The organism is Pseudomonas sp. Sample_9 (assembly GCF_004307535.1).
Lineage (GTDB): Bacteria > Pseudomonadota > Gammaproteobacteria > Pseudomonadales > Pseudomonadaceae > Aquipseudomonas > Aquipseudomonas mercuritolerans.
This window is the reverse complement of the sequence record NZ_RAZO01000334.1, coordinates 1-57,671: the sequence shown is the minus strand read 5'-3', so window position 1 is coordinate 57,671 and position 57,671 is coordinate 1. Positions and strand designations below refer to the sequence as shown.

The following is a 57,671-nucleotide window of genomic DNA, read 5'->3' as shown; positions in this document are numbered from 1 at the left end:
CTCTCCAGTCGGTACGAGGCTTCAATGATCAGCGTTGCACCACCCACTTCTCTCCAGACGAAAAAAGGTCCTGCTTTCGCAAGACCTTTTCTCCATGTTGGTGCCGAGGGAGACTGGAGTCTTCCATATAAACCATGGCCTACAGCCAGATTATTCAGTTGGGGATACACGCGGGGATACAGCTTACTTGGGCCTATGGTTGCACAACCCTAGGTCAAGGCATAAACGAACGGCATATCCCCGGTGCTTTGCCAAGAACCTAGCTGGTGTGGCAAGGATTGCAGCAATGGTAGCAACCATTAATTTTCAGTTTGGGGTTTGCTCCACGAGCGGCGCTAACAGCGCCGGTGCAGGTAAGGTGATTTCCGAGTGATACCTGATTCTCCAGCTGCGGCATGAACCTGCAGCCAGTCGTCGTGTTGTGCACTTCGTAGTCGCCGTTCGCTTGAACATTTCTATTTACGATAAACGATTGCATTAGCTAGTCCTCGCTTCCGTGTGTCGGATCGGTAGTGACTCAACTTCTGATGAGCTGGTCGTGGTCAGCGATGACCAGCAGAGATGGAGGTTAGCCTTAGGATGGCAGAAAGCAATCAGTAGCCAGAAAATCGCCGGGGACCCTGGGACTATCTGAAGAACACGGGGTCGGAAACCCGCGGGACTTCGTTAGTGGAAGGTTTTCAAAGTTACTGAAATTTCAACGATTGAAATCGAAAGAATTCTGCTGAAAAGAGGCCATCGTTACAGCATCGGTAACGATGGCCTTTTGTGTTGATGATTATGGACACCTAGAGCCGTCAACCGAGTCAACCTGTCAACCAACATAAAAAAATCAGCCACTACCAAGATCGGGCGGATTTTAAGCCCCGTGTCATTCGGAAACGCGCAGGGTCCCCGGCGACCTCCCATTATCTGTGCAGCTGCACTGGTGAACTGGGTGTTCACCCGGTTCACCTGTTCACTAAGCTGGGCACCTGTCCGCTAACAAAGCCCCGCGGGTTTCCGACCCCGTGTCTTTCAGATCTGCTCAGGGGCCCCGGCGCCCTCTTGAGACTTCGGGTGTTCATACAAGTAAGCGGTGTGTTAACACCTCATCAGTTCAGATCCGCACACCTTTTCGCTGAAGCGGTTCGGGTTTTCGATGCCGTGATGACCTAAACCCTTTAGGGGGGGCCAGAATCATTAAGCCAGATCAATGCGGGAACTTCTTCGCTGGAGGAACTCGATCTCCGGGGGAGAGGGGTGGAATACACCTTTGATGTGGTGTAACTCGTGTTACTGGTGTAACAGTTGTGGTTAACCATCTGAAAACAAAGAGAATTTCAGCGTTACACGCATCTGAAACCCTTCGTGGTGAAGGTGTAGCACTGGCAAATCGTGTAACGCATTCATTCACCGTAGGCTCGGTGTTCCTAAATTTTAAGACTTCGGGTTCTTGAACTATGAGGAGCTCGGAAACGATTTTGATGTTGCGAAGGGCCTTGATACCCTCCCTCAGTCCATATTCGTACTTTAAATAAGCGTCGACTGAATTCACGTTCGTTGATCACGGCCATCCCTGTGCGTCTGTTAATCAGAGGCATCAAGCGGCGTTTGGGAGTGGAACAGAAAACATCATGCGACATCGTGTTCCAAAAAGCTGGCTATCTGCTATTGTCAGATAAGATTTTTTCAAAAACGGAATGAGAGGAAGAAATCATATCTGTGGCGGTGATGACAGCAATTGTGAAGCGGAGAGAGGTGTAGTTTCACAAAGCTTGTTTGTAGGTTGTTCTGGTAACGGCTGCGATAATCATAATAATTAAACAGAGAAGGATTGATATGAACGAAATTTTGCAAGAATGTTTGTCTCATCCGAATGGCGCTCAGTTCTATCGTGGTGACCTTCATATTCACTCCTTCCAGGCGTCCCATGACGTTACCGATATCGATATGAACCCTGTCGAAATCGTCGCAACTGCATTGCGCGAAAATCTGGCCCTCATTGCCGTTGCGGATCACAATGAAATTAGCAATGTCCATGCAACAATGGTTGCAGGTGCTGAAGCAGGTGTTCTGGTAATTCCTGCTGTTGAATTGTCAACACCTGAAGGCCATTTATTATGTTACTTCCCTACTTTGGAGGCACTACAGAAATTTCACGGTAGACTGAATCTCGCAGATCGGGGAACACCCAACAGCAGATGTAGCGACGCAATGCTAGCATGTTTAGATAGCGCAAAATCATTGGGAGGTTTCTGCATATTAGCTCACGTGGATGGCGGCAATGGACTTGAGTCTAATCGTCCTGGTGGTTCGCCTCACAAGGTTGATATTATTTGTCATTCTGCGTTGTTAGGAATAGAGCTAAAAAGCTCTGACTCAAAAATCTCTTATGCTTTGGGCGATCCTGAATCTGTCCGCGCTCAAATTGGAAGTCAGAGAATTGATAAGTTAGGGTTGGGCGCAAGGCAGTATCTCGCAAGAGTGCTGAATTCCGACTCGCATACATTGAATGTCCTAGGCAGAAACGCTGCTCAAGCCAGAAAATTAACTCGCTACAAGATGACGGAGCCGACCTTTCAGGGATTGCGCCACGCACTCGAAGAATGCGACTCTCGAGTTCGTTTGGAAGATGAAGTTCCCACTGCAACCCCATTTGTGCTGGGTGTTTCTATTAATGGTGGTTTTTTAACTGGTCAAACGATTCACTTCAGCAGCAATCTTAATTGCATAATTGGCGGTCGAGGCTCGGGGAAATCCACTGCCTTCGAAGCAGTTCGCTGCTTGACTGGCACTGAATCGGAAGCTGAAGTTGTTGATTCAGAAGTGTGGCCTCAGCAACTTCATCTATTTTGGCAAGATGAGGCTGGTCAGCGCCATTCATTTGCTCGACCGATAGGCGGTAGTCTTGAAAATTTAGATGATGAAGGGGAAGGGCCCTTAAGTTTCGATATCGACTGTTTCGGACAGGGTGAGGCCGGAAATGTTCGTGAGCAAAGCAGGACAGATCCTCTTGCACTGTTGAAGTATCTTGATAAATTTACCCGCGTACAAGACGCCTTGATTGAGGAAAAGGCTGCAATAAAAATGTTGTCTGATATAAGTGGAAATATCGTAAAAGCTGAATCGAATGTTGGGCAAATACCGCAAGTACAACGTTCATTGTTAGTCACGAGACAGCAGTTAGCAGCTTTTGAAGCGGCGCAGGGAAAAGACGTCATACGTTTGCAAAGAAGTTTGTCTGCTGAAAAGGCAAAAAGAGCTAGTGTCAATGAAAAAATGGCTGGGTTAAAAACATTAATATCGGGAGAATCTGCTAAAGAAATGGTCGAAGCTATTTGTGCTGTTGTTCGTGACGCAGAAATAATCGCTGGGGTAGATGAGGCCAAAACGATAGATGACCAATTAATTAGCTTTTCCACTGAAATGAATGCTGCTTTACAATCAATTTCTGTAGCCTACGAAAGCCTAAGTGAATTAGTTTCTACGTCATTACAAAGTTGGGCACTTAAGGAACGGCCAATACGCGATGAAATTGACATAAAGAGAAATGCCTTGGAAGCACAGGGGATTAAGCTGGATATGGCATATATCACTAAGCTTGCTACCGAGGAAAGCACCTTGCTGGCATCACTTGAAAAGTTGGAAAAGTGGGTGCCTTATCTTGAGAAAATGCAGGCTGAGTATGCCGTTGCTCTAAAAAATCGGTGGATTTGTCGTAGGGTAGTATCAAATTTACGACAGGCGTACGCAGTTAAGGCATCTAGGGCGCTGGACGAGGTATTGTCTGATCTGAAGGTGAAGCTTCAATATGCAGACGGTGGCTATTCTCAATCAGCAGTAGGAATTATTGCGAGCGCAATGGGGTGGCGTACCTCAAATCAATCAAAAGCCCGCGCCCTTATCGAAGGACTGACAATTCCGGTGTTGTTGGAAATAGTATCGAAGGGACAAGTTGCAAGGCTGACGAGTATTGAAGTTAGCCCTGGTATTAAAATGTTTTCTACTGGTGATGCGCAGGATGTCGTAGATAAGCTAAAAGAGCCGTCAGTAAGATACTCTCTTGAGCAATGCGATATTGATGATTTGCCAAAGCTGACAGTTTCTCGACAGATAGATAATGGTGCTGGCGCAAAATTCGTGCAGCGAGAGTTTGCACAGCTGTCGCTCGGACAGCAGCAGTCAGTGCTTTTAGCCCTAATACTTTCCTCAGATAGCACTCGTCCGTTAATTATTGATCAGCCAGAAGATAATTTGGATAGTGAATTCATTGTTCAAACCTTCGTTCCAGTTTTGCGAAGAGCCAAAGAACGTCGGCAAGTTATAATTGTAACTCATAATGCAAATATTGCAGTCTTAGGTGATGCTGAGCAATTGATTGTTTTAAAAAGCACTAGTGACAAAAGCACGGTAATATCTAGAGGTTCTATAGATGATTCTATAGCTCGTGAATCTGCATGTAAAATATTGGAAGGTGCTCGGGAGGCTTTTACAAGAAGAGCAAAAATATACGGTGTGACACTCTAAAGCATTTTGGAGTCGACAGGTTTTCGTGATGGTTTATCTTTAGATACCTTGTTACATAATTATATCTGACTTTTAAGGTGGTGGTATGCCAAGTTTTGTATGGGACAGAGATACGGATGATGCATGGAATGAGCCATATGAGTATGAGGGGCAAGAGCAGTTTCATCGAGAAGCCTGTCAGGTTCTATCATTAATGAAATCTCACTATGCAGAAAAGGACATGCAGTTTGGGCGAGATGAGCAGTCACTCGAAAAAGCGATCTGGCTCATACAAATTGATGCCCTAGAGGCGCTAGTGGATGCATTAAAACTCACAGAAGAAAAGAGGCACAGAATTGCCTCGCGCTTGTTTCGTGATGCGGTTGAAACAATGGATATTTCGGCGTATTTCCATTTGGCGGGTGATCGAGCTAAAAAGGATCTTGATAAATGGTATCGGAATGAAGTGATCCCGCATCGAGTTTTTAGAGATTTTATTAAAAAATACGAATGCGAAGATAAAGCTAAAAATTTAAGTAGCCTTTACAGCGATCTTAGCAGGTACACGCACCGAACATATGGTGCAATAACTAAGAGTTATTTACTCGGGAGAGATAATAAAATTGCCTATGATGGGTTTTCCGAAAGCGGATTTAGAGTGTTGCCGCATGTGATATCTCTGTCGTATGCAATAATCGCGGCATTAATTAAAAGATTTATTGTCATTGCTGAGTATACTCAGCAAATTGAAATAGAAAAAGTTAATGATATTTGGTCTGCATCGTTGGAAAAAGAAACTGTGCAACGACGATTTGGCTCCGGGCCAGAACAGTTGTTAAGAACTGCTCCCGTAGAATTTAATTTGGAATTTGATGGCGATGACTGAATTGCGCTCCTGTGTTAGGGGCAGCTTCAGTGTTTGCTATTGTACGTTTCCGTAGTGTGGTTGGCTTTACCAATTTTTAACGGTTGGACGGCTAACCAAAAATAGACTGTTCCCGCTCTTTTTCGACTGTTGAATGCCTGCAGATTACGTTCAAGCCTATTTACCTAACGTTGAGCAGTTATAAGATTGGTGATTTCATTCGTCTTCGATGTACTCTGTGATTTTAAGAAATGACTTGCCTAGATCGTTGAGGACCAATTGGAGCCTGTACGACTCTACTTCGCCTGCATTATCTGCATAGGGATAGATATCAGAGGGTGACGGGATATAGGGCTCAAAGCCATGATCCAAGTCAGTTGCGCGCATCAACCGATCGCGATCGTCCTCTTCGAATTCTTCGTTTTCGTCGTAAAAATCCTGGTCGATAATTACATTTGCCCAAGGGAATAGAATATTAGCCAAGGATTTGATGCTCCTTGCTGTATAGAATACATGCCACTCTCTGTAGGTTTGTTCGTCATTGTGTTCATCATAAACAAAAACTTCGATCGGTGATCTGCCTAGGCTTTTGTTGTACCAGTGTTCTAATCCAACGCTAACCTTTTTTCCAGATTCAATATGTTGCATAAGTGGGAGGTCTAAAGTTAAGGCTCTGAGTTTTTGCTGGGATGGAGTTCCTTCAAAAAATCTCTCGAGCTCATTTTTGCAGTCTCCGCCATATATGTTTGAATAGGGTATCAGGACTTTCCAATGCTTTGCGGTCTTGGTAATTGTTTTCTGAGTGATTACCTGCCAGAACGTTTGCTTTGTTTCGGGGATGTGGCCAATGAGTAACACTGGTAGGGAGTGACCAGTCCAATATTCTAAATGGGTGTTATTGCCGTAGTAAGTGTAACCGCTGTCTCCCCGGGTGAAGTGGCTTGCGCCGGTTTTTATCTGCAACGCTATTAGTTTGCCAGTTGGGTTTTGATTGTCATCTACAAACTCAATTTGAGCATCTACACCCATATCGAGTATTGGCTGCTCTCTGAAAATCCATCCAAGATCCTGCGCCGTGATGCCTTCGACTTGTGCGATGCCGATCCTTTCGGTAGGAGAGTAGCGCATGGTTGGTACCTTTACGTTCTATCCTCTCCAGCTGGAAGAGGTATTGGGTTTTGAGATTCAAATATACGCATGTGAACGTAAATCTATATCAGGCTAACCGGAAAATCATGTTTTATCATATATTTTTACAATGGCCATTTTTCACCAAGCGGCACCCTTAGCCGGTAGGTTTACACATCCTCCTGCCCAGGATTATTGAATGCCATTCGTGAGTCCAAAAAAAGGGCCCGTCATGGGCCCTTTTTTAGAGAGGTGTTTACTTCTTCAACCATCCCTCGACGACGTCGGAACCGTGTTTTGCTTTCCACTCTTTCAGCGCTTTGTGATTCCCACCTTTGGTTTCGATTACTTCGCCGGTATTTGGGTTTTTGTAGACCTTGAGTACGCGTGGCTTGCGTGTGCTGACGGCCGAAGCTGCTGATTGGTGCCGTACAGTGGTCTGGGGCTCCAGAATGTCGACGATGTGCCGCAGGCTAAACCCATACTGTTCGAGCAGCTTGCGCAGCTTCGTTTCGAACTCGATTTCTTTCTTCAGCCCATCATCACTTTTCAGTGCTTCCAGCGCTTGGAGTTGCTCGGCGAGGTGTTTTTCCAGCTGACGGTATTCTGCGAGTTTGGACATTGTCTTTCCCTTGTTCAGAGTGAGCGTGCGTAACTAATAAGATAAAATGAGCTGGTTATAAGTTCAGCACTATTTTCGACGGTTCAGTTGGCTTTCAATGTGCGTCATTTCCGATTTGATCGCGTTAATCGTCAGCGTTTGTATTGGACTGGATTTGCCCGGCCCTGCGTTGATGGTCTTCAGAAGGCCAATGAGGTGGGCCTTTCGAGTTTTGAGCGTGTCAGACCAACTGGCGCTGTTCTGTATCGGCTTGTTCATTACGTTCATCCTTACGTTGTTCCAGATTGCTCATGACTTCAGGTTGGTTCGGCGTCGCTAAGCCGTCGAGCTGGAACAAGTCCCGCGCGCGGTACTGGCGCGAGCGAGCTGATAGCTCTTCCCATGTCCACTTCCCAAAGTTCTCGCCTTGCTCTGGAACGGCAAGCTTCATAAGGCCAATCTGGTCACGGCCGAGCAGGTTGTAGTTCGCCCAAAGCTTTCCGCCAACCTCGAACAACGCTTTAGCGGCATCGTTCCATTGCTCTTCGAGTACCGTATGCGATAGCAACAGGGCGGTGCGCTCTATCTCTTTATGCTTTATCTGTGCTTCTGCGATGTATTTATCTACGGTAACCAGCTCCTGCTCCAAGGCTGTCATGATCAGGTGTTGCCGACGATTGTGTTCGGTGGCCACCGTGAGGTTCTTCGCAGCCTTTTGCGCATCAGTATTGGCTGTCTTCTCGCCTTCGATGTCGCCCCACGCGACAGCCTGCGCGTACGCCGTGGCGGCGTCCGTTTCGGCTTGGCGAGCTTTTCCCATGTCCTCTTCCGCCTGCTGCTGAATTTGCTCCAGGCGTGTGCTGAGGCTCTGACGTTTCTCCCTCAATTCATGCTCATCAGCTGTCCAGTTGTCCATCGCTTCGATGTAGCCAGCCATCAGGGAATCGCAGTTGGCGAGGTTTTCTCGGCGATTGATTCGCCGGTCCAACAGATCGGCATTGAGATTGCGCGAGTCGAATTTGCCTTTCAATTCGCTGTACTTTTCCCGCAGTTCGCGCTCGCGTTCCGGTTCGATGGCGTTGTCGCTTTCCAGTATCGTCTCGAGGGGCAGCATGTCGGCGTGCAGCTGTTTTGCCTCGCTGCGCAGTTGGTCGCGGCGGTCTTTCAGTTCTTGAATTTCGTTCATGGTCTGGTCTCTTTCAATTCGATTGTGGGTTGGTTGAGTGGCTGGCGAGGCCGGGAATAAGCCGGCGCTACCTCGATCAGCAGAGATGCCCTCAGGCAGCCCGAGCCTCGCTCTCATCCATTCCCGGAATCGTCTTAACGATGTAGCAACGCTGCGTGCCGAGACCGGGTAACCGGATCAGGCTCGACGCCTTACCGTCCTTCCCGGGTTCCAGAACACCGCGCTGCAGCAGTTCCTTGTTCACCGCGTTGATGTTCATGCCTCGGAAGATCTCCGAGCGCCATAGCTCTGGGAGCACGTAATAGGTGTTGGTGGTGTGCAGGGAGTCTCCGAGCCCGTGCTCCAGCGTCTTACGAAAACCGAGTCGGTCGATGGTGCGCGGCCCGTGCTCATCGATTTTTGCCGCCGTCGATTCCCAGCGCGTGAAGCGGCTTTCACCGAAGCGCTCGATGACCTGGCGCAGTCGCGCCAAGATCGCATCGCCCTCGAAGTTACCGGCGCCGCCACGCTCGTTCATCCATGCGTTGAGGCAAACGCGAGCAGCGGTGGTGGCGGTTCCGTCGGGCCAGCCGGTGATTCCCATCGCGGTGGCCAGCTCACCCGCTGCGGCGGCGAGACCGAAGCGAGCAGCGGCACGGTGCGCTTGTCCACTGGCCGACGCTGGTAACGACTGGGCGATAAAACCTTCCAGCGTGCGGCGCAGGATGGCGGACCATCCATGACGCTTACCGGGTTCACACAGCGCCGTAAGGAAGGCCGTGAGCGGCGTGCCGTAGTATTTCGCTACGCGAGCCTTGAGCGCGTCGGACAGTGCCGCTGCATCTTCAAAACCATTGAGCGTATCGAACATGCCGAGGCCTTTGCTCGCATCGGCAGGAACGGCAAGCATGCGTACCTCCATGCCCGCTTTCAGCTCCTTGTTCGCTTCGGCCATATGCTGGGCCAACGTCTTTTCACCGGTGGAGAGGAAAAGCAAACGCCACTCTTGTATCTGTCGGCCAGCTTGCCCTCGATCGTTGGCGCGTGCCTTGCCGGTGCCGTTGCCGAGCATGTACACCGTCTCGCCGATGATGCGCGGGTCGCACATGCCGATTTCATCCAAGACAAGCAGGCCGTCGGAATGCGCGGCGGCGATGGACTCCAGCGCGTTGTCGGTGGAGCGCCACGAACGCACCAGTCGCGGTCCGCCGTAGACCGAGGCCGCGACTTGCAAGTGTGTGGTCTTGCCGCCGGAGCTATCGCCATACAGGTGAAAGCCGCCTGATTCATGGCCGAGCATGTGCAGCAGCGGCCCTGCGAAGGCCACTCCAACGACAAATGCCAAACGATGGTTACCGACGCAAAGCGCGCCAATCTGCTCCTGCCACTGCTCAAGCGTGCCCGCTTCGCTGATAGGCGGAAGTTGCGAACCGGCCTCGTAGAAGTGCAGGTGTTCGCTGTGCGTACCGACCTGCTGTTCCGGCAGTAGAAAGGCTGTGTCATGCCAACCCAAGCGCGTGACCAGTCGAGCCCGTTGCGCGCTGTCGAAGCCGCCGAGATAACTCTGAAGGTCATTGCGTGCATTGCGGCCAGAGCGACTGCCTGCGAGGCGTAGCCCCATGTCCACTAGTGGTCCGAGCACATCTTTGCCGAAGTCACCGGTCATGGTGCGGGCCGGGATGTTCCAGCGTTTCTTGGCGCCGTCGGGATCGTCGAATTCAACCAACAAACCCCAGTTCTGACCTTTGTCGTCGCGAGTACGGGCGAGGATCTCCAGTGGTGAACACACTGGACGCGCCTCACCGTCGTCACCGGCATAAAACACACCTTCGGACGTCAGCCGAAAGCCGCCGGGCATCAGGTCGGTTTTCGATTTTGTCGGGCGCTTGGCTGCGGATTTCGTCTTCGCGTCCGTCTTTGCTTCAGTTTGCTCAGGGGCTGGTTTTTCCTCGACCAAACCAAACAGCTCGCCGCTGCTTTGCAGCTCGGCGAAATGCGCGGCTGTCCAATTTTTGGTGAGCGCATTTGCAGCGTCATCACCGTCATCCCATTGACCACCTTTGGCGAAAGCGGCGCGGCCACTTTTCAGCGTGGGCTTACGTTTGAAGGAGTCCAGAGCGATGAAACGAACCGAGGCGACGCCGATTTCGCGCAGCTTCTCGGCGACGGCCTCCATGCATGCTTTACCGCTGTTGTCGTTGTCAGGCCACAGCAGCACGTCTCGGCCTTTCAGCGGTGTCAGGTCGGCTTTGTGCCAAGAGTTGGAACCGTTCGGCCAGCAGGTGGCCACGTGGCTCGGCAGCAGTTCGGCGGCAGCGTCGGCAGCTTTTTCGCCTTCGCACAAAACTACCGGTGCATCACTACGTTGAGCCAGTTCATCAAGTCGCAACAGCGGACGTGGATCGGGCAGACCCTGCCAGCGCCATTGCTTGATTTGGCCATCGGCGCGCTCGCACCATGTAAGGGGTGCAAAAACCTTCTTCGGCTTGCCGCCCTCATCGGGCGCGAGGTCGAAGCGATAGAGCGCCATAAGCTGCTGACCTTGAGCGTCACGGTAGATCCACACCTTGGACGGTGCGCCGTGCTGCCGATGCTTGGCCGGGCACTTGTTCATGGCCTCCGCTGGTATCGGCTGAATGGCAATCCACTCAGGTGCCTTTGTTTTGGCAGGCGCGATCTTCGCCTGGGCGGCGCCGGGCGACACGTTGAGCAATTCTGCGAGTTGGTTGCAGGCCTCGATGTCGGTGCCGCCGTCCAGATAGCGCACCAGATCAATCAGGTCGCCACCTTTGTCGCCGGTGGCAAAGTCGGACCATGTGCCTTTGCTCAAACTGATCTTCAGCGAACCGGCGCGCTTGTCGCTGCGGGTTGGATTCGGTGCGGTGAATTCTTTGCCGCCATCGACGCGCTTGCCGTTGGGCAGCCAGTGCGACAAGACACGATCAATGTCTTTCAGCGCGGCGGCCTTCACGTCGGCAAAACTTGGACGTTTGGTGTTGCTATTCTGGCGCTGGCTCATGTGTCAGCCCTCGGCAGAAACAGTGCGTCGTTGATGTCATCAATCAGCGCTTTGGCCATCTCGCCGAGGTACAGAGCAGGCCAACTGAAACGCTCACCGCTGTCGCTCATGGCGGCGTCGAAGTTGAGTTGGTTGGCGTGATGCTGCAGCAGGGAAACCATCTCCAGTGCGTCCTCGACCGGTACTCCTGCATTGACCCGGAACAACTTCAAGTCGGAGGCGTTCACGCGAGTGAAGGTGGCATGCCCGAGGGTGGTGGAGGTGTTCATAGCGCACCGCCTTTCTGCGCAGCAGGCGTCGAGGTGGAGTCGCCGTGCAAGGTCAGTGTTTTAATCAAACCAAGAGTGCCGCGCACGTCCCAGAGGACGGCCGCGATAACGTGGTTAGCAAGGCGCGAGGAGTCGCTTTCAAAGTGTTCTTCAAGCAACGTCAGCACCGAGTCGGCGCGAGCAATTGCGCAGGTAATGGCGTCAATGGGTACACCGGCTTCTGCGGTCGGATTCACGCAGAGCAGGTCTTCGGGCAGGGCGAAACTCAAAGCGTTGTTCATTGGGCACCGCCTGCGGTTTCGAGTGCGCGGGCTTTGGCCATGTGAGCGTTGTAACGGGAGAGGCGTGTAGCGAGGCTGGAATTGGCGTGTAGAGCGGCGAGAGCCATTGCACGGTGTGCAGCGGCGCGAATTTTGGACGGATTGAGGGCGTGCATCTGGCGAAGCTCCTATTGTTGAGGAGCTGCCACGTTCGTTACCAAGCGAATGGGTGGCAGCTGTGCGCAGGTTGGTAAACCGGGACAATAGGAACCCGGCAGACCCGAAGGTCTCCCACGCACAGCCGCCATAAAACGGATTTGCGGGCGCAAAAAAAGCGCCTGCAAAAGAGATATGGGCGCTGTTGCGCCTATTGTTCAACGGGTTACCAAGCCCGGTCACTGAGTTTGCAGCGACGGCCAAAGAGTAACGTCCGTTTTTCGAAAGTGCAACTGCGCTGATGGCTTGCGGTTTTTTCAGGTGCGGCATAAATTGTTCGTGCATGTAGATTGACCTCAACGCCTCCGGATCGCCCCCGGAGGCGTTTTCGTTTCAGGCATGGGCTTCCCAGCGCAGGGATAGGAGCGGTAGGAAGCCGCCGCTGAGCATCGAGCGGGCGTCTTCGTAGGCTTGGGTTTGCTGGCCTTCGTCGACGATCACCGCGCCGCTTTTTTCGCAGTGGAGGGAGAGGGCGCACCAGGTGCCGTCGGCCCAACTCAGTACGCTGACCACGCGGCCTCGCTTTTCCTGTTGGCTGCGGTGGCGTTCAAGGCGCTGCATGAGGTGAGTAGAGAATCCGATCCGGCGCAGCACGGAGAACGGATGCATCAAGGCGTTATCAGCGATCTTGCGATTCATGCTGCCTCCTGCGCATTAGCGAACAGTGGAGGCGGTGTTTCGCCTTTGAGCCAGGCGAGTATCTTGCTGTCTTCAACACAGCGGCGACGGTGTACAACGGCCATCTGCTCACGTCGTTGTGCAACACACTCCTCGACATAACCGTTCAGGTCGGAGGTCAAGCGCATATCTTGATGAGCGCGCTCGCTTGTCGTCTTCTCGACGGCAAGATCCTCATCCATGATGCGTTGCCATACCGCCGGATCGTTCGCGAATTCCGCTGATTGATCGACGAGCCAGTAGGTAACCCAGTCGGTCATGCCGCGCGATTCCAACGAGGCGAGACGGCTTTCGCTCATAGCAAAATAGCCGGAGCCGTAAACGCTCGAAAACTCTCTGCGCACCGCATTTTTGCGGATCAGTTCGGGCAGTTCCCAAGGATTGGCTTTGAGTGGAAGTACGAGACCGTCAGGGCTGAAAAAGAACGCTTCTTGCTCTTCGCCGTTCCAGCTCACACCCGCAATAGTGCGATGGCGCCAGTTGATCCCCCCGGGCTGGTAGAGGCGGAATCCGATGCTGTAGGAGTCTAGAAATGGTCCCTTGAAAGGGCAGTAATTGCGCTTCATGCGGCCACCTGGTCACGGGCGGCGATACGCGCTCGTGTCCACGCCTGTACTTCTCCCAATACCCATGCAACTGGAGCACTTCGGGCGTTGCTGGTACTCAGCTTCACTGGCAGCGGGAATCCGCTCTCAGGTTGGCGCATGAGCTTGTAGATAGTCGGGCGTGCGAGCCCTACGATTGAAATGACCTCCGGCATGCGAATGAGCGTCGTAGCGGGGTCGTGCGGGGTGATGGTTTTTAGTTGGGTAGTCATAGCGATCCAAACCTGTGTGAATAGAGACAACAGGTCATACGCTACGGAGGGGAGAGGGAACGGACTGTGTCTGTTCCCCTTTTTATTTCAAGGGTCTAAGGCCTAGGGCGGTCAAATGCTCTCGGATGGTTTTTTTTGTGCCATGTACTGTTTGATCGAAAAGAAGGTTGGTTAGCTCCGCATCGCTAAGGCTTCGCTTCTCAATCTTGCGTCCCTCAATAATCGTTTCTGCGGCAGCCTTGATTTTTGACCGTCGATCCATGGCCTCCGTTTGTGTTTTTGAGCTGGGGTCTAGGTTGCCTTTACCTGCCTCTTGGCCACGCCTCGTTGCTTTCGCTGAGAAAGCTTCGTCGAGTAGTCGGTGCATTAGACTTGATGTGTTGAAACCATTTTTGGATACATCCATGCGCTCCACTTGTTGATAAAAATTTGCCATCAACAGCGTCTGATTAGCCTCTCCCATAAAAACAGCAAATTGCTCTCGTGCTCGAATTTCAAGTCCGCTACGTCGATATCGTTCTTTCTCAATGAGGGCGAGGTACTGGCGCGGCGATTCATTTCTCAGTTGCTCTATCAGGTCGGCATCGATGTCGTAAGTCGCTAGCTCAAGTTCGAACAGCCAATTCGCGAGGACCTCCAATGCTTGGGTACCGAGCACTAGGGCGAAGGCCGCGACCAGTTGCGAGTCCGTTGCTTGATGATTGAAGCCTGGGAGCTGTCGAATGACATTTGGCAAAGAGCCGGCTTCCGTGGCACTAGCATGTTCGTCGATGACGTCACGGAGTCGAAACAAGGTTCCTGTGACGCGCTCGGCACAGAGCGCGTAGGCCCCATCCTCAAGCCAGAATGAAGTGGCGGCATTGATAAGATCGAATGTTTCTCGAAAATAGTCGTTGAACTGCGGGTACAGCGCTAACTCTAGAACAGCTGTTTCGATATCGTCCATGTCCCTAATTAGGCATTCGACGTCGACTCCTGCAATTTCCAGCTCCCCTAAGTCAGCGTCCAGTTCAATATCCATTCTGGCTCCCCCGTCGCCCCGGAATCGGCGTGTTATCGCAGCGGCGCACGTCAAATGGATAGGCCGCCAGCATGGCTGAGGGGGGTAGAGTCCTGTTACACGATTCAGGGACGTTACACATAGAAAGGGCCGGTGTTTTGCCGCGTGTAACTGGAAATAAAACCAATAAAATCAACTGGTTGCCGTTTTTAGTTACACCTGTAACACGCGTTACACTGGTTTTGCACTGGGTGAAAGGTAGGGAAGTCATATTGCCTTTCCAAACTGGCCTTGCACTACATTGCCAGCTGCAAGTCCATCAAGATGATCGGCATACCACTGCATCATGGTTACGCGCTGCTCTAAGTATTGAGCTTTGTTGTAGACCCCTGAAATACCTTCTTCCTTGTGTGCTAGCTGCGCTTCAACATGCTCCTTCGGCCAGCCATGTTCTCGAAGCAATGTACTCGCTGTGTGTCGAGTACCGTGCCCAACGAGGCGACCTTTGTAGCCGATGGTCGCGAAGACTTTGTTAATGGTGTTTTCGCTGATGGTCGGGTTCTTGGCTCCTACGCCGGGGAAAAGCCAGCGACTCCGTCCTGTTAGGCAGTGCAGTTCCTTAAGGGCGGTAACCGCTTGCTGGGGCAAAGGGCACACAAAATCCCGACGCATCTTCATCTTGGCGGCGGGCGTAGTCCAGATGGCTTTCTCAAGGTCGAACTCTTTCCATTCGGCCAAGCGCACCATGCCTGGACGCGATGCTGTCCATAAACAAAGCCATGCAGCTGTGCGGGCTGTCAGTCTGCTCGGAGTGTTTTTTAGTGCGTGAAGAAATTCAGCCAGCTCAGGTTCAAGCAAGTGTGGGTGTTGCTGAGTCTTAGGGGCCTGCGCTGCAATATCACGAAGGCGGCTGCCCGGATCGTTTTCAGTCAGTCCTAATCCGATAGCACGGCCGAAAATCTGGTTGACCCAGGTGCGACACTTTTCCGCCACGTTGTGTGCGTTTCGGGCTTCGAGGGATGCCTGAAGATTCGCGCAGTCGGTACGGGTTATTTCATCGAGTGGCTTATCTCCCAATGCTGGGAGTATGTCTTTGTCGAGGTAGGTGCGAATTTTGTTAAGGGTGGAGGTGGCGAGGCCCTTTTCCTCTTTGGCCTTCAGCCAAGCTTCAGCAGCCGCTCGAAAGGTTCTAGTCTTGGCAGCGTTAATGGCTGCTTTGGCAGATCTCTTCTGTTCGAGAGGATCGGCACCGCTACTTACGATCTTGCGTAGACCGGCCGCTTTGTCTCGTGCAAGTGCACCGCTTACTTCCGGGTAACCCCCGAGCCCCATCCAAGCCCAATTGCCCGCCGGACGTTTGTAGCGAAGCTGCCAAGACTTGCCACCATCAGGTTTGACCCTGAAATAAAGGCCGTTTCCGTCTAGCTCCCGGTATTCCTTTGATTCCGGCTCCAATCCCGCGAGTGTCGTGTCAGCGAGAGGGCGGCGCTTGATGTCTGCGCGCTTCATCCTTGTATCCCAAAGTTCAGTAATTTTCTCAGGATACAAGCAGGGATACAGGGATACAACGGATAAAGGGATACAGGAGTAGATAGCCAGACACAAAAAAACCGGCTCAAGTGGCCGGTTTCTCTGGGTCTGAGAGTCTGGTAGAGACTTTCAGATACTGCTATATGGTGCCCCGAGGGAGACTCGAACTCCCACTCCTTTCGAAAACGGATTTTGAATCCGCCGCGTCTACCAATTCCGCCATCAGGGCTCAATGGCGGCGAAGTATAGAGAGGTGATTACCGTTGGTCAATCACGTTTCATGGTCAATTTTTGATATTTCCGCTAGACTTTCCGGCCCTGCTAGACGAACCCCATCATGCGCGTTGCTGACTTTACTTTCGAGCTTCCTGATTCGCTGATCGCCCGCCATCCATTGGCCGAGCGTCGCGGTAGTCGCCTGCTGACCCTCGATGGGCCGAGCGGCGCCCTGGCACACCGTCAATTCACTGATTTGCTTGAGCATTTGCGCCCGGGCGATTTGATGGTGTTCAACAATACCCGGGTGATTCCGGCGCGGCTGTTTGGGCAGAAAGCGTCCGGCGGCAAGCTGGAAATTCTCATCGAGCGCGTGCTCGATGCGCACCGCGTGCTGGCTCATGTGCGCTCCAGCAAGTCGCCGAAGCCGGGTTCGAAGATCCTTATCGACGGCGGTGGCGAAGCCGAGATGCTCGCGCGTCATGATGCGTTGTTCGAGCTGGGTTTTGCCGAGGAAGTCTTGCCGCTGCTCGATCGCGTCGGGCACATGCCGTTGCCTCCTTATATAGACCGCCCGGATGAAGGCTCGGATCGCGAGCGTTATCAGACCGTGTACGCCCAGCGTCTGGGTGCGGTCGCAGCGCCGACGGCGGGGCTGCATTTCGATGAGCCGCTGATGCAGGCGATTGCTGCCAAGGGCGTCGAGACTGCGTTCGTGACGTTGCACGTCGGCGCGGGGACGTTTCAGCCGGTACGTGTCGAGAAGATCGAAGATCACCACATGCACAGCGAGTGGCTGGAAGTCGGCCAGGATGTGGTCGATGCGGTCGCTGCGTGCCGTGCGCGTGGCGGTCGGGTGATTGCGGTCGGCACCACCAGCGTGCGTTCGCTGGAAAGCGCAGCGCGCGATGGCGTGCTCAAGCCGTTCAGTGGCGACACCGACATCTTTATCTATCCGGGCCGGCCGTTTCATGTGGTCGATGCTCTGGTGACCAATTTCCATTTGCCGGAATCCACGCTGTTGATGCTGGTTTCCGCGTTTGCCGGTTATCCCGAAACCATGGCCGCCTACAAGGCCGCCGTTGAAAACGGTTACCGCTTTTTCAGTTACGGGGATGCGATGTTCATCACCCGCAATCCCGCTCCAACTGCCCCTGAACAGACAGGCCCAGAGGAAACAGAATGAGTCGCGAATGTCGAATGTCCTTTGAGCTGCTGGCCACCGATGGCAAGGCTCGTCGTGGTCGCCTGACCTTTCCCCGTGGCACCGTCGAGACCCCGGCGTTCATGCCGGTCGGCACCTATGGCACGGTCAAGGGCATGCTACCGCGCGACATCGTCGCCACGGGCGCGGAAATCATTCTAGGCAACACCTTTCACCTGTGGCTGCGTCCCGGCACTCAAGTGATCAAGGAACACGGCGACCTGCACGATTTCATGCAGTGGAAAGGCCCGATCCTCACCGACTCCGGCGGCTTCCAGGTGTTCAGCCTCGGCGCGATGCGCAAGATCAAGGAGGAGGGCGTGACCTTCGCTTCTCCGGTCGACGGCGCCAAAGTGTTCATGGGCCCGGAAGAGTCGATGCAGGTGCAGCGCGATCTCGGTTCCGACATTGTGATGATCTTCGACGAATGCACGCCGTATCCGGCTGACGAAGACGTCGCGCGCATATCGATGGAGCTGTCGTTGCGTTGGGCGCAGCGTTCGAAGAATGCCCACGGCGACAACACCGCAGCGCTGTTCGGTATCGTCCAGGGCGGCATGCATGAAAACCTGCGCATGCGCTCGCTCGAAGGCCTCGACAAGATCGGCTTCGACGGCCTAGCCATCGGCGGTCTGTCGGTGGGCGAACCGAAGCACGAAATGATCAAGGTGCTGGATTATCTGCCGGGCCAAATGCCCGCTGACAAACCTCGTTACCTTATGGGCGTTGGCAAACCGGAAGATCTGGTTGAGGGTGTGCGCCGCGGGGTGGACATGTTCGATTGCGTGATGCCAACCCGTAATGCCCGCAATGGGCATCTGTTCATCGATACCGGTGTGCTGAAGATCCGTAACGCGTTCCATCGCCATGATGAATCGCCGCTGGATCCGACCTGCGATTGCTACACCTGCCAGAACTTCTCGCGCGCTTATCTGCATCACCTGGACAAGTGCGGCGAAATGCTCGGCAGCATGCTCAATACCATCCATAACTTGCGCCATTATCAGGTGCTGATGGCTGGTTTGCGCGAGGCTATTCAACAGGGTACATTGGCCGCCTTTGTCGATGCCTTCTACGCCAAACGCGGACTTCCCGTCCCGCCTTTGGACTGAGTTTTCTGACCCCAAGATTCAACATTTGCAACTGGAGTGCTAAATGAGCTTTTTTATCTCTAACGCCATGGCTGACGCAGCTGCACCGGCTGCTGCAAGCCCAATGGGCGGCGGCTTCGAGTGGATTTTCCTGGTCGGCTTCCTGGTCATCTTCTACCTGATGATCTGGCGTCCACAGGCCAAGCGCGCCAAAGAGCAGAAGAACCTGCTGAGCAGCCTGCAGAAGGGCGACGAAGTCGTGACCACTGGCGGCATCGCCGGCAAGATCACCAAGGTTGCCGATGACTTCGTGGTTCTGGAAGTGTCCGACACCGTGGAAATGAAGTTCCAGAAAGGCGCCATCGCCGCCACGCTGCCAAAAGGCACGCTGAAAGCGATCTAAGAGCAACAACTTCTACTCAATCGACGGGGCGCGCAAGGCGCCCCGCGTTCATAACGGGCGGCGTGATGCTGAACAAATACCCTCTGTGGAAATACATTCTGATCCTGGCGGTGCTGGCGATCGGTCTGATTTATTCCGCTCCCAATCTTTACCCCGATGACCCGGCCATTCAGATCAGCGGCGCCAGCACGGCTCTGCAGGTCAATGACGCCGATCTGGCTCGCGTCAGCACAGCGCTGAAAGAGTCCGGCATCAACGTCAAGGCGGCCACGCTGACTGCTGGCGGCAAGGGCGGTCTGATCCGTCTGAGCAAGGCTGAAGACCAGCTGCCGGCCAAGGACGTTGTGCGCAAGGCATTGGGTGATGACTACGTCGTCGCGCTGAACCTGGCACAGACCACCCCGCAATGGCTGCGCAACCTCGGTGCGCACCCGATGAAGCTGGGTCTGGACTTGTCCGGTGGTGTGCACTTCCTGCTCGAAGTGGACATGGACAAAGCCCTCGATGCACGCCTGAAAGTCTACGAAGGCGACGTCAAGAGCCTGCTGCGCAAAGAGAAGCTGCGCTATCGCAGCCTGCCGCAACTGGGCGGTGCCATTCAGTTGGGCTTCAGCGATGAAGACTCCCGCGAACAGGCCCGTGCGCTGATCCGCAAGAACTTCAACGATTTCGACATTGTTCCGGCCGACCTCAACGGTCAACCGGTGCTGCGTCTGGCGATGACCCCGGCCAAGCTGGCGGAAATCCGTGAATACTCCATCAAGCAGAACCTGACCACAGTACGTAACCGCGTCAACGAGCTGGGTGTTGCCGAACCGATCGTGCAGCGTCAGGGCGCCAACCGCATCGTGGTTGAGCTGCCGGGCGTGCAGGACACTGCCGAAGCCAAGCGTATTCTCGGCAAGACGGCCAACCTCGAGTTCCGTCTGGCCGCTGAGCCGGGCGCTTCGAAAGCCACTTCCGAATCGTTCGAATTCCGCGAAGGCAACCGTCCGCCAGCGCAGATCGAGCGTGGCCTGATCATTACCGGTGACCAGGTCACCGACGCCAAGGCCGGTTTCGGCGAACACGGCACGCCTGAAGTGAACATCCGCCTGGATGGTCACGGTGGCGAGCTGATGAGCCGCGCGACCCGTTCCAACGTCGGTCGCAGCATGGCGGTGATCTTCATCGAACAGCGTCCGGTCACCACTTACACCAAGCAAGTGGTTGATGGCGTCGAGAAAGACGTTGCGGTGCAGACGTTCAAGGAAGAGAAGAAGATCATCAGCCTGGCGACCATTCAGTCGCCGCTGGGTGCGCAATTCCGCATCACTGGCCTGAACGGTCAGGGTGAGTCGTCCGAGCTGGCACTGCTGCTGCGTGCCGGTGGTCTGGCTGCACCGATGTACTTCGCTGAAGAGCGCACAATCGGTCCGAGCCTGGGTGCTGACAACATCACCAAAGGTATCGACGCTTCCCTGTGGGGCATGCTGTTCGTGTCGCTGTTCATCATCGCCATCTACCGCTTCTTCGGCGTCATCGCCACCGTCGCTCTGGCGGTGAACATGGTGCTGCTGCTGGCGTTGATGTCGTTGCTGGGCGCCACGCTGACCCTACCGGGTATCGCCGGTATCGTCCTGACCATGGGTATGGCGGTCGACGCCAACGTACTGATCTTCTCGCGGATTCGTGAAGAGATCGCCGCCGGCATGACTGTGCAGCGGGCAATCAACGAAGGCTTCGGCCGGGCATTCACCGCGATTCTCGACGCCAACCTGACCACGTTGCTGGTCGGCGGCATTCTCTTCGCCATGGGCACCGGCCCGGTGAAGGGGTTCGCAGTGACGATGTCCCTCGGGATCTTTACCTCGATGTTCACGGCCATCATGGTGACCCGCGCAATGGTCAACCTGATCTTTGGCGGACGTGACTTCAAGAAGTTGTGGATTTAAGGGGCTGCCATGTTACGTACAATCAACTTCATGGGCGTTCGCAACTTCGCGTTCGGCGTCACATTGCTGCTTACCGTCATTGCCTTGTTCAGTGTCGCCACCAAGGGCATGAACTGGGGCCTGGACTTCACCGGCGGTACGCTCATCGAGCTGACCTACGAGCGTCCGGCCGATGTCACCAAGGTGCGCGAGCAACTGGCGACCTCCGGTTATCACGAAGCCGTGGTGCAGAACTTCGGTGCGACGACCGACCTGCTGGTGCGCATGCCGGGTGAAGACCCGCAGTTGGGCCATCAAGTAGCGGAAGCGCTTCAAAAGGTCGGCGGTGACAACCCGGCGACGGTCAAGCGTGTCGAGTTCGTCGGCCCGCAGGTCGGTGAAGAGCTGCGCGACCAGGGCGGCCTCGGCATGCTGCTGGCGCTCGGCGGCATCCTGATCTACCTGGCGTTCCGCTTTCAGTGGAAGTTTGCGGTCGGCGCCATTGTCTCGCTGATCCACGACGTGATCGTGACCGTGGGTATCCTCTCGTACTTCCAGATCACCTTCGATCTGACAGTACTGGCGGCAGTGCTGGCGATCATCGGTTACTCGCTGAACGACACCATCGTGGTCTTCGACCGGGTGCGTGAGAACTTCCGCGTGCTGCGCAAGGCGACGCTGATCGAGAACATCAACATCTCGACCACCCAGACCCTGCTGCGCACCATGGCGACCTCGATCTCCACTCTGCTGGCGATCGCGGCGCTGCTGTTCTTCGGTGGCGACAACCTGTTCGGCTTCTCCATCGCACTGTTCATCGGTGTACTGGCGGGTACTTATTCGTCGATCTACATCGCCAACGTGGTGCTGATCTGGCTGAACCTGACCACCGAGGATCTGATTCCTCCGGCCAACACCGACAAGGAAGTCGACGACCGTCCATAACGGCCAGCAATTTCCCCGGCTGTCAGCCAACAAAAGGCGCGAGTTGAACTCGCGCCTTTTTTTGTGCTCCAAGGCTGGGAGAAGCGCGGGCGCGTCCCGCATGTGATGGTCAGGAGGTTCATGTGAACAAGTCGTTGCTGGTTGGTGCGGTATTGGGTGCTGTCGGTGTCACAGCCGGGGGTGCTGTTGCCACCTACAGCCTGGTTAAAAGCGGCCCTGAGTATGCGCAAGTATTAGCCGTTGAGCCGGTCAAGACACAGATCAAGACTCCACGTGAAGTATGCAAGGATGTAACGGTGACCCGTCAGGCACCGGTAAAAGATCAACACCAGATCGCCGGTACCGTGGTCGGCGCGCTGGCCGGTGGTTTGCTGGGCAACCAGATTGGCGGCGGTACCGGCAAGAAGATTGCCACGGTGGCCGGTGCGGTCGGTGGCGGTTACGCGGGCAACAAGGTGCAGGAGGGCATGCAGGAGCGTGACACCTACACCACCACGCAAACCCGCTGCAACACGGTCAATGACATCAGCGACAAGGTCGTCGGTTACGACGTGCGTTACTCGCTTGATGGCAAGGAAGGCAAAGTGCGGATGGATCGCGATCCGGGCAACCAGATTCCGGTCGACAAGGAAGGCAAGCTGATCCTGTCGCAGAATGAGCCGGCTCAGTAAGGATTTACGTTTGTGAAAAGAAGCACCCTGCGGGGTGCTTTTTTTATACCCGCGATTCAGGGCAGCGCGCGATTCTCACCTGTGGGAGCGAGCCTGCTCGCGAATATGGTCCAACAGTTGATATTTCCTTTGTTGACACGCCCATTCGCGAGCAGGCTCGCTCCCACAGGGAATTGTGCTGTTTGGAATTGCAGGCATAAAAAAAGCACCCCGGAGGGTGCTTTTTGGTTTCGCGTAAAGCTTAGCGCTTCAGCGAGGCCGGCAGGTGCGGCTGGATCGCCGTCAGTACTGCCTTGAAGCATTTGGTGTTGCCGGCAACGATGTGGCCTTTCTCAAGGAAGTCGTGACCACCGGTGAAGTCGCTCACCAGGCCGCCGGCTTCTTGAATCAGCAGGGCGCCTGCAGCCATGTCCCACTCGGACAGGCCCGATTCCCAGAACGCATCGAAACGACCGGCAGCCACGTAAGCCAGGTCCAGGCTCGCCGAACCGGCGCGGCGAATGCCGGCAGTCTGGCCAACCAGGGCGCGGAACATGCCCAGGTAGTTGTCGAGGTTGTCCATCTGATCGTCACGGAACGGGAAGCCAGTGCCGAGCAGAGCGCCGTCGAGGCTGGTGCGACCACTGACGCGCAGACGACGACCGTTCAGTTGAGCGCCGCGACCACGGCTGGCGGTGAATTCTTCCTGGCGGACCGGGTCCAGAACCACTGCGTGTTCCAGACGACCACGATATTTGCAGGCAATGCTCACTGCAAAGTGCGGAATGCCACGGAGGAAGTTGGTGGTGCCGTCCAGCGGATCGATGATCCACAGGTACTCTTCGCCTTCGATGCCGGTGCCAGCGTGCAGGCCGGTTTCTTCACCCTGAATCGAGTGATTCGGGTAAGCCTTGCGCAGGGCATCGATGATTTTCTGTTCAGCGGCGCGATCGACCTCGGATACGTAATCCTTGGCGTCTTTTTCGTCGACCTTGATGGTATCCAGGCGCTCGATGGAGCGGAAGATCAGTTCACTGGCGCTGCGGGCGGCGCGCAGCGCGATATTCAGCATGGGCTGCATGGATGTGTCACCTAAGGTTGTTAAAGAAAGCCGCGCATTCTATCAGAACTTTTCTTCAGGTGAAGGACGCTGTTCGCTTTCATAGCTTAACGGTAGGCTGTTCTGTAAGATTTGCCCCCCTTTCCTGTGTCCGAGAGCGCCTCCCTTGCTGCAGAACATTCGTGTCGTCCTGGTCAACACCAGCCACCCCGGCAATATCGGCGGGGCCGCGCGCGCCATGAAAAACATGGGTCTGTCGCGACTGGTGCTGGTCGAACCGCGGGTCTTCCCGCACCACGAGGCCGACGCCCGCGCCTCCGGTGCTGGTGACATCCTTGAAAACGCGCAAATCGTCGCCACCTTGGAAGATGCTCTGGTCGGCTGCAATCTGGTGCTCGGCACCAGCGCCCGCGACCGGCGCATTCCCTGGCCGCTGCTGGACCCGCGTGAGTGCGGCAACAAAGTGGTCGAGGAAGCCGGGCAGGGCGCCGAGATCGCTTTGGTGTTCGGCCGTGAAGACTCCGGCCTGACCAATGAAGAGCTGCAGCGATGTCACTTTCATGTGCACATTCCTTCCGACCCGACGTTCAGTTCGCTGAACCTCGGGGCGGCGGTGCAGGTGCTGAGTTATGAAGTGCGCATGGCCTGGCTGGCCGCACAGGGTCAGCCGAGCAAGGTCGAGAAAGAAGAAGTGGCCTCGGTGAAAAGCGCCGAGCTGGCGACCATGGATGAGCTGGAGCGATTCTATGAGCACCTGGAGCAGACGCTGGTCGACATCGAATTCCTCGACCCGGAAAAACCACGGCACTTGATGGCGCGCCTGCGCCGGTTGTACGGACGCAGCTCGGTCAGCCGGGCGGAAATGAATATTTTGCGTGGCATCCTCACGGAAACCCAGAAAGCGGCCCGTGGCGAGCTTCTAAAGCGGAAGGATTGAATGATGTTTGAGCGTTTGCGTGAAGATATCCAAAGCGTATTCCATCGAGACCCGGCGGCGCGTAACGCTTTTGAAGTCCTGACCTGCTACCCCGGCATGCATGCGATCTGGATTCATCGTTTGGCCGGCATGCTCTGGCGCAACGAGTTGAAGTGGCTGGCGCGACTGGTGTCGAACTTCGGTCGCTGGCTGACCGGGATCGAGATTCATCCGGGCGCCAAGGTCGGTCGGCGGTTCTTCATTGACCACGGCATGGGCATCGTTATTGGTGAAACCGCCGAGATCGGCGACGACGTCACCATCTATCAAGGCGTGACCCTCGGCGGCACCAGCTGGAACAAAGGCAAGCGCCACCCGACTCTCGGAGACGGCGTTGTAGTCGGTGCCGGGGCCAAGGTTCTCGGTCCGTTCATGGTGGGTGCCGGCGCCAAAGTCGGCTCCAACGCTGTGGTCACCAAGGAAGTGCCGCCGGGCGCCACGGTGGTGGGGATTCCGGGGCGGATCATCATCAAGACCGACGAAGAGCAGGACGCCAAGCGCAAAGCCATGGCGGAAAAGATCGGTTTCGACGCCTACGGTGTCAGCGAAGACATGCCTGACCCGGTGGCCCGGGCCATCGGCCAATTGCTCGATCATCTGCAAGCAGTGGACGGGCGCCTGGAAGGCATGTGCGGCGCGCTGAAGGATCTGGGCAGCAATTACTGTGCGAAAGATCTGCCTGAGCTGCGTGAAGAAGATTTCGCCTGCGTGAAGGGCAAGGACGAATCCAAAGCCGGCTGAACCGCGGCGCTGCTTTTCGCGAGCAGGCTCGCTCCCACAGATGAATGCATTCCAATGTGGGAGCGAGCCTGCTCGCGAAGAACGATCACGCGGTTGCGCTGGCTGTCCGCGCCCCGTCTTTGCTATAGTGCGCGCGCTCTTTTGCGGGTAAACCCGACTAAAGCACTAGGTCTTATAGTTGACTTAAATGCTCGGGAATTGCATACTCCCGCCCATTCCGAACTCCGTGGTAACTGTCCATGCGACTGACTACAAAAGGCCGATACGCCGTGACCGCCATGCTTGACCTGGCGTTGCACGCGCAGCACGGGCCGGTGTCTCTGGCCGATATCTCTGAGCGCCAAGGCATCTCCCTGTCCTACCTCGAACAGCTGTTCGCCAAGCTGCGCCGCAGCAACCTGGTTTCCAGCGTTCGCGGTCCGGGTGGTGGCTACCAGTTGTCCCGCGACATGCAGGGCATCCAGGTCGCCCAGGTGATCGATGCGGTGAACGAATCGGTCGATGCCACCAAGTGCCAGGGCCAGGGCGATTGCCATTCCGGCGATACCTGTCTGACCCATCACCTGTGGTGCGACTTGAGCCTGCAGATTCACGAATTTCTGAGCGGTATCAGCTTGGCCGACCTTGTGACTCGCCGTGAGGTACAAGAAGTGGCCCAGCGTCAGGACCAGCGCCGTTGCAGCAGCAAGGCGCCACGCCTGGACAAGATTGAAGCGTCCGCCGTCGAATGACAGCCGAAGAGCTACCCGCGGCACGCCAGCCCTGATTTAGGAGATAGTCCATGAAATTGCCGATTTACCTTGATTACTCTGCAACCACCCCGGTTGATCCGCGCGTTGCGCAGAAAATGAGTGAATGCCTGCTGGTCGACGGAAACTTCGGTAACCCGGCGTCCCGCTCCCACGTGTTCGGCTGGAAGGCTGAAGAGTCCGTCGAAAACGCTCGTCGTCAGGTGGCCGATCTGGTCAATGCCGACCCGCGCGAAATCGTCTGGACCTCCGGTGCCACCGAATCCGACAACCTGGCGATCAAGGGCGCGGCACATTTCTACGCCTCCAAGGGCAAGCACCTGATCACCAGCAAGATCGAGCACAAGGCTGTCCTCGACACCATGCGCCAGCTGGAGCGTGAAGGTTTCGAAGTGACCTACCTCGAGCCTACCGAAGACGGTCTGATCACCCCGGCAATGATTGACGCCGCACTGCGCGAAGACACCATTCTGGTGTCGGTGATGCACGTCAACAACGAAATCGGCACCATCAACGACATCGCCGCCATCGGCGAGATGCTGCGCGCCAAAGGCGTGCTGTTCCATGTCGACGCTGCTCAGTCCACCGGCAAGGTCGAAATCGATCTGCAGAAGCTGAAAGTCGACATGATGTCGTTCTCCGCCCACAAGACTTATGGCCCTAAAGGCATCGGCGCGCTGTACGTCAGCCGCAAGCCGCGTGTGCGCATCGAAGCGACCATGCACGGCGGCGGTCACGAGCGCGGCATGCGTTCCGGCACCCTGGCGACCCACCAGATCGTCGGCATGGGCGAAGCGTTCCGCGTAGCCAAGGAAGACATGGCCGCTGAAAACGTGCGCATCAAAGCCTTGAGCGATCGCTTCTACAAGCAGGTCGAGCATCTGGAAGAGCTGTACGTCAACGGCAGCCTGACCGCCCGCGTTCCGCACAACCTGAATTTGAGCTTCAACTACGTTGAAGGCGAGTCGCTGATCATGGCGCTCAAGGATCTGGCGGTATCGTCCGGTTCGGCCTGCACCTCGGCGTCGCTGGAGCCTTCGTACGTATTGCGCGCCCTGGGCCGCAACGACGAACTGGCACACAGCTCGATCCGCTTTACCTTCGGCCGTTTCACCACCGAAGAAGAAATCGACTACGCCGCGCAGAAGGTCTGCGAGGCCGTTACCAAGCTGCGCGCTCTGTCGCCGCTGTGGGACATGTACAAAGACGGCGTCGATATCTCGAAAATCGAGTGGGCGGCACACTAACTATAGAAGCCGCCGGATACAGATCCTGTAGCGACGCGGCGTTAACGCAGCGCAGTTGCAGGGTCTCAAGAGCGGCCCTGATGAGTGAGGATTGAGAATCATGGCTTACAGCGAAAAGGTCATCGACCACTACGAAAACCCGCGCAACGTCGGCAAGATGAACGCGGAAGATCCTGATGTCGGCACCGGCATGGTCGGCGCTCCGGCGTGCGGCGACGTGATGCGTCTGCAGATCAAGGTCAACGATCAGGGCGTTATCGAAGACGCCAAGTTCAAGACCTACGGTTGCGGTTCGGCAATCGCCTCCAGCTCCCTCGCCACCGAGTGGATGAAGGGCAAGACCCTGGACGAAGCCGAAACCATCAAGAACACTCAGCTGGCCGAAGAACTGGCCCTGCCGCCAGTGAAAATCCACTGCTCCGTGCTCGCTGAAGACGCTATCAAAGCGGCTGTTCGCGACTACAAGCAGAAGAAAGGCTTGATCTGAATTTCAAGATTCGGCGACGAGTAAGGAGTCAACGATGGCTATCAGCATGACAGAAGCGGCTGCTCGACACGTGCGGCGCTCCCTCGACGGGCGCGGCAAAGGTGAAGGGATTCGTCTGGGTGTTCGCACCACAGGCTGTTCCGGCCTTGCCTACGTGCTGGAGTTTGTCGACGAGGTAGTGGCGGAAGATCAGGTGTTCGAGAGTCACGGCGAAAAAGTGATCATCGACCCGAAGAGCCTGGCCTACCTAGACGGCACCGAGCTCGATTTCGTCAAGGAAGGGTTGAACGAAGGCTTCAAGTTCAACAACCCCAACGTGCGCGGTGAATGTGGCTGCGGCGAAAGCTTCAACATCTGAGGCTGGTCGTGGGTATTCCTTGTCATTTCGCTTTATTCGAGCTGCAACCGAGCTTCCGCCTGGATCTCGAGCAGTTGGCCACGCGCTACCGTGAGTTGGCGCGCGGCGTCCATCCTGACCGTTTTGCCGATGCATCCGAACGCGAGCAGCGCTCGGCACTCGAGCAATCGGCGCGGCTCAACGACGCCTACCAGACGCTCAAGAGTCCGGCCCAGCGCGCACGCTACCTGCTGAAAATCAGCGGGCATGAAGTGCCGATGGAAGTCACTGTCCACGATCCCGAATTCCTTCTGCAGCAGATGCAATGGCGCGAAGAGCTTGAAGATCTGCAGGACAGCGCCGATCTCGACGGTGTCGCCGTGTTCAAGCGTCGCTTGAAGGCGGCTCAGGAGCAGCTCAACGAAAGCTTCGCAGCCTGTTGGGATGATGCAGCGCAACGCGAGCAGGCCGAACGCCTGATGCGGCGCATGCAGTTCCTCGACAAGCTCACCTACGAAGTGCGCCAGCTGGAAGAGCGCCTCGACGATTAACCCAGTGCTGCCCTGATTGCACGCTGACAGACAGACAAGACCTGATCACCATGGCTCTACTGCAGATCGCCGAACCCGGCCAAAGTCCTCAACCGCACCAGCGCCGTCTGGCTGTGGGCATCGACTTGGGTACTACCAATTCGCTGGTCGCTGCGCTGCGCAGTGGTCTTTCCGAACCGCTGGCCGACGCCAACGGGCAGGTCATCCTGCCGTCCGCCGTGCGTTATCACGCCGACCGCGTTGAAGTCGGTGAGTCCGCCAAGCTGGCGGCAGCCTCTGATCCTCTGAACACCGTGCTCTCGGTCAAGCGCTTGATGGGTCGTGGTCTGTCCGACGTCAAGCAATTGGGCGAGCAACTGCCGTACCGCTTTGTCGGCGGCGAATCGCACATGCCGTTTATCGATACCGTGCAAGGCCCGAAAAGCCCGGTTGAAGTCTCCGCCGATATCCTCAAGGTCCTGCGTCAGCGCGCTGAAGCGACCTTGGGTGGCGAACTGGTTGGCGCGGTAATCACGGTTCCTGCCTACTTCGACGATGCGCAGCGTCAGGCCACCAAAGACGCGGCCAAGCTCGCCGGTCTCAACGTGTTGCGTCTGCTCAACGAGCCGACTGCCGCTGCGGTGGCGTACGGTCTGGATCAGCACGCCGAAGGTCTGGTGGCGATCTACGACTTGGGCGGCGGTACTTTCGATATCTCCATTCTGCGTCTGACCGGCGGCGTCTTTGAAGTTCTGGCCACTGGCGGCGACAGCGCGCTGGGCGGCGATGACTTCGATCACGCGATTGCCGGCTGGATCATCGAGAGCGCTGGCCTGTCCGCCGATCTCGACCCAGGCGCGCAACGCAATCTGCTGCAAACCGCCTGCGCGGCCAAAGAAGCCCTGACCGATGCGGCCAGTGTGGAAGTGGCTTACGGCGACTGGAAAGCACAACTGACCCGCGAAGCCTTCGATGCGCTGATCGAACCGATGGTCGCGCGCAGCCTGAAAGCTTGCCGCCGCGCGGTTCGCGATTCCGGTATTGAACTGGAAGACGTCCATGCCGTGGTCATGGTCGGCGGTTCGACCCGCGTGCCACGTGTGCGTGAAGCTGTTGCCGAAGCCTTCGGTCGTCAGCCACTGACGGAAATCGACCCGGATCAAGTGGTGGCCATCGGGGCCGCGATCCAGGCCGACACCCTGGCTGGCAACAAGCGCGATGGCGGCGAACTGCTGCTGCTCGATGTTATCCCGCTGTCCCTGGGGCTGGAAACCATGGGCGGTCTGATGGAGAAGGTGATTCCGCGCAACACCACCATCCCCGTCGCGCGCGCCCAGGACTTCACCACTTATAAAGACGGCCAGTCGGCCATGGCGATCCACGTGTTGCAGGGTGAGCGCGAGCTGATCAGCGACTGCCGCTCGTTGGCACGCTTCGAATTGCGCGGCATTCCGGCAATGGTGGCGGGCGCGGCGAAAATTCGCGTGACCTTCCAGGTCGATGCCGACGGTCTGCTCAGCGTGTCTGCCCGTGAATTGGGCTCGGGCGTTGAGGCGAGCATTCAGGTCAAGCCTTCCTATGGTCTGACCGATGGCGAAATCGCCAAGATGCTCAAGGATTCGTTCCAGCATGCCAATGACGACAAGGTCGCCCGCGTTCTGCGTGAGCAGCAAGTCGATGCCCAGCGCCTGCTCGAAGCGGTGCAGGGCGCTCTGGAGGCCGATGGCGAGCGTTTGCTCGACGCCGAAGAGCGCATGGTCATCGAACTGCAAATGCAGGAACTGGCCGAACTGATGAAAGGTACCGATGGTTACGCCATCGAGCAGCAGACCAAGCGTCTGTCGCAAGTGACCGATGCTTTTGCTGCCCGCCGCATGGATCTGACGGTGAAAGCCGCTCTGTCGGGGCGCAACCTGAATGAAATCGAGGATATCTGATGCCGCAGGTCATTTTTCTGCCCCACGAGAAGTTTTGCCCTGAAGGCATGGTGGTCGAGGCTGCGCCCGGCACCTCTATTCTCGAGCTGGCCCACGAACACCATATCGAGATGGAAAGCGCATGCGGCGGCGTCTGCGCCTGCACCACGTGCCATTGCATCATCCGCGAGGGTTTCGACTCGCTGGAAGAGGCCGACGAGCTGGAAGAAGACTTCCTCGATCGTGCCTGGGGCCTTGAGGCGCAATCGCGTCTGGCTTGCCAGGCTATCGTTGGTGAGGAAGACCTCACCGTCGAGATTCCGAAATATTCGCTTAACCATGCGGCCGAAGCGCCGCACTGACTGGTAAGACTGTCATGAGCTACGGTTGGAATGATGTTCAACGCATTGCCGAAGAGCTGGCCGAGGCCCACGAGGGGCTCGACCCGTATTCTGTAGGTTTTGTCCGTTTGCAGCAGATGATCCTTGAGCTGCCTGACTTCGATGCTACTTCTGGCCGTGTCGGCGAGAAGGTGCTCGAAGCGGTTCAGGAGCTCTGGGCCAAAGAATTGGACTGATCGTCTCGCAGGTTAGGCAATACCCAAGAACCCGCGTATAATTCGCGGGTTTAATTTTTCGCAAATTACCGTTTCTGGAGTTACACCATGGCTGTTCAACGTACTTTCTCCATCATCAAGCCTGACGCCGTTGCTAAAAACGTGATCGGCAAGATCACCACTCGCTTCGAAGACGCTGGCTTGCGCGTTGTAGCTTCGAAACTGAAGCAACTGTCCAAAGCCGAAGCCGAAGGCTTCTACGCTGAGCACAGCGAGCGCGGTTTCTTCGGTGACCTGGTTGCATTCATGACTTCCGGCCCGGTTGTCGTTCAGGTTCTGGAAGGCGAAAACGCTATCGCTCGCAACCGTGAGCTGATGGGCGCTACCAACCCTAAAGAAGCTGCTGCCGGCACCATCCGTGCTGACTTCGCTGAATCGATCGACGCCAACGCCGTTCACGGTTCGGACTCCGAAGCTGCTGCCGCTCGCGAAATCGCTTACTTCTTCGCAGCTACTGAAGTAACCACTCGCTAAGCATTGCTTGCAGAGTGAAGGTGAATCCATGACTACATCGACTGTTAAAACAAACCTGCTGGGTCTGACCCAGCCGGAAATGGAAAAATTCTTCGACTCAATCGGGGAGAAGCGTTTCCGTGCCGGTCAGGTAATGAAATGGATTCACCACTTTGGCGTCGATGATTTCGACGCCATGACGAACGTCAGCAAAGCCTTGCGCGACAAGCTCAAGGCCATTGCTGAAGTGCGTGGTCCGGAAGTGGTCAGCGAGGACATCTCCAGCGACGGCACCCGTAAATGGGTGGTTCGCGTGGCGTCCGGCAGCTGCGTCGAGACCGTGTACATTCCCCAGGGCAAGCGCGGCACCTTGTGCGTTTCGTCCCAGGCAGGCTGTGCCCTGGATTGCAGTTTCTGCTCCACCGGCAAGCAAGGCTTCAACAGCAACCTCACCGCCGCCGAAGTCATCGGTCAGGTGTGGATTGCCAACAAATCTTTCGGCAGCGTCCCGGCCACCGTCGACCGCGCCATCACCAACGTGGTGATGATGGGCATGGGCGAGCCGTTGCTGAACTTCGACAACGTCGTCGCCGCCATGCATCTGATGATGGATGACCTCGGCTACGGGATCTCCAAGCGCCGCGTGACCCTGTCCACTTCGGGTGTGGTGCCGATGATCGATGAGTTGGCCAAGCACATCGACGTGTCCCTGGCGTTGTCCCTGCACGCACCGAATGACGCATTGCGTAACCAATTGGTGCCGATCAACAAGAAATATCCGCTTAAGATGCTGCTCGAGTCGTGCCAGCGCTACATGTCCGCCCTTGGCGAAAAACGTGTGCTGACCATCGAGTACACCTTGCTCAAGGACGTCAACGACAAGCTTGAGCACGCGGTGGAAATGATCGAGTTGCTTAAAGATATCCCGTGCAAGATCAACCTGATCCCGTTCAACCCGTTCCCGCACTCCGGGTACGAGCGGCCGAGCAACAATGCCATCCGCCGCTTCCAGGATCAGTTGCATCAGGCCGGTTTCAACGTCACCGTGCGCACCACCCGTGGTGAAGACATCGATGCCGCATGTGGTCAATTGGTAGGGCAGGTGCTGGATCGCACCCGTCGCAGCGAACGTTACATCGCCGTGCGCGAGTTGAGCGCCGACAGCGATCTGGCACAGAACGCCGCGAACACTAACTAAGAGAGGATCTCTATGTCCCTGCGCTTTGCGCTGCTGTTGCTGTTGGCCAGCCTGTGCGCTGGCTGTGTCCTGTCGGGTGACTACAACCCGATGAAGACCAGCAAGGGCCGCGATGAAGCGCGGGCTGCCTACGTGCAGTTGGGACTGGGCTACCTGCAGCAGGGCATGACCGAACGCGCCAAGGTGCCCTTGAAGAAGGCGCTGGAGCTGGACAGTTCCGACCCCGATGCCAATGCGGCCCTCGGTCTGGTGTTCCAGGCTGAAATGGAGCCGGCACTGGCCGACGAGCACTTTCGCAAGGCCTTGTCCTCACGTCCCACCGATGCACGCATCCTCAACAACTACGGCAGTTTTCTCTACGAAGAACAGCGCTACAAGGAAGCCTACGAGCGTTTTGAACAAGCGGCCGCCGATACCCTGTATCCTGAGCGCTCGCGGGTCTTCGAAAACCTCGGCATGACCGCCGCCAAGCTTGGCCAGCGTGATCTGGCCCAGCAACAGCTGGAAAAAGCCCTGCGCCTGAATCGCCAACAACCACGCGCATTGCTGGAAATGGCTGAGTTGTCCTTCGAAGACAGGCATTATGTGCCCGCGCGTGACTATTACGACCGTTTCAGCCAGCTCACCGAACAAAATGCACGTAGTCTATTGCTCGGCGTTCGGCTGGCAAAAGTGTTTGAAGATCGCGACAAGGCAGCCAGTTACGGTCTGCAATTAAAACGACTCTATCCCGGTACGCCGGAATATCAGCAATACCTGTCGGAGCAATGATGAAAGCGGCGCATCCCGAAGTTGTAGCAGCGAATCGCGTTAATCCCGGTGAGACCCTGCGCCAGGCCCGCGAAAGCAATGGCTGGTCGCTGGCCGAAGTGGCCCTCAAGCTCAACCTCACCGTGACATCCCTGAGCAATCTTGAAGCCGGCGCTTTCGACAAGCTGCCGGGGCATACCTTCGCTCGCGGTTACATTCGCGCCTATGCCAAATTGCTCGGCATGGACCAGACCGTTCTGGTTCAGCAGTTCGACCAGTCCACCGGCACCGACTCCCAGGGCAGCAATGTTCACGCCCTCGGTCGTATCGAAGAGCCGGTGCGGGTTTCCCACACCATTTTGCGTATCGTCAGCCTGTTGCTGCTGATCGCGGTCATCGGCGGCGGATTCGTCTGGTGGCAGGATCAGACCTCCCAGCGCACCCGCGATCTGACCAGCCTCGCACCGGAGCACGTCGAAGTCGAAGGCGCTGACGGCACCACGCAGATCCACCCGATCGACGAGCCGGAAGACCAGGCTGTCGCCGAAAATCAGGCCGACAATTCGACATCGCTGGCCTTGCCGCAGTCGGAAACCAGTGCTGAATCGACCGGCGCCGAATCCGCGGCGCCAGCGACCGAGCCAACTGCCCCGGCAGTTGCGCCAAGCGCACCGGCACCGACGCCTGCGCCAGTGGTGGCAGCTCCGGCCACTCCAGCGCCGAATGTCCCTGCGACACCTGCCCCGACCGCGCCGGTTGCTCAAGCGCCAAGCGCTGAAGCAGCTGCTCCGGTTGCCGGCGAAGGCCAGGTGCAATTGCAGTTCACCGGCGATTGCTGGGCACAGGTGACCGATGGCCGTGGCAAAGTGATTTTCAGTGGTCTGAAGCATAAAGGCGACAGCGTGAGTGTTTCCGGCAAGCCGCCGCTCGCCGTACGTCTGGGCGTCGCTCGCGCGGCACAGGTCAGCTACAACGGCCAACCGGTCGATATCGCTCCGTTCACCAGTGGCGAGACTGCTCGCCTGAAGTTGGGTCAATAAGTCATGCACGGCGAATCTCCAATCAAACGTCGCGAATCGCGCAAGATCTGGGTCGGCAACGTACCGGTGGGCGGCGATGCGCCGATCGCTGTGCAGAGCATGACCAACAGCGATACCAATGATGTCGCTGCGACCGTGGCGCAGATCAATCGTCTGGAAGCCGCCGGCGTCGACATCGTTCGCGTCTCGGTGCCGGACATGGACGCCGCCGAGGCGTTCGGCAAGATCAAGCAACTGGTCAAAGTGCCGTTGGTGGCTGACATCCACTTCGACTACAAAATCGCCTTGCGCGTGGCCGAACTGGGTGTGGATTGCCTGCGTATCAATCCGGGCAACATCGGTCGCGAAGACCGCGTGCGTGCCGTGGTCGATGCTGCGCGTGATCGCGGCATTCCGATCCGCATTGGCGTCAACGCCGGTTCCCTGGAAAAAGACCTGCAGAAGAAATACGGCGAGCCGACCCCGGCGGCGCTCGTCGAATCCGCGCTGCGCCACGTCGAGCACCTCGAACGCCTGAATTTCCAGGACTTCAAGGTCAGCGTGAAAGCCTCCGACGTGTTCATGGCCGTCGAAGCCTACCGTTTGCTGGCGAAAGAAATCGTTCAGCCGCTGCACTTGGGCATCACCGAAGCTGGTGGTTTGCGTTCGGGCACGGTGAAATCCGCCGTGGGCCTAGGTATGCTGCTCGCCGAAGGGATTGGCGATACTATCCGCATCTCGCTGGCGGCCGACCCGGTCGAGGAAGTGAAGGTCGGTTACGACATTCTCAAGTCTTTGCATCTGCGTTCCCGTGGCATCAACTTCATCGCCTGCCCGAGCTGCTCGCGGCAGAACTTCGATGTGGTGAAAACCATGAACGAGCTGGAAGGGCGCCTTGAAGACCTGCTGGTGCCGCTGGATGTCGCGGTCATCGGTTGCGTGGTCAACGGCCCCGGCGAAGCCAAGGAAGCCCATATCGGCTTGACCGGCGGCACGCCCAACCTGATTTACATCGACGGCAAGCCGTCGCAGAAGCTGACGAATGACAATCTGGTGGACGAGCTGGAAAAGCTGATCCGCCAGAAAGCGGCCGAGAAGGTCGAAGCTGACGCTGCCGTTATTGCGCGCGGCTGATCGAACGAATTAAGGAAATTTTGTGAGCAAGTCTCTGCAAGCCATTCGTGGCATGAACGACATCCTGCCCGAACAGACCCCGCTTTGGCGTTATTTCGAAGGCACTGTGGCGCGTCTGCTGGATAACTACGGTTACAAGCAGATCCGCATGCCGATCGTCGAGTTCACCGAGCTGTTCAAGCGCTCGATCGGCGAAGTGACCGATATCGTCGAAAAAGAGATGTACACCTTCGAAGACCGTAACGGTGATTCCCTGACCCTGCGTCCGGAAGGCACTGCGGCCTGCGTGCGCGCAGTGCTCGAACACGGCATCACCGGCGGCGGTCAGGTGCAGAAACTCTGGTACATCGGCCCGATGTTCCGCCACGAGCGTCCGCAGAAAGGCCGTTATCGCCAGTTCCACCAGATCGGTCTGGAAGTGTTCAACCTCGACGGTCCGGACATCGACGCCGAGCTGATAATCATGACCTGGCGCCTGTGGGGCGAGCTGGGCATTCGTGATGCGGTCAAGCTCGAACTCAACAGCCTCGGCACCAGCGAGTCCCGTGGTCGCTATCGTGAAGCGCTGGTCGAGTATCTCTCGGCGCACCACGACAAGCTCGACGAAGACAGCCAGCGTCGCCTGAAAACCAACCCGCTGCGCGTGCTCGACACGAAAAATGCCGACACCCAGGCCGTGCTGGTCGATGCGCCGAAAATGGCCGATTACCTCGACGACGAGTCCCGTGCGCACTTCGAAGGCCTGAAGGCGCGTCTGGATGCCGTCGGCATTCCTTACGTGCTCAATCCGAAACTGGTGCGTGGCCTCGATTATTACAGCAAAACCGTTTTCGAATGGGTCACCGACAAGCTCGGCGCCCAAGGCACCGTGTGCGCGGGCGGCCGTTACGACGGGCTGGTCGAGCAGATGGGCGGCAAGCCAACTCCGGGCGTCGGTTTCGCCATGGGCATCGAGCGTCTGGTATTGATGCTCGAAACCCTTGAGCAGATCCCGCAGGAAATTTCCCGTCAAGTCGACGTCTACCTCTGCGCCTTCGGTGAAGAAGCCGAGCTGGCCGGTCTGGCCCTGGCCGAACGGATTCGCGATGAACTTCCAAACCTGCGCCTGCAAGTCAATGCCGGCGCCGGCAGTTTCAAAAGCCAGTTCAAGAAGGCCGACAAGAGCGGTGCGCTGTACGCATTGATCCTCGGTGACGACGAAATGGCCCAGCAAGTGGTAGGTTTCAAACCCCTGCGTGGCCAGGGCGAACAACAAAGCATTGCCTGGGATGCGCTCGCCGCTCACCTGGCCACCTGCGTCGTGCAGGGTTGAAGCTGTCTTAACAGCCGATTTAGCGATTAAGGAGTATTGGGGTGTCGAGTACCGAAGACGAACAGTTGGCGGATTTGAAGGACTGGTGGACACGCAACGGCAAACCTCTGGTCACCGGCGGCCTGTTGGCGCTGGTCATCGTGTTCGGCTGGCAGGCATATCACAAATACCAGAGCAACCAGTCGCAAGGCGCCTCGGTGCTCTATCAGCAATTGCTGGAAACCACGCTGACGCCTGACGGCAAGCCTGATGCCGCCCGCGTTGCGGATCTGGCCGGCAAGCTCAACAGCGAATACGGCGGGTCCGCCTACGCGCAGTACGGCAGCCTGTTCGTCGCCAAAGTAGCGGTCGACAGCGGCAAGCTGGACGACGCGGCAACCGAACTCAAAGCCATCGTCGACAAGCCGGCCAACCCGGCGCTGGGCGAAATCGCCCGTCAGCGTCTGGCGCAGGTACTGGGCGCGCAGGACAAGGCCGAAGACGCCCTGAAACTGCTCGACGGCGATGCCGACAAAGCGTTCCTGGCCACTCGCGAAGAACTCAAGGGCGACCTGCTGGTGCGCTTGGGCCGTACCGATGACGCGAACAAGGCGTATCAAAAAGCCAAGGCGGCACTGTCGGATGAAGCGGCGGTCGGTGGCCTTCAAATCAAGCTCGACGACCTGGCCAAAGGGGATGCGTGACGTGATCCGTTGGAAGCATGCAGCATTGCTGGCTCTGGCCCTTCTGGCCGCGGGTTGCAGCAGCAACAGCAAGAAAGAATTGCCACCGGCCGAACTGACCGACTTCAAAGAAGAAGTGGTTCTGCAGAAGCAGTGGAGCCGCTCGATCGGTGACGGTCAGGGCGAAACCTACAACATGCTGGTGCCGGCGATCGACGGTGACACCATCTACGCCGCTGATGTGACCGGTGTGGTGATGGCGCTGGATCGCAGCAACGGCGACGTGAAGTGGGACCAGGATCTGGAACTGCCTGTCTCCGGCGCCGTTGGCGTGGGTTACGGTCTGGTACTGATCGGTACCCTGCGTGGCGAAGTCGTCGCTCTGGACACCAGCAACGGTGAAGAGAAGTGGCGTGCCCGCGTCAACAGTGAAGTCCTCGCGCCGCCCGCTAACAATGGCGACGTGGTCGTTGTGCAGACCCAGGACGATCGTCTGATCGGTCTGGACGCTGCCACCGGCAACCAGCGCTGGGTGTATGACAGCACCCCGGCGGTCCTGACCCTGCGTGGCACCAGTGCTCCGCTGGTGACCAACCGTCTGGCGGTAGCTGGCCTGTCGACCGGTAAAGTAGTCGCGCTGGACATCTCCAACGGCGTGCCGGTGTGGGAACAACGCATTGCCATTCCACAGGGTCGTTCGGAACTGGAGCGCGTGGTCGACATCGACGGCGGTCTGCTGCTGTCCGGCGGCACGCTGTATGTGGCCAGTTATCAGGGGCGCGTTGCGGCACTGGACCTGGAAAGCGGCCGTCAACTGTGGCAGCGCGATGCGTCGAGCTACGCCGGTATCGCTCAGGGTTTCGGCAGCGTCTACGTGAGCCTGTCCTCTGGCACCGTTGAAGGCGTCGACGAGCGTTCCACCACCGCACTCTGGAGCAACGACTCGCTGGCTCGCCGTCAACTGTCGGCACCGGAAGTGTTCTCCAGCTACGTAGCTGTGGGTGACCTGGAAGGTTATCTGCATCTGCTGAGTCAGGTCGACGGTCGTTTCGTCGGCCGTGAGCGCATCGACAGCGACGGCCTGCGTGCCCGTCCGCTGGTGGTGGGCGACACGATTTATGTGTATGGCAACAGCGGCAAACTGGAAGCCCTGACCATCAAGTAACAACTATGCTTGGGGTTCATCCCCAAGCGGCCCTGCATCAGCAGGGTTTGCAGCGCCCCCGGGTGTTGCCCCGAGCACCAGCCGCTGCCTCGCAGCGGCTTTTGTATTTTCTGAAATAACGAAGTGGAGAGCCGCATGGTTCCCGTAATCGCCCTGGTGGGCCGACCGAACGTCGGCAAGTCCACCTTGTTCAACCGCCTGACCAGGACTCGTGACGCCATCGTCGGCGACCTGTCCGGTCTGACCCGTGATCGCCAGTACGGTGAGGCCAAGTGGCAAGGGCGTTCCTACATTCTGATCGACACCGGCGGTATCTCCGGTGACGAACATGGTATGGACGAAAAAATGGCCGAGCAGTCGCTGCTGGCCATCGAAGAAGCCGATGTGGTGCTGTTTCTGGTAGATGCCAAGGCCGGTTTTACCGCTGCCGACCAGATGATCGCCGAGCATTTGCGCAAACGTAACAAGCGTTCCCACGTGGTTGCCAACAAGGTCGACAACATCGACCCGGAAATGGCCCGCGCCGAATTCGCCCCGCTGGGCATGGGCCACGCGATCCCGATCGCGGGCGCCCACGGCCGTGGCATCACGCAATTGCTGGAAGCCGCCCTGAGCGAGTTCCCGCGCGATGATGACGAGCCGGCTGAAGGCGAAGAGGAAGAAGTCGTTGCCGAAGGCGAGGAAGCCAAGCGCATTCCTGGCCCGAGCGAAAAAGACGGGATCAAGATCGCCATCATCGGTCGTCCGAACGTCGGCAAGTCGACCCTGGTCAACCGCATGCTCGGTGAAGACCGGGTCATCGTGTATGACCAGCCGGGCACCACCCGCGACAGCATCTACATTCCGTTCGAGCGCAATGAAGAGAAGTACACGCTGATCGACACCGCAGGTGTGCGCAAGCGCGGCAAGATCCACGAAGAAGTCGAAAAATTCTCCGTGGTCAAAACCCTGCAGGCGATCAAAGACGCCAACGTGGTGATCTTCGTGATGGACGCCCGCGAGGGTGTGGTCGATCACGACCTGAACCTGCTGGGCTTCGCGATCGAATCCGGTCGTGCGCTGGTTATCGCGATCAACAAGTGGGACGGCATGACGCCGAGCGAGCGCGACTTCGTCAAAGTCGAGCTGCAACGCCGGCTGTTCTTCGTCGACTACGCCGACATTCACTTCATCTCGGCGTTGCACGGCACGGGCGTGGGCAACCTCTACGCTTCGGTGCAGAACTCGTTCAAGTCCGCTGTTACCCGCTGGCCGACCAACCGTCTGACCCAGATTCTGGAAGATGCGGTGGGCGAGCACGCGCCACCGATGGTCAACAACCGCCGGATCAAGCTGCGTTACGCTCACTTGGGTGGTGCGAACCCGCCGATCATCGTGATCCACGGTAACCAGATCGAGAAAGTGCCGAAGTCTTATGTGCGCTATCTGGAAAACACTTACCGTCGTGTACTCAAGCTGGTCGGTACGCCGATCCGCATCGAGTTCAAGGGCGGCGAGAACCCGTACGAAGGCAACAAGAACACGCTGACCGACCGCCAGGTCAACAAGAAGCGTCGCTTGATGTCGCACAACAAGAAAGCCAGCAAGAAGCGCCGCGACAAGAAGTAGAAGCAGCTGCGAGTTTCAAGCTGCAAGCTGCAAGTAAAAGCGGTAAAGCAGAGAGGGCTTCGTATGAAGCCCTTTTTTGTGGGCGCGGGTTTTTGCTTGCAGCTTGCAGCTTGACGCTTGAAACTTGCAGCTCACCTGCAAGGGGCCTCCGATGATCACCAGCAAGCTGCCGAATGTCGGCATCACTATTTTCACGCAGATGTCTCAGCTCGCGGCGCAGACCGGCGCGATCAACCTGTCCCAGGGTTTCCCGGATTTCGACGGCCCGCAGTCGCTGCGTGATGCGGTCGGGCGGCATATTGCCAGTGGCCATAACCAGTATTCACCAATGACCGGATTGCCGGCGTTGCGTCAGCAGATCGCGGCCAAGATCGCCCGCAGCTATGGCGTGAGTGTCGATGCCGATCATGAAGTGACGGTGACCCCGGGCGCGACCCAAGCGATCTTCTGCGCGATTCAGGCTGTTATCCACAGCGGCGACGAAGTCATCGTCTTCGATCCGTGCTACGACAGCTATGCACCGGCAACGGAGCTGGCGGGTGGCCGTTGCGTGCATGTGCAGCTGAATCCGGTCGATTTCTCCATCGACTTCGATCAGCTCGCCGCGGCCCTGAGCCCGCGGACGAAAATGATCGTCATCAACACCCCGCACAACCCGAGCGGCACATTGATCAGCCGCGCCGAGCTCGATCAACTGGCGGCGTTGATCCGTGATCGCGACATCTATCTGATCAGCGACGAAGTCTACGAACACCTGGTCTTCGACGGCGTGCGGCATGTCAGCGTGCTGGCCCATGAAGAGCTGTATCAGCGAGCGTTCGTGGTCAGCTCGTTCGGCAAGACGTACCACGTCACCGGCTGGAAAACCGGCTACGTCGTCGCCCCGCCAGCGCTGACAGCCGAATTGCGCAAGGTGCATCAGTACGTCAGTTTCTGTGGCGTCACGCCGCTGCAATACGCGCTGGCCGATTACATGGCCGAGCACCCGGAGCACGTTGAAGAGCTGCCGGGTTTCTATCAGGCCAAGCGCGATCTGTTCTGCGATCTGCTCGCGCCGTCGCGCTTCAGTTTTACCCGAGTCACCGGCACCTATTTCCAATTGGTCGATTATTCGCAGATCCGTCCGGATCTGAACGACGTTGAGATGGCCATGTGGATGACTCGCGAGCACGGTGTCGCGAGCATTCCGGTATCGGTGTTCTACCAGAATCCACCGCAAGGCCAGCGCCTGATACGCCTGTGCTTTGCCAAACGCGAGGAGACGCTGCGTGAAGCGGCGGCGAAACTATGCGTGATCTGAGTGCATTGCCAGACCTGACCCTGGCGCTGATCCAGACCAGCCTGGCCTGGCACGATCGCCAGGCCAACCTCGAGCATTTCGAGCTGCTGCTGGAGCAGGCCCGGGGCGCCGATCTGATCATCCTGCCGGAGATGTTCACCACCGGATTCTCGATGGAATCGGAAACCCTCGCCGAAGCCGAAAACGGTCCGACCAGTAAATGGCTGCGGGCGCAGGCGGCGAAGTTCGATGCGGTCATCACTGGCAGCGTGATCATTCAGGCGGCTGACGGCAGCCATCGCAACCGCTTGCTCTGGGCGCGGCCCGACGGCGAAGTGCTGCATTACGACAAGCGTCACCTGTTCCGCATGGCCGGCGAGCACAACCATTACACGCCGGGCGAGCGCCAGGTGCAGTTCGAGCTCAAGGGTTGGCGGATTCGTCCGCTGATCTGCTACGACCTGCGTTTCCCGGTGTGGAGCCGCGACGCGCAGGACACCGATCTGCTGCTGTACACCGCCAACTGGCCGGGCGCACGGCGTCTGCACTGGAACCGCCTGCTGCCGGCGCGAGCGATTGAAAATCTCTGCTACGTGGCAGCGGTCAATCGGGTGGGCAGCGATGGCAAAGGCTTCGCGTATACCGGCGACAGTCAGGTGCTGGATTTCCAGGGCGAGACGTTGCTGGCGGCGGGGGAGGCGGATGGCGTGTTCAAGGTGATTGTGGAAGCGGCGCCGTTGGCGGCGTATCGCGAGCGCTTTCCGGCGAACCTGGATGCCGACACCTTTGAGTTCACCTGATACTCCCAGCGCCTGTCAGGACGCCTTCGCGAGCAGGCTCGCTCCCACAGGGAAATGTATTCCAAATGTGGGAGCGAGCCTGCTCGCGAAGGGGCCATAAAAGTCAGCCAGAAACCTGTAGGCAAAAAAAGGCCCCGGAGTTCGCACTCCGGGGCCTTTCGCATTTCAGCGGTCGATTACGCTGCTTTTGCCTCTGGCTGGCTCAGCGAGCGGTTCAGTGCGCTGAACAATGCCTTGAAGCTGGCGGTGGTGATGTTTTCATCGATACCCACGCCGTGCACCGCACGTTCACCGTTCACCCGCAGTTCGATGTAGGCCGCTGCTTTGGCATTGGTGCCCGCGCCGATCGCGTGTTCGTTGTAGTCCATGATTTCCACCGGAATCGGCAGGCCGGCGACCAGTGCTTCCAGTGCGCCGTTGCCCTTGCCGCGCCAGTGCAGGTTGGTTTCGCCCTGACCTTTGCTCGCCACTTCGACTTCGACGGCGCTGTTGCCGTTCTCTTCCTGCAGACGATGGCTGACCAGCGCGTACGGGGTGTTGGCCTGCAGGTATTCGCTGATCAACAGCGAGTGAATCTGCTTGGCGGTCATCTCCAGGCCCAGGCGATCGGTCTCACGCTGTACGACCTGGCTGAACTCGATCTGCATGCGCCGTGGCAGGCTGATGCCGTATTCCTGCTCCAGCAAATAAGCGATGCCGCCCTTGCCCGACTGGCTGTTGACGCGGATCACTGCCTCGTAGCTGCGACCGATGTCGGCCGGGTCGATCGGCAGGTATGGCACTTCCCACAGGGTGTCCGGTTTCTGCTGGGCGAAGCCTTTGCGGATCGCATCCTGGTGCGAGCCGGAGAACGCGGTATGCACCAGATCGCCAACGTATGGGTGACGCGGGTGCACCTGGATCTGGTTGCACTCTTCGACGACTTTGCGCACGCCGTCGATGTCGGAGAAGTCCAGCTCGGGGTCTATGCCCTGGGTGTACATGTTCAGCGCGACGGTGACGAGGTCGACGTTGCCGGTGCGCTCGCCGTTGCCGAACAGGCAGCCTTCGACGCGATCGGCGCCAGCCATCAGGCCCAGCTCGGTAGCGGCCACACCCGTTCCACGGTCGTTGTGGGTGTGCAGGCTGATGATCACGCTGTCACGACGATTGATGTTGCGGCCGAACCACTCGATCTGGTCGGCGTAAACGTTCGGCGTCGCGCATTCAACCGTGGCCGGCAGGTTGAGGATCATCTTATGCTCAGGCGTCGGGTTCCACACCTCGATCACGGCGTCACAGACTTCCTTGGCGAATTCCAGCTCGGTGGCGCTAAAGGTTTCCGGCGAGTACTCGAAGGTCCACTCGGTCTCCGGCTGCATGGCGGCGTACTTGACGAACAGCTTGGCCGCGTTGACCGCGATGGCCTTGATGCCGTCCTTGTCCTGGTTGAAGACGATGCGACGGAAGGAAGGCGAGGTGGCGTTGTACAGGTGAACGATGGCTTTCTTCGCCCCGCGCAGGGATTCGAAGGTGCGCTCGATCAGGTCTTCACGGCCCTGGGTCAGCACCTGAATGGTGGTGTCGTCCGGGATGTGGCCTTCTTCGATCAGGGTACGCACGAAGTCGAAGTCGGTTTGCGACGCGGCGGGGAACGACGCTTCGATCTCCTTCACGCCGACCTGCACCAGGGTTTTCCAGAAGCGCAGCTTCTTCGCCGCGTCCATTGGCTCGATCAGCGACTGGTTGCCGTCACGCAGGTCGGAGCTGCACCAGATCGGCGCTGCATCGATGGTCTTCGACGGCCAGGTGCGATCCGGCAGGTTGATGACGGGAAACGCGCGGTATTTCGAAGACGGGTCTTTGAGCATGCTCATCGGGAAATTCCTTGTTGTCTGGGCCGAAAAGAGGCGGCCTGCCGGTTGAACGAATGTTCTTGGAAAAGCGTGGGACGAGGCGCAGCGATTCAGCCTGGCAGTCGTGCGCTGACGAGGCACAGGCTGCGGTGCTGGCGAAGCTGAATGAGGGTGTGAGAGGTTTTCATGGCTTCAACCCTAACCGCGAGGGGAAAGGATGGCAAGCAGTCGGAAAAAATTGAGAGGAATACCCGGAAAGCGGGATTTTGCAGGAATTTATTGCGCTTTAGGCGGTGGAAGTTGTTGATGTTTGCGTAAGGCTAGATTGGGGCGCAATTGAGTTTTTGGAGATTCATTGGGTATGGCGGTGTTTTACAGGCCGCCTTCGCGAGCAGGCTCGCTCCCACAGGGGATCTTTGTTGTGAATAAGATCCAGTGTGGGAGCGAGCCTGCTCGCGAAGAGGCCGGTCGCCTCAACACATACTCAAGGTTGGAAGGCACCAATGAAAATCGCCGGATCCACCCGCGCGTCATTCAGGCTGACGTTCCAGTGCATATGCGGCCCGGTTGCCCGGCCGGTTGCGCCGACTTTGCCGACCACCGCGCCGCGCGCCAGTTGCTGGCCGTTCTTCACATCGATCTTCGACATGTGGCAGAACATGCTGATAAAGCCCTGGCCATGGTCAACAAACACCGTGTTGCCGTTGAAGAAGTAATTGCCGATCAGAATCACCTTGCCCGCCGCCGGGGTCTTGATCGGCGTGCCCGCGGGCACTGCGAAATCGAGACCGGCATGAGGATTACGTTCTTCGCCATTGAAGAAACGGCGCACACCAAACTTGCTCGACAGCGGCCCGTTGACCGGTTTGTCCAGCAGCAGATTGCTCGGCGTGTTCGGGCTGAAACTGCGGTAAGCCGCGATCTGTTCCGCCAGTTCACCCTCAATCCGCTTGAGGTTGTCGGCGTTCGGATTGACCTGCTGTTTGTTCTTCAGGGTGATGTGCTGTTCCGGGTATTTCTTGCTGCCCACCGTAAACGGCAAGTTGCGCCCGCCACTGCTGATCTGCTGCGCGCCGGGCTTGACCGTCAGCGGCACGCCAACGATCGCCAGCCAGTTATTCTGCTCCTTGACCACCAGCACCGGTTTGCCCTGATAAGTGGCTTTCGGCGCCTGCGCGGCAGTGCCCAGATCCACCACGGCGACGCCGCCCGGCACCGGTTTGTTCAGCAGCCGAGTGATGTAACTGTCAGCGTGGGCGTTGAAGGTCAGGCAGAGCAACAGCAGCGGAGCGAGAAAACGCGGCATGGATCAGTCCAGTAAAGAGAGGGTGACGGGCGTCAGGTGATTGTCCTCGACGCGCACTTGCAGTTCGCCTTCGCCGAGTTTGGCTTTCAGGCGCTGGCCGGTGTGGGTCTGCGCAGCATTGCGGATCGCGTGGCCACGCTCGTCGAGCAGGATGCTGTAACCGCGACCGAGGGTCGCCAATGGACTGACCACATGCAGGGTCTGCATCTGACTGTGCAATAGCTGACGACGCTGTTTCAGAGCATCGCGCATGGCCCGGGGCAAACGTTCGGCGAGGCTGTCGAGGCGCTGACGAAGCATCGCCAGTTGGCGCCCCGGGTGTTGCCCGGCGAGACGGGTTTCCAGACGGATCAGGCGTTCGCGGCGGGTATTGAGGCTGCGCTCGAAAGCGCGGCGCATGCGCATGTCCAGATCGTCCAGACGTTGCGCCTGCTGGCGCAGACGTTCGCCGGGATGGCGCAACCGTCGGGCCATGCCTTCCAGACGCAGGCGATCACGCATCAAGCGGTCACGCATGCGCATCACCAGACGCCGGTGCAGGCTCTCGACCTGACGGATCAGATGGCTGGAATCCGGGGCGAGCAGTTCGGCGGCGGCCGAGGGTGTCGGTGCGCGGACGTCGGCGACAAAGTCGCTGATCGATACATCGGTTTCATGGCCGACAGCGCTGACGATCGGCGTGACACAGGCATCGACCGCGCGCGCCACGGCTTCTTCGTTGAAGCACCAGAGGTCTTCCAGCGAGCCTCCGCCACGGGCGAGGATCAGCGCATCGAAGCCTCGGGCATCGGCCATTTTCAGCGCGCGGACGATTTGCGCGGTAGCCTCGCGGCCCTGCACGGCGGTCGGAATCAGGGTCAGTTGCACCTGCGGCGCACGGCGTCGGAACACGCTGATGATGTCGCGAATCACCGCGCCGGTCGGCGAGCTGATTATGCCGATGCGCTGCGGATGCGCGGGCAGCGGCACTTTGCGTTCGGCACTGAACAGGCCTTCGGCGCTGAGCTTTTCCTTCAGTGCATCGAAGGCCAGACGCAGCGCGCCGTCACCGGCCGGCTCCACGGTGTCGAGGATCAGCTGATAGTCGCCACGGCCTTCGAACAGCGAAACCTTGCCGCGCACCTTGACCGCCAGACCGTCCTTCAACGCTTGGCGCACGCGGGCGGCGTTCTGCCGGAACAACGCGCAACGCACCTGCGCGCCGCTGTCCTTGAGGGTGAAGTAGACGTGGCCGGACGCCGGACGTGCGAGGTTGGAGATTTCGCCTTCGACCCAGATGTTGCTGAACACGTCTTCAAGCAACACCCGCGCGCGGCCGTTGAGCTGGCTGACGGTCAGGACTTCACGGTCCAGGCCAAGTCTTGCAAAGGGATCTTTAATCATGGGGCGCAGTTTAAAGGCTTTCTTCTGCTCATTGCACGAACCCTGTACGAGCTGTCGAGTGCAACGAGGCTGCGAGCTTTTGATCTTGTTTTTTCAGGATCAAGATCAAAAGATCGCAGCCTTCGGCAGCTCCTACAGCGGAGTATTGGCGACTTAATAAGGAAATGAATTGATGAGCGTGATGGAACTGTTGGGGGCGTGGTCGTGGAGCGCGGGCGGTTGGGCGGTCATCGGGCTAGCCATCGCCTTGGCCTACATCGTATTCGGCATCGCCGGTTTCGGCACGGCGCTGGTCGCGGGGCCGATTCTGATCCTGTTCATGCCACTGTCGAAAATCGTGCCGCTACTGGTGTTGCTGGATTTCGTCGCGGCATTCGGCAATCTGCTGCCCTCGCGCCGGGACGTCGCCAAGCCGGAATTGCTCAGGCTGCTGCCGTGCATGGCGATCGGCTGCACGTTGGGGGTGATCTTCCTGCTGAATCTGAAATCCGATCTGTTACTGCTTTTGATGGGGCTGTTTATCAGCGCCTATGCGGTTTACAGCCTGTGGGTGAAAGCGCGGCCGGCACAGTTGTCGGCAGCGTGGGCGGTGCCGATGGGCACAGTGGGCGGGTTGTTCGGCGCGTTGTTTGGCAGTGGCGGCTTTCTTTACGCGATCTATCTGAACAGCCGCCTGCCCAAGGACGCGGCGCGGGCCACGCAAAGTGCGTTGATCAGTTGCAGTACCGTGGTGCGCCTGAGCCTGTTTGTCATCGCCGGTGTGTATGCCGAGCTACCCTTGTTGATGCTGGCGCTGTGTCTGTTGCCGGCCATGGCGCTGGGCTTGTGGATCGGCCGGCGGCTTACCATGAGATTGTCGCGCGAGGCGTTTGTGCGGCTGGTGACTTGGCTGGTGCTGGCCAGCGGCATCGCGTTGATCGTGCGCTATTTCAGCACTTGACCGGATTTCGTCAGGGATTAAGCTGCCGGCCGCAGTTCCTTGTGGGAGCGAGCCTGCTCGCGAATGCGGTGGGTCAGCAACAAAAATGCAGCCTGACACTGCGCTTTCGCGAGCAGGCTCGCTCCCACATTGGAAATCTTCAATATTGGCAGCAGGCTCCACCATGAACTCGCAAAGCATCATCGTCCCGAAAATCTCCACCCTGCCGGTGCACGAGCCCCGGGCGCGGGCGATCGTGCGCTGGCTGGTGCGCAAGAACATCATCGAAGAGCAGCTGACCACCTGCGCCCGCACCGGCAACCGTATGGCGCACGCCATCGCTGATGGTGCGCGCGCCGTGGTGCTGTACCCCGAAGCGCTGCCGTTCGGCGAGCCGATCAATGGCCTGGAGATCGTCACCAAGCGCTGTATCTACACCCCGGCCAAGGGCTTTCTCGAAGAGGCCGGTTGCGCCGAGTGCCGCCGCGAAGTGGGTGAGGCGCTGTTCGAAAGTCTTGAAGACTGGTTTCCAGGGCGCACCGACAATTTCACCTGCCCGGAATGCGGGCACGAGGACGACATCAACGGCTTCCTGTTTTTGCAGGAATGCGCGTTTTCCAACCTCGGCTTCATTTTCAACAATTGGCTGGAGGCGGGGTTCAAGCAGAGCTTTATCGACGAGTTCGCCGATTGGCTCGATCAACCTGTAAGTTGGGTAAAGGTCGAGCTCTGACCCCTGTAGGAGCTGCCGAAGGCTGCGATCCTTTGACTTTGCTTTTCAAAGACAGGATCAAAAGATCGCAGCCTTCGGCAGCTCCTACAAAAAGCGGGCTTTTCCATCTATCAATTAGGCTGAGTTTTACATTGAACAGCAGGGGGTGTCTGACTATAATGGCGCGCTTCCATTTTCCCGCTCGGGAGCCCCCGCGATGCTGCGTATCAGCCAAGAAGCTCTGACATTCGACGACATTCTCCTAGTGCCCGGTTATTCCGAGGTGCTTCCCAACGAAGTCAGTCTCAAGACCCGTCTTACCCGTGGCATCGAACTGAATATTCCTCTGGTTTCTGCCGCCATGGACACCGTTACTGAAGCCCGTCTGGCAATCGCCATGGCTCAGGAAGGTGGCATCGGCATTATCCACAAGAACATGACCATCGAGCAGCAAGCTGCCGAAGTGCGCAAGGTCAAGAAGTTCGAAGCCGGTGTGGTCAAGGATCCCATCACCATCGAGGCCGATGCCACGGTGCGTGATCTGTTCGAACTGACCCGTCTGCACAACATTTCCGGCGTTCCGGTCCTGCACGATGGCGACCTGGTCGGCATCGTCACCTCCCGCGACGTACGTTTCGAAAACCGTCTGGAAGCCACTGTCCGCGAAGTGATGACGCCTAAAGAGCGTCTGGTCACGGTCAAGGAAGGCGCCGACAAGAACGACGTCCGTGAACTGCTGCACAAGCACCGCATCGAGCGCGTGCTGATCGTCGACGACAAATTCGCCCTCAAAGGCATGATGACCGTCAACGACATCGAAAAAGCCAAAGCCTACCCGCTGGCCAGCAAGGACGACCAAGGTCGTCTGCGCGTCGGCGCTGCGGTCGGCACCGGTAAAGACACCGGTGATCGCGTAACCGCACTGGTCAACGCCGGCGTGGACGTGGTGGTGGTCGATACCGCGCACGGTCACTCCAAAGGCGTGATCGACCGCGTACGCTGGGTCAAGGAGAACTTCCCTGAAGTGCAGGTGATCGGCGGCAACATCGCCACCGGCGCTGCCGCCAAGGCTCTGGCCGAAGCGGGCGCCGACGCAGTCAAGGTCGGTATCGGCCCTGGCTCGATCTGCACCACCCGTATCGTCGCCGGTGTCGGCGTGCCGCAAATCAGCGCCATCGCCAACGTCGCCGCCGCCCTTGAAGGCACTGGCGTGCCGTTGATCGCCGACGGTGGTATCCGTTTCTCCGGTGACCTGTCCAAGGCCATCGTGGCCGGTGCGTCCTGCGTGATGATGGGCTCGATGTTCGCCGGTACCGAAGAGGCCCCGGGCGAGATCGAACTGTTCCAGGGTCGTTCGTACAAGGCTTATCGCGGCATGGGTTCGCTGGGCGCCATGTCCCAGGCTCAAGGCTCGTCCGACCGTTACTTCCAGGACTCCTCGGCCGGTGCCGAGAAACTGGTTCCGGAAGGTATCGAAGGTCGTGTGCCGTACAAAGGCACCCTGAGCGCGATCATTCACCAGTTGATGGGCGGCCTGCGTTCCTCGATGGGTTACACCGGCAGCGCCAACATCGAAGAAATGCGCACCAAGCCCGAGTTCGTGCGGATCACCGGTGCCGGCATGGCCGAGTCCCACGTTCACGACGTGCAGATCACCAAGGAAGCGCCGAACTACCGCGTAGGTTGAGGCTTCCAGCAAAACGTTAAATCACCGGGGCTGTTCATTCAGCCCCGAGTTGTTTCTGATTCACTACATGAGAATGAGTCATGGCCCTCGACATTCACGCTCACCGCATCCTGATCCTCGACTTCGGTTCGCAATATACCCAGCTGATTGCCCGCCGCGTGCGCGAGATCGGCGTGTACTGCGAACTGCACCCGTTCGACATGGACGAAGATGCGATCCGCGAATTCGCCCCTAAAGGCGTCATCCTCGCCGGCGGCCCCGAGTCCGTGCACGAAGCCAACAGCCCGCGCTGCCCGCAGGCGGTGTTCGACCTCGGCGTTCCGGTATTCGGCATCTGCTACGGCATGCAGACCATGGCCGAGCAACTGGGCGGCAAGGTTGAAGGTTCCGAACTGCGTGAGTTCGGTTACGCCCGCGTTGACGTGGTCGGCAAGAGCCGCCTGCTCGACGGCATCGAAGACCACATCGACGCCGACGGCCTGTTCGGCCTCGACGTGTGGATGAGCCACGGTGACAAAGTCACCAAGATGCCGGAAGACTTCCACATCCTCGCCAGCACCCCAAGCTGCCCGATCGCCGGTATGTTCAACGACGACCGCGCTTACTACGGCGTGCAGTTCCACCCGGAAGTGACCCACACCAAACAGGGCGGTCGCATCCTGTCGCGCTTCGTGCTCGACATCTGCGGCTGTGAAGCCCTGTGGACGCCGTCGAAGATCGCTGAAGACGCCATCGCCAACATCCGCGCCCAGGTCGGCACCGACAACGTCCTGCTGGGCCTGTCCGGTGGTGTTGACTCCTCCGTTGTGGCGGCACTGCTGCACAAGGCCATCGGCGATCAACTGACCTGCGTCTTCGTCGACAACGGTCTGCTGCGTCTGCACGAAGGCGAGCAAGTGATGGCCATGTTCGCCGAGAACATGGGCGTCAAGGTGATCCGCGCCAACGCTGAGGAGCAGTTCCTCAACAACCTGGCCGGCGAAGCCGACCCGGAGAAGAAGCGCAAGATCATCGGCCGCACCTTCATCGACGTGTTCGATGCCGAGTCCTGCAAGCTGGACAACATCAAGTACCTCGCTCAGGGCACCATCTACCCGGACGTGATCGAGTCGGCTGGCGCGAAAAGCGGCAAGGCCCACGTAATCAAGTCGCACCACAACGTGGGCGGCCTGCCGGATGAGATGAACCTGAAACTGGTCGAGCCCCTGCGCGAACTGTTCAAGGACGAAGTCCGTCGTCTGGGTCTGGAACTGGGCCTGCCGTACGACATGGTCTACCGTCACCCGTTCCCGGGTCCGGGCCTGGGCGTGCGCATCCTCGGTGAGGTGAAGAAGGAATACGCCGACCTGCTGCGTCGCGCCGACCACATCTTCATCGAAGAACTGCGCAAAGCCGACTGGTACCACAAGGTCAGCCAGGCGTTCGTGGTGTTCCAGCCAGTCAAATCGGTCGGCGTGGTAGGCGACGGCCGTCGTTACGCCTGGGTCGTGGCCCTGCGTGCCGTGGAAACCATCGACTTCATGACCGCACGTTGGGCACACCTGCCTTACGAACTGCTGGAAACCGTCTCCGGCCGCATCATCAACGAAATCGAAGGCATCTCGCGCGTCACTTATGACGTATCGAGCAAGCCGCCGGCGACGATTGAGTGGGAATAATCCCGCTGCGGTTCGAGTAACGTAAAACCCTTGGCGTGAAGCCAAGGGTTTTTTCGTTTCAGGCCCCTGAAAACAGGTCAGGTGGGTAAACGACTTTGCAGGGTGAAGCCGAGTTCGATCAGGCGCTCCGCTACTGCGGCGATGTCGTGGAAATTCCTGCCGGTGATGCGAGGCATTGACAGGTCCCAGATATAAAACCGGCCCGCGGTTGTGCAATGCACCCTTGTTCGCACAATGTCGCTGTCGCTGTTGCGGCGAACCAGTGTGTATATGTCGGGTTCGGTCTTCTGAATCACGAACATGCCGTTACGATGCAGAAGCTTTTCCAGCGCTGCCGCATTCCATTGCGGCATGGGGCACTTGATCTGCAATCGCAGGTCAGCGAACAGAACGTCGAAATCGTTGCTGGTCATTGCCCAGTTGTAAAACGGACCGCGGGCGACTTCCACCCCCGGGTCAATGCTGATGTCTGCGGTCTCCTCGGGCCAGACTTCTTCAATGCGCAAACCGATGCCGCCCCTGAGTTCGCTTATGCCTGGCAGATCTCTGAACATATTGATATTCGTTGCATCGACCAAGGCTACCCACTTCTTCGTTCTGTTGAGAAGCTTGTCACTCTCTATGATTGTTGTTGAGAGGCGAGTCTTGATCATCTGTTCTTCGATCGAAAGGAGCGGTCGTTTCAGCGTGTAGGTGTGCGCTGCATCGAGTCCGTGTACCCGGATGCCATTGGCTTGGGCAGTCTTGACCAATTCGAGAACGTTGAACCTGTTCTCGGGATCGGTACCCAGCCCGGACAGATAAGTTCGCAGGTCCTCTGACATGTCCCCCGACGGGAAGAACTGGTTGAGATCATTCTGGGCAAAATCGCTCAGCAGCCCACGCACATAAAGGGTTTGAATATGCCGCGCGAACGCTGGCATGTTTTCGATCATGAAGCGCATGCTGGCGATGCGATCAAGGGTTTCACCGACCGCCAGCCCATCGGTATTGGCAAAGATGCGATCAATCAGGTCATCGACCTGCATCTGGGGACTGATTTGCGGAATGTCCGGACGCTCGGGCAGGTTGATCCATTTCAACTCCCGGTGGAATTTTTCTGCCTTGTTCAGCAGAGCCCTGCGTTCTTCGCTGAAATGTTCCACGTACCGCTCGGTCGTTGATAAAAAGCGGCGTCGAGCGCCTGCTGACTCGGCCGATGCGCTGGGCAGGTTCATTGCCCATCTTCTCATTCCTGGCTTTTCCTTCTCTGAAACGCCTTTGAGCTTCGTAACCAGGCGCAGCGGACAGGGAACGCCTGGAAGCGGTTCGAGGCATCGCATTTCCACCGATGGCGTGCCCCCGGACGAGCTCACTTCAGTCTCCGGCGCACACGCCTTGCCCACACACTGGCCACCACCCCGCAGCCGCAGCGCAGGCATACGCTCCCATTTGCCGGCGCTCCCAAAGCGAACCGGCAACGAATAGGCGAATTGATTGGGGCGCTCGGGATTGACGATTGCCCAGTTGCCACTGTCCTGAGAGTCGGCGAAGTAACGTACGTAGTAGGCCTGGCCATCCATTTCGATGGCGTAACCGGGCTCCTTGTCGAGACGGTAAATGCCTTCATATTTTCCCGGCGTCGCCTCTACTGAATGTTGCGCAAGCAACTCGTTGCATCGATAGCTGGCAGGAACCTCTGGAAAAATCGGACCGTGCCGTGTGGCAGTCATGGTCAAGAGCTCAGTGGCGGTAACGGATGTCGCTTCTTCGGGGATCTCGTTGGTCAACTCGCTGGTAGCTGCTTCCGTCCCGGTGACCGGTGGCGGATCCACGGGCGGCAATGATGGCGTGTCAGCCGAGGAAAGCTCGATCAGCCCGAGCATCTCTTCAGCCTCGGCATACTCGACCTGTGGGCCAACTTCCAGCTGCGCGCCAGTACCGATCAGGAACGGCACATTGAATACGGTTTCGATCGCGCTGAGCACTGCACCGATGACCCCGGCTCTACGCTCGGCTGCCGTAATGCCGTTGATCGCCTGATCGATGTTCAGCCCCATGTTCGCGATACCGGCGCCAATCAACGGCAAAGCCACCGGCCAGCCCACGGCCGCCATCGGGCCGAACACCTTCAGGCCGGCGCTCAGATACCCGGTCCAGAGTTTCTTGCGCAGGTCACTGTTGGATGTGAGCACCAGATGCGCCTCGGCAGCCATGCCCGCACGGGTCGACTCGCTTAACCAAGTGAAGGCGTCACCGCTGATCGCAACGTTGCTGCGGTTGATCATCCGATGATCGCTGTGGCCCCAGGTGCTCACCAAACGGTTCATCAGATCGGTGAGGTTCTCGGTGATGTGATTGCTGTCAGCCAGCGAGAAGTGCTTCAGAAACAAGGGGCGTTTCTGCTCTGAATTCATCTGATCGAGCAACCACCAGTGCAGATCCGCTGCAGTGTCCATCAGTCGAAAGGCCTGAGGTTCTCCCGGCAGGTAAAGAGTCTGCCGGCCACTGTCTTCGACCAGACGCAGGACGTTGGTGGCGACATGGCCGTCCAGATCAAGCGTGCGCACTTGCGCGCCGACCGGGTATGTGGCTCGCAACATTCGCAGGGTAATGGGCCAGGTAATCGGGCCGATCAGCGAGGTGACGATGCGTTGGAAGTCATTGCCGTCAACATCACCCTCTTGCAGCGCCTGCACGGCCTGACTGAGGAAGTTGCACTTGGCCAGGGCGCGGAAATCTTCCGACGAGGTTTGCCAGAATTTGGTCAACTGACCGGTGTAGCGCGTGCTGAAATCGACGGCCCAGAACGCCTTCAGCACGTCGCTGCCAAGCAGTCGCACTTCGTTGTCCTGATTGAAATTCTCCGCGTCCGGGCCATCCGAGTAGAAGCCACAGTAAAGGCCCAGCAAATCTGCGTTGTCTTGATCGGTTGCACGAAAGCGATGGATCACCAACTGCGTGAGGGTGAGCGTTTCATAAGGCTTTTCCAGCAAGTGTTCCCAACCGGTGAAGGTCAGCGTGCTGCTTTGCGCCGTTTTGAAACGATGGAAATAAACCTCGTCGGGATCAAGGCCGGATAGCCCTTTGTCCGTCAGCAGTTCGATCGCGACTTGCCGGGCCGCGTCGAGCAGGCTCGGGCAGGTCTGCACGATGCTGGTGGCGATGGCCTTGAGGGCGGTTTTGTCCGCTGCGTTCGGCAGCAGACGGCGTTCGGGAATGGTCATGCGGGTGTTCATCCTTGAGGCAAAGGTCGAGGATGACCGACGCGCTCAAGGCGAGGGTGTTACCCGGTTACTGCATGTTGGTTGTCCCGTTGAGGGGCAGCGAATGCAGACGCAGGTTTTCAAAGATATTCGGACCGAATCAGATCCGTATCGAACGGCGTCAGACCTTGTTCAGGTGCGAACACCCTCTGCGCCTGCTCTGCAGAGCCCACTCGTTCGCCTCGTGCCCGCACATGTAAATCGAAAAGCGTGTGCAGATCCGGCCTTGGTGTATGCACCAGGGCGCGCAGCATCAACGAAACTCCGCTGAGGTTGTTGTCGACGTTGTTCCAGCGGGGCGATGAAGTCAGCCCCAGATCGGCCCAGATCATGCGACGTTCCACCAGGTCCATCACGAAAGGCAGGCAGATACTCGTGTCGGAGGCGATATCGATGCGGTCTACAACGGAGCGCGGCTCGAACACTTCCCCCGATGCAGTGTCGGCACGTGCCATCCAGCCCGCGAAACATTCAGGAAGGTCACAATATGGCTGCTGGGTAAATGAGTTGAGGGACGTAACGACATAGCGGACGCCCTTTTTGACGAGAACATCAAGGTCGAGGTCGATGAATTCGGAGGCGCCGTTGGGCGCGTCGACGATGTCCCCGCTGTGGTAACCGCCATAACCTTTGAGGTTGTAATAGGCGACCGCTTCCTTGAAGACGAAGTCAGTGTCGAAGAAGGCGGCAGACAAGTCGATGTCCGTGCGGTCACGACCATTCTTCCACCAGAGGAACAGGCGGATGAATCGCGTGTCGGGCATCGGCAGTCGACTGCCGCGCACCAGCGTGCGCAGCGACTTCGCTGCGGCGCGCTGTGCCAGTGGCACCCGGTATTCGCGCAACGCCGGATCGATGAAACAACGCCCCAGTGGTGGCAGCAACGTGAAACGCGCGATCAGGGCGTTCTCGCAAATCTGTGCGGCACGTGCCAATACCTGCGGTGCGATCGACTCTCGACGATCAGCAGTGCCGAAGACTTTTGCCAGCGCTCCTTTAGGTGTGAACGCCCGCAAGGGCAGGGGGCGCGGGGCATTTACATGGGACAGCAATTGCAGCAACACAGGTGAGGACACTTGCGCCGCGACAGCCGCAAAAGCGTCGAGCACAGCGTCCGGTTCTGTGGCACGCCGTAACATCACGTCCAGACGGCGCGCGAATTCTCCGGGACGATCCTGCAGCACCGGCGTAAGCGCGGCGATCTGGCGTTGGGCAAGCATGGTTTCCACACGCGACCCGAACGATGCCGGCGGATCGTTGCGTCGCGCTGCGGTGATGGCCGCGAATGCCCGAGGATACTTCTCAGCGTAATCGCCTGGATGCAGGACTTCGGCCAGACGTTTCCAGCGCTCGGCCTGGCGCATCACATCCTCGGTAGCGTTGGGCATGCGGTCGAGCAGGCGCAACAGCTTGCGACGCATCGAACGTTTCATTTTGCTAAAGCGCGTCAGAGCCGTTGCCAGCGATACGTCTCCGCCATGCAGTGCGATCGCCACGCGCAGCACGTCGGTTGCCGTTTCGACATTTTGCTCAAGGAATTCCTCGACCCGGGCATCGTCACCGATATGCAGGATCAGCGCGCCGCCGACCAGCGCGCGAATCTCGCGGAACGGGATGGTATCGGGCAGCAGACGGAACACGTCGTTTCTGTAAGTTCGGATAAACCAAGTGACATCCGCGGCTTCCTCTTCGGACAGCGAGGTACGCGATGAGACCAGCGGCTCGAGCAATGCCTCGAACTCGCTGACACTTCCCGGTTCGATAACCCAATGGATGAAGTTGCCTTCAAGCATGGCTGGCCGAACCTGTTCGCTGGGTGGCAGGCGCCGAAGTGTGTGGTAGTGAATGACGGCGTTGAGATACAACTCCGCCTCTGTTGCTTCGAGGACTTGATTGGGGAAGTCAGGATAAAACGGTCGGTGATGTACATGAGCACCGCTGCGACGCCGCAGGACGCGAATGACTTCACGCAGCCAATTCTTGAGTTCTACCGCAGAGAGCAAGCCGATCTGCTCGATCAGCGACTCGGAAAGTACACATCGGAACGCCGCGACTTCTTTGACCGCTGATGCGATCTGCGCGCGTGTGGCTCCGCCAGAGCCGGCAGGGACGTGAAGTTTTGTACGGCGCCGCAGGAACAGCTCCTGATTCATCATGATTTCTTCCTTGGTCGCCGTTTCCAGTGAGCTGAAGCCCACCTGTGCAATCGATACGAAAACGCCTGCAATAAGCAGGCGCAATGTGGAGAGCGGAACCCCTAGTTCATGGAGGATAGAAGGAAGGTGTTCCATAGCCACGGCGGCATACTACCGGAGGTCATCGCGGCTTGTCAGCGAATCACATATTTTGAAATGGGCTCGCCTGTTGGCGAACGTCAGCGCCGCGCCACATCCGAAAAATAGAACTTGTCCAGCGTATGCCGCGATTCG

The 57,671-nt window shown here is 57.7% G+C and carries 50 protein-coding genes and 1 tRNA gene; 33 read left to right on the top strand and 18 right to left on the bottom strand.

From position 1 onward, the window contains the following. Positions 1-1,821 precede the first annotated feature (1,821 nt). Both D6877_RS18870 and D6877_RS18865 read left to right on the top strand, forming a co-directional pair. Positions 1,822-4,509 carry a TrlF family AAA-like ATPase gene (locus D6877_RS18870; RefSeq protein ID WP_130911744.1) on the top strand — a complete coding sequence of 896 codons (2,688 nt, stop codon included), beginning with the start codon at positions 1,822-1,824 and terminating at the stop codon, positions 4,507-4,509. Between the two features lie 85 nt (positions 4,510-4,594). Continuing rightward, positions 4,595-5,374 (top strand): hypothetical protein, encoded by a 780-nt coding sequence (locus D6877_RS18865; RefSeq protein ID WP_130911743.1) that lies wholly within the window; start codon positions 4,595-4,597, stop codon positions 5,372-5,374. 195 nt (positions 5,375-5,569) lie between these two features. On the opposite strand, the gene D6877_RS18860 is transcribed toward D6877_RS18865, so the two are convergent. The 12 genes from D6877_RS18860 to D6877_RS18800 all read right to left on the bottom strand — a co-directional run bounded on the left by D6877_RS18860 (position 5,570) and on the right by D6877_RS18800 (position 16,265). After that, entirely contained in the window at positions 5,570-6,481 is a 912-nt protein-coding gene (locus D6877_RS18860; protein ID WP_130911742.1) for a DUF4365 domain-containing protein, read from the bottom strand. A gap of 256 nt (positions 6,482-6,737) precedes the next feature. Continuing rightward, on the bottom strand, positions 6,738-7,103 hold the full coding sequence (locus tag D6877_RS18855) for a histone-like nucleoid-structuring protein, MvaT/MvaU family (RefSeq protein WP_130911741.1): 366 nt from the start codon (positions 7,101-7,103) through the stop codon (positions 6,738-6,740). Positions 7,104-7,323: 220 nt separating this feature from the next. After that, a complete protein-coding gene (locus tag D6877_RS18845; RefSeq protein WP_130911739.1) occupies positions 7,324-8,268 on the bottom strand; it encodes a chromosome segregation protein SMC in 945 nt (314 codons plus the stop codon). Between the two features lie 91 nt (positions 8,269-8,359). After that, entirely contained in the window at positions 8,360-11,266 is a 2,907-nt protein-coding gene (locus D6877_RS18840) for a DUF927 domain-containing protein (RefSeq protein ID WP_130911738.1), read from the bottom strand. Continuing rightward, complete coding sequence (locus tag D6877_RS18835) at positions 11,263-11,535, bottom strand: DUF3077 domain-containing protein (protein ID WP_102901546.1); 273 nt, start codon at positions 11,533-11,535, stop codon at positions 11,263-11,265. The genes D6877_RS18840 and D6877_RS18835 overlap by 4 nt, the downstream gene beginning before the upstream one ends. Further along, positions 11,532-11,816: a hypothetical protein gene (locus D6877_RS18830; RefSeq protein ID WP_073473331.1), complete on the bottom strand. Its 285-nt coding sequence runs from the start codon at positions 11,814-11,816 to the stop codon at positions 11,532-11,534. Before D6877_RS18830 ends, D6877_RS18835 begins: the two co-directional genes overlap by 4 nt. Positions 11,817-12,344: 528 nt before the next feature. Further along, positions 12,345-12,650: a hypothetical protein gene (locus D6877_RS18825; RefSeq protein ID WP_130911737.1), complete on the bottom strand. Its 306-nt coding sequence runs from the start codon at positions 12,648-12,650 to the stop codon at positions 12,345-12,347. After that, entirely contained in the window at positions 12,647-13,255 is a 609-nt protein-coding gene (locus tag D6877_RS18820) for a hypothetical protein (protein WP_130911736.1), read from the bottom strand. Before D6877_RS18820 ends, D6877_RS18825 begins: the two co-directional genes overlap by 4 nt. Continuing rightward, positions 13,252-13,506 (bottom strand): AlpA family phage regulatory protein, encoded by a 255-nt coding sequence (locus D6877_RS18815; RefSeq protein WP_073473321.1) that lies wholly within the window; start codon positions 13,504-13,506, stop codon positions 13,252-13,254. Before D6877_RS18815 ends, D6877_RS18820 begins: the two co-directional genes overlap by 4 nt. 82 nt (positions 13,507-13,588) lie before the next feature. After that, complete coding sequence (locus D6877_RS18810) at positions 13,589-14,527, bottom strand: hypothetical protein (protein ID WP_130911735.1); 939 nt, start codon at positions 14,525-14,527, stop codon at positions 13,589-13,591. A gap of 246 nt (positions 14,528-14,773) precedes the next feature. After that, positions 14,774-16,015 (bottom strand): tyrosine-type recombinase/integrase, encoded by a 1,242-nt coding sequence (locus D6877_RS18805; protein WP_130911734.1) that lies wholly within the window; start codon positions 16,013-16,015, stop codon positions 14,774-14,776. A gap of 165 nt (positions 16,016-16,180) precedes the next feature. Next, positions 16,181-16,265 (bottom strand) — tRNA-Leu (locus D6877_RS18800). A 108-nt stretch (positions 16,266-16,373) separates the two neighbouring features. Between D6877_RS18800 and queA the strand changes: the two genes are divergently transcribed. The 6 genes from queA (at position 16,374) to D6877_RS18770 (ending at position 22,479) form a co-directional block, all read left to right on the top strand. Continuing rightward, positions 16,374-17,438 carry a tRNA preQ1(34) S-adenosylmethionine ribosyltransferase-isomerase QueA gene (queA, locus tag D6877_RS18795; RefSeq protein WP_016773315.1) on the top strand — a complete coding sequence of 355 codons (1,065 nt, stop codon included), beginning with the start codon at positions 16,374-16,376 and terminating at the stop codon, positions 17,436-17,438. Between the two features lie 14 nt (positions 17,439-17,452). Beyond that, entirely contained in the window at positions 17,453-18,568 is a 1,116-nt protein-coding gene (gene tgt, locus D6877_RS18790) for a tRNA guanosine(34) transglycosylase Tgt (protein ID WP_178083714.1), read from the top strand. Between the two features lie 43 nt (positions 18,569-18,611). Then, a complete protein-coding gene (gene yajC / locus D6877_RS18785; protein WP_016773317.1) occupies positions 18,612-18,950 on the top strand; it encodes a preprotein translocase subunit YajC in 339 nt (112 codons plus the stop codon). 65 nt (positions 18,951-19,015) lie between these two features. Then, entirely contained in the window at positions 19,016-20,884 is a 1,869-nt protein-coding gene (secD, locus tag D6877_RS18780; RefSeq protein WP_016773318.1) for a protein translocase subunit SecD, read from the top strand. A gap of 9 nt (positions 20,885-20,893) precedes the next feature. Then, complete coding sequence (gene secF / locus D6877_RS18775; protein WP_016773319.1) at positions 20,894-21,808, top strand: protein translocase subunit SecF; 915 nt, start codon at positions 20,894-20,896, stop codon at positions 21,806-21,808. Positions 21,809-21,930: 122 nt separating this feature from the next. Beyond that, positions 21,931-22,479 carry a glycine zipper 2TM domain-containing protein gene (locus D6877_RS18770; protein WP_007916907.1) on the top strand — a complete coding sequence of 183 codons (549 nt, stop codon included), beginning with the start codon at positions 21,931-21,933 and terminating at the stop codon, positions 22,477-22,479. Positions 22,480-22,720: 241 nt separating this feature from the next. Here D6877_RS18770 and suhB read toward each other — a convergent pair whose 3' ends face one another. Then, entirely contained in the window at positions 22,721-23,539 is an 819-nt protein-coding gene (suhB, locus tag D6877_RS18765; protein WP_016773320.1) for an inositol-phosphate phosphatase, read from the bottom strand. Positions 23,540-23,684: 145 nt separating this feature from the next. Between suhB and trmJ the strand changes: the two genes are divergently transcribed. From trmJ to D6877_RS18660, 21 genes are all read left to right on the top strand, one after another. Beyond that, positions 23,685-24,455, top strand: coding sequence for a tRNA (cytosine(32)/uridine(32)-2'-O)-methyltransferase TrmJ (gene trmJ / locus D6877_RS18760; protein ID WP_130911732.1), 771 nt, complete (start codon positions 23,685-23,687; stop codon positions 24,453-24,455). A 3-nt stretch (positions 24,456-24,458) separates the two neighbouring features. After that, positions 24,459-25,235, top strand: a complete 777-nt coding sequence (gene cysE, locus D6877_RS18755) for a serine O-acetyltransferase (RefSeq protein ID WP_130911731.1) — start codon at positions 24,459-24,461, stop codon at positions 25,233-25,235. Between the two features lie 239 nt (positions 25,236-25,474). Next, a complete protein-coding gene (gene iscR / locus D6877_RS18750) occupies positions 25,475-25,966 on the top strand; it encodes a Fe-S cluster assembly transcriptional regulator IscR (protein ID WP_016773323.1) in 492 nt (163 codons plus the stop codon). Positions 25,967-26,016: 50 nt separating this feature from the next. Further along, positions 26,017-27,231, top strand: a complete 1,215-nt coding sequence (locus tag D6877_RS18745) for an IscS subfamily cysteine desulfurase (RefSeq protein ID WP_016773324.1) — start codon at positions 26,017-26,019, stop codon at positions 27,229-27,231. A gap of 100 nt (positions 27,232-27,331) precedes the next feature. Further along, on the top strand, positions 27,332-27,718 hold the full coding sequence (gene iscU, locus D6877_RS18740) for a Fe-S cluster assembly scaffold IscU (protein ID WP_003227907.1): 387 nt from the start codon (positions 27,332-27,334) through the stop codon (positions 27,716-27,718). A 34-nt stretch (positions 27,719-27,752) separates the two neighbouring features. Continuing rightward, a complete protein-coding gene (gene iscA, locus D6877_RS18735; RefSeq protein WP_003227904.1) occupies positions 27,753-28,076 on the top strand; it encodes an iron-sulfur cluster assembly protein IscA in 324 nt (107 codons plus the stop codon). 8 nt (positions 28,077-28,084) lie between these two features. Further along, a complete protein-coding gene (hscB, locus tag D6877_RS18730; protein ID WP_016773325.1) occupies positions 28,085-28,606 on the top strand; it encodes a co-chaperone HscB in 522 nt (173 codons plus the stop codon). A 50-nt stretch (positions 28,607-28,656) separates the two neighbouring features. After that, the gene (hscA, locus tag D6877_RS18725) at positions 28,657-30,522 is read left to right on the top strand and encodes a Fe-S protein assembly chaperone HscA (protein ID WP_073473310.1); all 1,866 of its coding nucleotides are present in this window, start codon (positions 28,657-28,659) and stop codon (positions 30,520-30,522) included. After that, complete coding sequence (fdx, locus tag D6877_RS18720) at positions 30,522-30,863, top strand: ISC system 2Fe-2S type ferredoxin (RefSeq protein WP_016773327.1); 342 nt, start codon at positions 30,522-30,524, stop codon at positions 30,861-30,863. The genes hscA and fdx overlap by 1 nt, the downstream gene beginning before the upstream one ends. A 14-nt stretch (positions 30,864-30,877) precedes the next feature. Further along, positions 30,878-31,078 carry a Fe-S cluster assembly protein IscX gene (gene iscX / locus D6877_RS18715; RefSeq protein ID WP_123530472.1) on the top strand — a complete coding sequence of 67 codons (201 nt, stop codon included), beginning with the start codon at positions 30,878-30,880 and terminating at the stop codon, positions 31,076-31,078. An 87-nt stretch (positions 31,079-31,165) separates the two neighbouring features. Further along, positions 31,166-31,591 (top strand): nucleoside-diphosphate kinase, encoded by a 426-nt coding sequence (gene ndk, locus D6877_RS18710; protein WP_024014216.1) that lies wholly within the window; start codon positions 31,166-31,168, stop codon positions 31,589-31,591. Between the two features lie 28 nt (positions 31,592-31,619). Then, positions 31,620-32,768 (top strand): 23S rRNA (adenine(2503)-C(2))-methyltransferase RlmN, encoded by a 1,149-nt coding sequence (gene rlmN / locus D6877_RS18705; protein ID WP_024014215.1) that lies wholly within the window; start codon positions 31,620-31,622, stop codon positions 32,766-32,768. A 12-nt stretch (positions 32,769-32,780) separates the two neighbouring features. Beyond that, positions 32,781-33,539 carry a type IV pilus biogenesis/stability protein PilW gene (gene pilW / locus D6877_RS18700; protein ID WP_130911730.1) on the top strand — a complete coding sequence of 253 codons (759 nt, stop codon included), beginning with the start codon at positions 32,781-32,783 and terminating at the stop codon, positions 33,537-33,539. Next, on the top strand, positions 33,539-34,558 hold the full coding sequence (locus tag D6877_RS18695; RefSeq protein WP_130911729.1) for a RodZ family helix-turn-helix domain-containing protein: 1,020 nt from the start codon (positions 33,539-33,541) through the stop codon (positions 34,556-34,558). The genes pilW and D6877_RS18695 overlap by 1 nt, the downstream gene beginning before the upstream one ends. 3 nt (positions 34,559-34,561) lie before the next feature. Continuing rightward, positions 34,562-35,671 carry a flavodoxin-dependent (E)-4-hydroxy-3-methylbut-2-enyl-diphosphate synthase gene (gene ispG, locus D6877_RS18690; protein WP_016773332.1) on the top strand — a complete coding sequence of 370 codons (1,110 nt, stop codon included), beginning with the start codon at positions 34,562-34,564 and terminating at the stop codon, positions 35,669-35,671. Between the two features lie 22 nt (positions 35,672-35,693). After that, entirely contained in the window at positions 35,694-36,983 is a 1,290-nt protein-coding gene (hisS, locus tag D6877_RS18685; RefSeq protein WP_130911728.1) for a histidine--tRNA ligase, read from the top strand. 41 nt (positions 36,984-37,024) lie between these two features. Further along, positions 37,025-37,666 carry a tetratricopeptide repeat protein gene (locus tag D6877_RS18680; protein ID WP_016773334.1) on the top strand — a complete coding sequence of 214 codons (642 nt, stop codon included), beginning with the start codon at positions 37,025-37,027 and terminating at the stop codon, positions 37,664-37,666. Next, entirely contained in the window at positions 37,659-38,810 is a 1,152-nt protein-coding gene (bamB, locus tag D6877_RS18675; protein WP_016773335.1) for an outer membrane protein assembly factor BamB, read from the top strand. Before D6877_RS18680 ends, bamB begins: the two co-directional genes overlap by 8 nt. A gap of 135 nt (positions 38,811-38,945) precedes the next feature. After that, a complete protein-coding gene (gene der, locus D6877_RS18670; RefSeq protein WP_024014210.1) occupies positions 38,946-40,418 on the top strand; it encodes a ribosome biogenesis GTPase Der in 1,473 nt (490 codons plus the stop codon). 151 nt (positions 40,419-40,569) lie between these two features. Next, complete coding sequence (locus D6877_RS18665) at positions 40,570-41,718, top strand: pyridoxal phosphate-dependent aminotransferase (protein ID WP_130911727.1); 1,149 nt, start codon at positions 40,570-40,572, stop codon at positions 41,716-41,718. Next, positions 41,706-42,497, top strand: coding sequence for an amidohydrolase (locus D6877_RS18660; RefSeq protein WP_122507799.1), 792 nt, complete (start codon positions 41,706-41,708; stop codon positions 42,495-42,497). Before D6877_RS18665 ends, D6877_RS18660 begins: the two co-directional genes overlap by 13 nt. 176 nt (positions 42,498-42,673) lie before the next feature. On the opposite strand, the gene leuA is transcribed toward D6877_RS18660, so the two are convergent. From leuA to xseA, 3 genes are all read right to left on the bottom strand, one after another. After that, positions 42,674-44,353 (bottom strand): 2-isopropylmalate synthase, encoded by a 1,680-nt coding sequence (gene leuA, locus D6877_RS18655; protein WP_130911726.1) that lies wholly within the window; start codon positions 44,351-44,353, stop codon positions 42,674-42,676. Positions 44,354-44,816: 463 nt separating this feature from the next. Further along, positions 44,817-45,638, bottom strand: a complete 822-nt coding sequence (locus D6877_RS18645) for a peptidoglycan DD-metalloendopeptidase family protein (protein ID WP_083353522.1) — start codon at positions 45,636-45,638, stop codon at positions 44,817-44,819. A gap of 3 nt (positions 45,639-45,641) precedes the next feature. After that, positions 45,642-47,021, bottom strand: coding sequence for an exodeoxyribonuclease VII large subunit (gene xseA, locus D6877_RS18640; RefSeq protein WP_123444228.1), 1,380 nt, complete (start codon positions 47,019-47,021; stop codon positions 45,642-45,644). Positions 47,022-47,193: 172 nt separating this feature from the next. Here xseA and D6877_RS18635 point away from each other — a divergent pair, with 172 nt between their 5' ends. The 4 genes from D6877_RS18635 (at position 47,194) to guaA (ending at position 51,997) form a co-directional block, all read left to right on the top strand. Next, the gene (locus tag D6877_RS18635) at positions 47,194-47,961 is read left to right on the top strand and encodes a sulfite exporter TauE/SafE family protein (protein WP_130911725.1); all 768 of its coding nucleotides are present in this window, start codon (positions 47,194-47,196) and stop codon (positions 47,959-47,961) included. A 163-nt stretch (positions 47,962-48,124) separates the two neighbouring features. Beyond that, positions 48,125-48,673, top strand: coding sequence for a sugar ABC transporter ATPase (locus D6877_RS18630; protein WP_130911724.1), 549 nt, complete (start codon positions 48,125-48,127; stop codon positions 48,671-48,673). A 196-nt stretch (positions 48,674-48,869) separates the two neighbouring features. Beyond that, a complete protein-coding gene (guaB, locus tag D6877_RS18620; protein ID WP_016773343.1) occupies positions 48,870-50,339 on the top strand; it encodes an IMP dehydrogenase in 1,470 nt (489 codons plus the stop codon). A gap of 80 nt (positions 50,340-50,419) precedes the next feature. Continuing rightward, positions 50,420-51,997, top strand: coding sequence for a glutamine-hydrolyzing GMP synthase (guaA, locus tag D6877_RS18615; protein WP_130911723.1), 1,578 nt, complete (start codon positions 50,420-50,422; stop codon positions 51,995-51,997). A 77-nt stretch (positions 51,998-52,074) separates the two neighbouring features. Here the strand turns inward: guaA and D6877_RS18610 are convergent, their stop codons facing one another. Both D6877_RS18610 and D6877_RS18605 read right to left on the bottom strand, forming a co-directional pair. Further along, positions 52,075-55,203, bottom strand: coding sequence for a membrane-targeted effector domain-containing toxin (locus D6877_RS18610; RefSeq protein WP_130911722.1), 3,129 nt, complete (start codon positions 55,201-55,203; stop codon positions 52,075-52,077). Positions 55,204-55,322: 119 nt separating this feature from the next. Beyond that, the gene (locus tag D6877_RS18605) at positions 55,323-57,533 is read right to left on the bottom strand and encodes a TerD family protein (RefSeq protein WP_241662926.1); all 2,211 of its coding nucleotides are present in this window, start codon (positions 57,531-57,533) and stop codon (positions 55,323-55,325) included. Between the last annotated feature and the right edge of the window lie 138 nt (positions 57,534-57,671).

What these genes read in the sequence shown, in the direction of transcription:
- fdx (WP_016773327.1), top strand. Translation starts at nt 30,522, where the DNA reads ATGCCGCAGGTCATTTTTCTGCCCCACGAGAAGTTTTGCCCTGAAGGC.
- D6877_RS18820 (WP_130911736.1), bottom strand. Translation starts at nt 13,255, where the DNA reads ATGAAGCGCAATTACTGCCCTTTCAAGGGACCATTTCTAGACTCCTAC.
- D6877_RS18835 (WP_102901546.1), bottom strand. Translation starts at nt 11,535, where the DNA reads ATGAACACCTCCACCACCCTCGGGCATGCCACCTTCACTCGCGTGAAC.
- secD (WP_016773318.1), top strand. Translation starts at nt 19,016, where the DNA reads ATGCTGAACAAATACCCTCTGTGGAAATACATTCTGATCCTGGCGGTG.
- D6877_RS18840 (WP_130911738.1), bottom strand. Translation starts at nt 11,266, where the DNA reads ATGAGCCAGCGCCAGAATAGCAACACCAAACGTCCAAGTTTTGCCGAC.
- D6877_RS18815 (WP_073473321.1), bottom strand. Translation starts at nt 13,506, where the DNA reads ATGACTACCCAACTAAAAACCATCACCCCGCACGACCCCGCTACGACG.
- D6877_RS18665 (WP_130911727.1), top strand. Translation starts at nt 40,570, where the DNA reads ATGATCACCAGCAAGCTGCCGAATGTCGGCATCACTATTTTCACGCAG.
- iscU (WP_003227907.1), top strand. Translation starts at nt 27,332, where the DNA reads ATGGCTTACAGCGAAAAGGTCATCGACCACTACGAAAACCCGCGCAAC.
- D6877_RS18635 (WP_130911725.1), top strand. Translation starts at nt 47,194, where the DNA reads ATGAGCGTGATGGAACTGTTGGGGGCGTGGTCGTGGAGCGCGGGCGGT.
- pilW (WP_130911730.1), top strand. Translation starts at nt 32,781, where the DNA reads ATGTCCCTGCGCTTTGCGCTGCTGTTGCTGTTGGCCAGCCTGTGCGCT.
- hscA (WP_073473310.1), top strand. Translation starts at nt 28,657, where the DNA reads ATGGCTCTACTGCAGATCGCCGAACCCGGCCAAAGTCCTCAACCGCAC.
- bamB (WP_016773335.1), top strand. Translation starts at nt 37,659, where the DNA reads ATGCGTGACGTGATCCGTTGGAAGCATGCAGCATTGCTGGCTCTGGCC.
- ispG (WP_016773332.1), top strand. Translation starts at nt 34,562, where the DNA reads ATGCACGGCGAATCTCCAATCAAACGTCGCGAATCGCGCAAGATCTGG.
- D6877_RS18855 (WP_130911741.1), bottom strand. Translation starts at nt 7,103, where the DNA reads ATGTCCAAACTCGCAGAATACCGTCAGCTGGAAAAACACCTCGCCGAG.
- D6877_RS18660 (WP_122507799.1), top strand. Translation starts at nt 41,706, where the DNA reads ATGCGTGATCTGAGTGCATTGCCAGACCTGACCCTGGCGCTGATCCAG.
- D6877_RS18630 (WP_130911724.1), top strand. Translation starts at nt 48,125, where the DNA reads ATGAACTCGCAAAGCATCATCGTCCCGAAAATCTCCACCCTGCCGGTG.
- rlmN (WP_024014215.1), top strand. Translation starts at nt 31,620, where the DNA reads ATGACTACATCGACTGTTAAAACAAACCTGCTGGGTCTGACCCAGCCG.
- D6877_RS18830 (WP_073473331.1), bottom strand. Translation starts at nt 11,816, where the DNA reads ATGAACAACGCTTTGAGTTTCGCCCTGCCCGAAGACCTGCTCTGCGTG.
- queA (WP_016773315.1), top strand. Translation starts at nt 16,374, where the DNA reads ATGCGCGTTGCTGACTTTACTTTCGAGCTTCCTGATTCGCTGATCGCC.
- D6877_RS18865 (WP_130911743.1), top strand. Translation starts at nt 4,595, where the DNA reads ATGCCAAGTTTTGTATGGGACAGAGATACGGATGATGCATGGAATGAG.
- D6877_RS18645 (WP_083353522.1), bottom strand. Translation starts at nt 45,638, where the DNA reads ATGCCGCGTTTTCTCGCTCCGCTGCTGTTGCTCTGCCTGACCTTCAAC.
- secF (WP_016773319.1), top strand. Translation starts at nt 20,894, where the DNA reads ATGTTACGTACAATCAACTTCATGGGCGTTCGCAACTTCGCGTTCGGC.
- cysE (WP_130911731.1), top strand. Translation starts at nt 24,459, where the DNA reads ATGTTTGAGCGTTTGCGTGAAGATATCCAAAGCGTATTCCATCGAGAC.
- yajC (WP_016773317.1), top strand. Translation starts at nt 18,612, where the DNA reads ATGAGCTTTTTTATCTCTAACGCCATGGCTGACGCAGCTGCACCGGCT.
- D6877_RS18605 (WP_241662926.1), bottom strand. Translation starts at nt 57,533, where the DNA reads ATGGAACACCTTCCTTCTATCCTCCATGAACTAGGGGTTCCGCTCTCC.
- der (WP_024014210.1), top strand. Translation starts at nt 38,946, where the DNA reads ATGGTTCCCGTAATCGCCCTGGTGGGCCGACCGAACGTCGGCAAGTCC.
- tgt (WP_178083714.1), top strand. Translation starts at nt 17,453, where the DNA reads ATGTCCTTTGAGCTGCTGGCCACCGATGGCAAGGCTCGTCGTGGTCGC.
- suhB (WP_016773320.1), bottom strand. Translation starts at nt 23,539, where the DNA reads ATGCAGCCCATGCTGAATATCGCGCTGCGCGCCGCCCGCAGCGCCAGT.
- D6877_RS18745 (WP_016773324.1), top strand. Translation starts at nt 26,017, where the DNA reads ATGAAATTGCCGATTTACCTTGATTACTCTGCAACCACCCCGGTTGAT.
- xseA (WP_123444228.1), bottom strand. Translation starts at nt 47,021, where the DNA reads ATGATTAAAGATCCCTTTGCAAGACTTGGCCTGGACCGTGAAGTCCTG.
- iscR (WP_016773323.1), top strand. Translation starts at nt 25,475, where the DNA reads ATGCGACTGACTACAAAAGGCCGATACGCCGTGACCGCCATGCTTGAC.
- ndk (WP_024014216.1), top strand. Translation starts at nt 31,166, where the DNA reads ATGGCTGTTCAACGTACTTTCTCCATCATCAAGCCTGACGCCGTTGCT.
- D6877_RS18870 (WP_130911744.1), top strand. Translation starts at nt 1,822, where the DNA reads ATGAACGAAATTTTGCAAGAATGTTTGTCTCATCCGAATGGCGCTCAG.
- D6877_RS18805 (WP_130911734.1), bottom strand. Translation starts at nt 16,015, where the DNA reads ATGAAGCGCGCAGACATCAAGCGCCGCCCTCTCGCTGACACGACACTC.
- D6877_RS18695 (WP_130911729.1), top strand. Translation starts at nt 33,539, where the DNA reads ATGAAAGCGGCGCATCCCGAAGTTGTAGCAGCGAATCGCGTTAATCCC.
- iscA (WP_003227904.1), top strand. Translation starts at nt 27,753, where the DNA reads ATGGCTATCAGCATGACAGAAGCGGCTGCTCGACACGTGCGGCGCTCC.
- iscX (WP_123530472.1), top strand. Translation starts at nt 30,878, where the DNA reads ATGAGCTACGGTTGGAATGATGTTCAACGCATTGCCGAAGAGCTGGCC.
- D6877_RS18810 (WP_130911735.1), bottom strand. Translation starts at nt 14,527, where the DNA reads ATGGATATTGAACTGGACGCTGACTTAGGGGAGCTGGAAATTGCAGGA.
- D6877_RS18610 (WP_130911722.1), bottom strand. Translation starts at nt 55,203, where the DNA reads ATGACCATTCCCGAACGCCGTCTGCTGCCGAACGCAGCGGACAAAACC.
- D6877_RS18845 (WP_130911739.1), bottom strand. Translation starts at nt 8,268, where the DNA reads ATGAACGAAATTCAAGAACTGAAAGACCGCCGCGACCAACTGCGCAGC.
- D6877_RS18860 (WP_130911742.1), bottom strand. Translation starts at nt 6,481, where the DNA reads ATGCGCTACTCTCCTACCGAAAGGATCGGCATCGCACAAGTCGAAGGC.
- leuA (WP_130911726.1), bottom strand. Translation starts at nt 44,353, where the DNA reads ATGAGCATGCTCAAAGACCCGTCTTCGAAATACCGCGCGTTTCCCGTC.
- guaA (WP_130911723.1), top strand. Translation starts at nt 50,420, where the DNA reads ATGGCCCTCGACATTCACGCTCACCGCATCCTGATCCTCGACTTCGGT.
- guaB (WP_016773343.1), top strand. Translation starts at nt 48,870, where the DNA reads ATGCTGCGTATCAGCCAAGAAGCTCTGACATTCGACGACATTCTCCTA.
- D6877_RS18825 (WP_130911737.1), bottom strand. Translation starts at nt 12,650, where the DNA reads ATGAATCGCAAGATCGCTGATAACGCCTTGATGCATCCGTTCTCCGTG.